The 41189-nt window shown below is 69.5% G+C and carries 45 protein-coding genes; 39 read left to right on the top strand and 6 right to left on the bottom strand.

Annotated features, from left to right (window positions below; genetic code table 11):
* The first annotated feature begins 58 nt into the window (after positions 1-58).
* From ACFU7D_RS09915 to aroB, 12 genes are all read left to right on the top strand, one after another.
* Positions 59-1051 (top strand): ABC transporter permease, encoded by a 993-nt coding sequence (locus tag ACFU7D_RS09915; protein ID WP_378866363.1) that lies wholly within the window; start codon positions 59-61, stop codon positions 1049-1051.
* 69 nt (positions 1052-1120) lie between these two features.
* Positions 1121-2452 carry a replication-associated recombination protein A gene (locus tag ACFU7D_RS09910; protein WP_378726093.1) on the top strand — a complete coding sequence of 444 codons (1332 nt, stop codon included), beginning with the start codon at positions 1121-1123 and terminating at the stop codon, positions 2450-2452.
* 12 nt (positions 2453-2464) lie between these two features.
* The gene (locus ACFU7D_RS09905; RefSeq protein ID WP_378866361.1) at positions 2465-3022 is read left to right on the top strand and encodes a hypothetical protein; all 558 of its coding nucleotides are present in this window, start codon (positions 2465-2467) and stop codon (positions 3020-3022) included.
* Positions 3019-3333 carry a DUF6167 family protein gene (locus ACFU7D_RS09900; protein ID WP_378726064.1) on the top strand — a complete coding sequence of 105 codons (315 nt, stop codon included), beginning with the start codon at positions 3019-3021 and terminating at the stop codon, positions 3331-3333. Before ACFU7D_RS09905 ends, ACFU7D_RS09900 begins: the two co-directional genes overlap by 4 nt.
* Before the next feature lie 8 nt (positions 3334-3341).
* Complete coding sequence (alaS, locus tag ACFU7D_RS09895) at positions 3342-6014, top strand: alanine--tRNA ligase (RefSeq protein WP_378726092.1); 2673 nt, start codon at positions 3342-3344, stop codon at positions 6012-6014.
* Positions 6014-6484: a Holliday junction resolvase RuvX gene (gene ruvX / locus ACFU7D_RS09890; protein WP_378726062.1), complete on the top strand. Its 471-nt coding sequence runs from the start codon at positions 6014-6016 to the stop codon at positions 6482-6484. The genes alaS and ruvX overlap by 1 nt, the downstream gene beginning before the upstream one ends.
* 128 nt (positions 6485-6612) lie before the next feature.
* Positions 6613-7983, top strand: a complete 1371-nt coding sequence (mltG, locus tag ACFU7D_RS09885; RefSeq protein WP_378866358.1) for an endolytic transglycosylase MltG — start codon at positions 6613-6615, stop codon at positions 7981-7983.
* 13 nt (positions 7984-7996) lie between these two features.
* Positions 7997-8833: a shikimate dehydrogenase gene (locus ACFU7D_RS09880; protein WP_378866354.1), complete on the top strand. Its 837-nt coding sequence runs from the start codon at positions 7997-7999 to the stop codon at positions 8831-8833.
* Positions 8830-9507, top strand: coding sequence for a prepilin peptidase (locus tag ACFU7D_RS09875; protein WP_378866351.1), 678 nt, complete (start codon positions 8830-8832; stop codon positions 9505-9507). Before ACFU7D_RS09880 ends, ACFU7D_RS09875 begins: the two co-directional genes overlap by 4 nt.
* Before the next feature lie 45 nt (positions 9508-9552).
* Positions 9553-10731 (top strand): chorismate synthase, encoded by a 1179-nt coding sequence (aroC, locus tag ACFU7D_RS09870; protein ID WP_378866348.1) that lies wholly within the window; start codon positions 9553-9555, stop codon positions 10729-10731.
* On the top strand, positions 10731-11246 hold the full coding sequence (locus tag ACFU7D_RS09865) for a shikimate kinase (protein WP_378866345.1): 516 nt from the start codon (positions 10731-10733) through the stop codon (positions 11244-11246). Before aroC ends, ACFU7D_RS09865 begins: the two co-directional genes overlap by 1 nt.
* Positions 11247-11248: 2 nt before the next feature.
* Positions 11249-12364, top strand: coding sequence for a 3-dehydroquinate synthase (aroB, locus tag ACFU7D_RS09860; protein WP_378866342.1), 1116 nt, complete (start codon positions 11249-11251; stop codon positions 12362-12364).
* Between the two features lie 3 nt (positions 12365-12367).
* Here aroB and ACFU7D_RS09855 read toward each other — a convergent pair whose 3' ends face one another.
* Entirely contained in the window at positions 12368-12829 is a 462-nt protein-coding gene (locus ACFU7D_RS09855; RefSeq protein WP_378866339.1) for a VOC family protein, read from the bottom strand.
* Between the two features lie 47 nt (positions 12830-12876).
* Complete coding sequence (locus tag ACFU7D_RS09850) at positions 12877-13266, bottom strand: helix-turn-helix domain-containing protein (protein ID WP_378866336.1); 390 nt, start codon at positions 13264-13266, stop codon at positions 12877-12879.
* An 84-nt stretch (positions 13267-13350) separates the two neighbouring features.
* On the opposite strand from ACFU7D_RS09850, the gene ACFU7D_RS09845 reads away from it, so the two are divergent.
* Both ACFU7D_RS09845 and ACFU7D_RS09840 read left to right on the top strand, forming a co-directional pair.
* On the top strand, positions 13351-13917 hold the full coding sequence (locus ACFU7D_RS09845; protein WP_378866333.1) for a type IV toxin-antitoxin system AbiEi family antitoxin domain-containing protein: 567 nt from the start codon (positions 13351-13353) through the stop codon (positions 13915-13917).
* Entirely contained in the window at positions 13886-14761 is an 876-nt protein-coding gene (locus ACFU7D_RS09840) for a nucleotidyl transferase AbiEii/AbiGii toxin family protein (RefSeq protein WP_378866330.1), read from the top strand. The genes ACFU7D_RS09845 and ACFU7D_RS09840 overlap by 32 nt, the downstream gene beginning before the upstream one ends.
* An 8-nt stretch (positions 14762-14769) precedes the next feature.
* Here the strand turns inward: ACFU7D_RS09840 and ACFU7D_RS09835 are convergent, their stop codons facing one another.
* Complete coding sequence (locus tag ACFU7D_RS09835) at positions 14770-15927, bottom strand: acyl-CoA dehydrogenase family protein (RefSeq protein ID WP_378726039.1); 1158 nt, start codon at positions 15925-15927, stop codon at positions 14770-14772.
* 35 nt (positions 15928-15962) lie between these two features.
* Complete coding sequence (locus ACFU7D_RS09830) at positions 15963-16568, bottom strand: TetR/AcrR family transcriptional regulator (RefSeq protein WP_378866327.1); 606 nt, start codon at positions 16566-16568, stop codon at positions 15963-15965.
* A gap of 91 nt (positions 16569-16659) precedes the next feature.
* Here ACFU7D_RS09830 and ACFU7D_RS09825 point away from each other — a divergent pair, with 91 nt between their 5' ends.
* The 13 genes from ACFU7D_RS09825 (at position 16660) to ACFU7D_RS09765 (ending at position 27542) form a co-directional block, all read left to right on the top strand.
* On the top strand, positions 16660-17115 hold the full coding sequence (locus ACFU7D_RS09825) for a type II 3-dehydroquinate dehydratase (RefSeq protein ID WP_378866324.1): 456 nt from the start codon (positions 16660-16662) through the stop codon (positions 17113-17115).
* Positions 17116-17185: 70 nt separating this feature from the next.
* The gene (locus ACFU7D_RS09820; protein WP_378866321.1) at positions 17186-17773 is read left to right on the top strand and encodes a hypothetical protein; all 588 of its coding nucleotides are present in this window, start codon (positions 17186-17188) and stop codon (positions 17771-17773) included.
* Between the two features lie 116 nt (positions 17774-17889).
* Complete coding sequence (gene efp / locus ACFU7D_RS09815; protein ID WP_091041298.1) at positions 17890-18456, top strand: elongation factor P; 567 nt, start codon at positions 17890-17892, stop codon at positions 18454-18456.
* 3 nt (positions 18457-18459) lie between these two features.
* Positions 18460-18873 carry a transcription antitermination factor NusB gene (nusB, locus tag ACFU7D_RS09810; RefSeq protein WP_378726030.1) on the top strand — a complete coding sequence of 138 codons (414 nt, stop codon included), beginning with the start codon at positions 18460-18462 and terminating at the stop codon, positions 18871-18873.
* A gap of 174 nt (positions 18874-19047) precedes the next feature.
* Positions 19048-20229 carry a MinD/ParA family protein gene (locus tag ACFU7D_RS09805; RefSeq protein WP_378726028.1) on the top strand — a complete coding sequence of 394 codons (1182 nt, stop codon included), beginning with the start codon at positions 19048-19050 and terminating at the stop codon, positions 20227-20229.
* Between the two features lie 24 nt (positions 20230-20253).
* The gene (locus ACFU7D_RS09800) at positions 20254-21264 is read left to right on the top strand and encodes an NADPH:quinone reductase (RefSeq protein ID WP_378866318.1); all 1011 of its coding nucleotides are present in this window, start codon (positions 20254-20256) and stop codon (positions 21262-21264) included.
* A gap of 62 nt (positions 21265-21326) precedes the next feature.
* Positions 21327-21902 (top strand): bifunctional pyr operon transcriptional regulator/uracil phosphoribosyltransferase PyrR, encoded by a 576-nt coding sequence (gene pyrR, locus ACFU7D_RS09795; protein ID WP_378726025.1) that lies wholly within the window; start codon positions 21327-21329, stop codon positions 21900-21902.
* The gene (locus ACFU7D_RS09790) at positions 21899-22840 is read left to right on the top strand and encodes an aspartate carbamoyltransferase catalytic subunit (RefSeq protein WP_378866315.1); all 942 of its coding nucleotides are present in this window, start codon (positions 21899-21901) and stop codon (positions 22838-22840) included. The genes pyrR and ACFU7D_RS09790 overlap by 4 nt, the downstream gene beginning before the upstream one ends.
* Complete coding sequence (locus tag ACFU7D_RS09785) at positions 22837-24126, top strand: dihydroorotase (protein WP_378866312.1); 1290 nt, start codon at positions 22837-22839, stop codon at positions 24124-24126. The genes ACFU7D_RS09790 and ACFU7D_RS09785 overlap by 4 nt, the downstream gene beginning before the upstream one ends.
* A gap of 11 nt (positions 24127-24137) precedes the next feature.
* On the top strand, positions 24138-24899 hold the full coding sequence (locus tag ACFU7D_RS09780) for a methyltransferase domain-containing protein (RefSeq protein ID WP_378866309.1): 762 nt from the start codon (positions 24138-24140) through the stop codon (positions 24897-24899).
* A gap of 10 nt (positions 24900-24909) precedes the next feature.
* On the top strand, positions 24910-25260 hold the full coding sequence (locus ACFU7D_RS09775; RefSeq protein WP_378866306.1) for a DUF2200 domain-containing protein: 351 nt from the start codon (positions 24910-24912) through the stop codon (positions 25258-25260).
* A 126-nt stretch (positions 25261-25386) separates the two neighbouring features.
* Entirely contained in the window at positions 25387-27009 is a 1623-nt protein-coding gene (locus ACFU7D_RS09770; RefSeq protein ID WP_378866303.1) for an ABC-F family ATP-binding cassette domain-containing protein, read from the top strand.
* 98 nt (positions 27010-27107) lie between these two features.
* On the top strand, positions 27108-27542 hold the full coding sequence (locus ACFU7D_RS09765; RefSeq protein ID WP_378866300.1) for a hypothetical protein: 435 nt from the start codon (positions 27108-27110) through the stop codon (positions 27540-27542).
* On the opposite strand, the gene ACFU7D_RS09760 is transcribed toward ACFU7D_RS09765, so the two are convergent.
* Positions 27526-27717, bottom strand: coding sequence for a type II toxin-antitoxin system VapB family antitoxin (locus ACFU7D_RS09760; RefSeq protein WP_378726010.1), 192 nt, complete (start codon positions 27715-27717; stop codon positions 27526-27528). The two genes, ACFU7D_RS09765 and ACFU7D_RS09760, sit on opposite strands and share 17 nt — an antisense overlap.
* A 123-nt stretch (positions 27718-27840) precedes the next feature.
* Here ACFU7D_RS09760 and ACFU7D_RS09755 point away from each other — a divergent pair, with 123 nt between their 5' ends.
* Positions 27841-28428: an NUDIX hydrolase gene (locus tag ACFU7D_RS09755; RefSeq protein WP_378866297.1), complete on the top strand. Its 588-nt coding sequence runs from the start codon at positions 27841-27843 to the stop codon at positions 28426-28428.
* 78 nt (positions 28429-28506) lie between these two features.
* Here the strand turns inward: ACFU7D_RS09755 and ACFU7D_RS09750 are convergent, their stop codons facing one another.
* On the bottom strand, positions 28507-29013 hold the full coding sequence (locus ACFU7D_RS09750; RefSeq protein WP_378866294.1) for an endonuclease V: 507 nt from the start codon (positions 29011-29013) through the stop codon (positions 28507-28509).
* A gap of 110 nt (positions 29014-29123) precedes the next feature.
* Between ACFU7D_RS09750 and ACFU7D_RS09745 the strand changes: the two genes are divergently transcribed.
* The 11 genes from ACFU7D_RS09745 to metK all read left to right on the top strand — a co-directional run bounded on the left by ACFU7D_RS09745 (position 29124) and on the right by metK (position 41177).
* The gene (locus ACFU7D_RS09745) at positions 29124-30110 is read left to right on the top strand and encodes an AIM24 family protein (protein ID WP_378726005.1); all 987 of its coding nucleotides are present in this window, start codon (positions 29124-29126) and stop codon (positions 30108-30110) included.
* 155 nt (positions 30111-30265) lie between these two features.
* Positions 30266-31402, top strand: a complete 1137-nt coding sequence (gene carA / locus ACFU7D_RS09740) for a glutamine-hydrolyzing carbamoyl-phosphate synthase small subunit (protein WP_378866291.1) — start codon at positions 30266-30268, stop codon at positions 31400-31402.
* A gap of 3 nt (positions 31403-31405) precedes the next feature.
* Positions 31406-34741, top strand: coding sequence for a carbamoyl-phosphate synthase large subunit (carB, locus tag ACFU7D_RS09735; protein ID WP_378866288.1), 3336 nt, complete (start codon positions 31406-31408; stop codon positions 34739-34741).
* Positions 34738-35778 (top strand): quinone-dependent dihydroorotate dehydrogenase, encoded by a 1041-nt coding sequence (locus ACFU7D_RS09730; protein WP_378725998.1) that lies wholly within the window; start codon positions 34738-34740, stop codon positions 35776-35778. The genes carB and ACFU7D_RS09730 overlap by 4 nt, the downstream gene beginning before the upstream one ends.
* Positions 35775-36602, top strand: a complete 828-nt coding sequence (gene pyrF / locus ACFU7D_RS09725) for an orotidine-5'-phosphate decarboxylase (RefSeq protein ID WP_378866283.1) — start codon at positions 35775-35777, stop codon at positions 36600-36602. Before ACFU7D_RS09730 ends, pyrF begins: the two co-directional genes overlap by 4 nt.
* 65 nt (positions 36603-36667) lie before the next feature.
* Complete coding sequence (locus ACFU7D_RS09720; protein ID WP_378866280.1) at positions 36668-37117, top strand: hypothetical protein; 450 nt, start codon at positions 36668-36670, stop codon at positions 37115-37117.
* A 164-nt stretch (positions 37118-37281) separates the two neighbouring features.
* A complete protein-coding gene (mihF, locus tag ACFU7D_RS09715) occupies positions 37282-37602 on the top strand; it encodes an integration host factor, actinobacterial type (protein WP_168381123.1) in 321 nt (106 codons plus the stop codon).
* Positions 37599-38234: a guanylate kinase gene (gene gmk, locus ACFU7D_RS09710; RefSeq protein WP_378866277.1), complete on the top strand. Its 636-nt coding sequence runs from the start codon at positions 37599-37601 to the stop codon at positions 38232-38234. Before mihF ends, gmk begins: the two co-directional genes overlap by 4 nt.
* 7 nt (positions 38235-38241) lie before the next feature.
* A complete protein-coding gene (rpoZ, locus tag ACFU7D_RS09705; RefSeq protein ID WP_378725991.1) occupies positions 38242-38565 on the top strand; it encodes a DNA-directed RNA polymerase subunit omega in 324 nt (107 codons plus the stop codon).
* Positions 38566-38635: 70 nt separating this feature from the next.
* Positions 38636-39847 (top strand): bifunctional phosphopantothenoylcysteine decarboxylase/phosphopantothenate--cysteine ligase CoaBC, encoded by a 1212-nt coding sequence (coaBC, locus tag ACFU7D_RS09700; RefSeq protein ID WP_378866274.1) that lies wholly within the window; start codon positions 38636-38638, stop codon positions 39845-39847.
* A 130-nt stretch (positions 39848-39977) separates the two neighbouring features.
* Positions 39978-41177 carry a methionine adenosyltransferase gene (gene metK, locus ACFU7D_RS09695; RefSeq protein WP_378866271.1) on the top strand — a complete coding sequence of 400 codons (1200 nt, stop codon included), beginning with the start codon at positions 39978-39980 and terminating at the stop codon, positions 41175-41177.
* Positions 41178-41189 lie beyond the last annotated feature (12 nt).

Raw genomic sequence — 41189 nt, 5'->3', positions numbered from 1 at the left:
GGCCCACCCGGGGCGTCGAGCCCGTGAGCTGTCTTCCAGGAAGTGAGTCGTTCGGTCCATGATCGGTTTTGTCGTACGCCGGTTGATCTCGGCAGTGCTCGTGCTGTTCGTGATCTCGGTGGCGGTCGTCGCGCTCTTCACCTATGGCCCGAGCGACCCGGCGGACGCGATGTGCCCGGAGCCCAAGTGCACCGCCGAGCGTCAGGACGCGATCCGGGAGGCGCTCAACCTGGATGCGCCGCTCCATGTTCAGTACACCGAGTACATGACCGGCATCTTCCAGGGTCGCGAGATCGCCTTCGGCTCCGAGTCGTACGATTGTGAGGCCCCGTGCTTCGGGGTCAGCTTCATCTACCGGGTCAATGTCTGGGACGACATCAAGGACCGGATCGGGCCGACGGTCTCGGTCGCGGTCGGCGCGGGCGTCACGATCCTGATCATCGGTGTGCCCATCGGGATGTTCGCGGCCAGACGCAGAGGGAGCTCGGCGGACAAGGCGGTCATCGGTGCGACCCTGGTGATCGAGTCGATCCCGTACTACCTGTTCGTCCTGCTCGCCTTCCTCTATCTGGCGGTCCAGGCCGGGATCTTCCCGCAGGAGGGCTACACACCGCTGACCGACTCACCGCTGAAGTGGGCGTGGGGCCTGTTGCTGCCCTGGCTCGCGCTCGGCCTGGTGAACTCCTCCAAGTACGCCCGGTTCACCCGCGGGTCGATGATCGAGGCGTTCAACGAGGACTACGTCCGCACGGCGCGAGCCAAGGGGCTTCACGAGCGCAGGATCGTCAACAAGCACGCCCTGCGCGCGGCCGTCGTGCCGATCGTGACGATCTTCGGCATCGACTTCGGAGCACTGCTGACGGGCACCATCTTCACCGAGCTGATCTTCGGCATCCCCGGCCTCGGTCTCCGGGCACTCAACGCGGTCAGCCAGAGCGACCTGCCGGTCATCGAGGCGACCACGCTGATCTCTGCCTTGATCATCGTGGTCACCAACCTCCTGGTCGACCTCTTCTACAGCGTGCTCGACCCGCGCGTACGCCTCACCTGACCCCCACCCCTGTCGGCTGAGCCTGTCGGTGCCGGCCACTAGGGTTGGCGTGTGGACGGGTTGTTTGAGATGGGGGCTGCCGCGGGCGCCTCGCGTGGCGGGTCGCTGAGCCACAGCGACCATGCGGCCGCGCCCCTGGCGGTGCGGATGCGGCCGCGTACGCTCGAGGAGCTCGTGGGCCAGAGCTCGCTCAAGGCGTCCGGGTCGCCGCTGCACCAGGTGGTCGAGGGCGGACAGTCGCTCTCGCTGCTGCTGTGGGGGCCGCCGGGGACCGGGAAGACCACCATCGCCTCGATCGTGAGCGGCTCCACCGACCGCCGCTTCGTGGAGGTCTCGGCCGTCTCGGCCGGTGTCAAGGAGGTCCGGGCGGCGATCGACGCGGCCCGCGCCCAGCTGGTCGCGACCGGCAAGGAGACGGTGCTCTTCGTCGACGAGGTGCACCGGTTCAGCAAGGCGCAGCAGGACGCGCTGCTGCCCGGCGTCGAGAACCGCTGGGTCACGCTGGTCGCCGCCACCACGGAGAACCCCTTCTTCTCGGTGATCTCGCCGCTGCTGTCCCGCTCGCTCCTGCTGCGGTTGGAGTCGCTGACCGACGACGACATCCGCGGCGTACTCCTTCGGGCTCTGGAGGACGAGCGCGGGCTCGGTGGGTCGGTGACGATCGCCGAGGACGCGCTCGACCATCTGGTCCGCCTCGCCGGCGGTGATGCGCGCCGGTCGCTGACCTATCTGGAGGCGGCTGCGGGAGCCGCATCCGAGGGAGAGATCACCCTCGAGGCCGCCGAGCGGGCCGTCGACCAGGCGGCGGTGCGCTACGACCGGCAGGGTGACCAGCACTACGACGTGGTCAGCGCCTTCATCAAGTCGGTGCGCGGCTCGGACGCCGACGCCGCCCTGCACTACCTGGCGCGGATGATCGAGGCGGGGGAGGACCCGCGCTTCATCGCCCGCCGGCTGATGATCCTCGCCTCCGAGGACATCGGCCTGGCCGACTCGACGGCGCTGCAGACCGCGGTCGCCGCGGCGCAGACGGTGCAGCTGATCGGGATGCCGGAGGCACAGCTCACCCTGGCGCACGCGACGATCGCGCTCGCGGTCGCGCCGAAGTCCAACGCGGTCACCAACGCCATCTTCGCCGCGCGCGCCGACGTCGCGGCCGGGAAGATCGGCAACGTCCCGCCGCACCTGCGCGACGCCCACTACGAGGGCGCGAAGAAGATCGGGCACGGGAAGGCGTACAAGTACGCCCACGACGAGCCGTTCGGCATCGCGACGCAGCAGTACGCGCCGGACGCGGTTGCCGAAGCGGAGTACTACCAGCCGACCACCCACGGAGCCGAGGCCGGAGTGAAGGAACGTTGGGAGCGTGTCCGGAAAATCGTGCGCGGCCAGGATGGATAGGGTAGGCGCACCATGACGAACTCGAGCATGCCCGGGTGGGCGCTGGTGGCGACGCTGACCGCGGTGGGGGTCCTGGTCCTCATCGCGCTGGCGACCGTGCTGCTCGCGCTCCGGGCGCGCCGCGCCGCGCGGCGCCGGCTCGAGGAGGCGGAGGCCAGCGAGGCCGAGCTGCGCGAGCGGCTCGAGGCGCTGGAGAAGCGGCTGACCCCGCCCGAGCCGGTCGGCCGGCGACGGCGCCGGGACCTGGCCGAGAGGGAGTATGTGATCACCTCCCTCGGGGAGGACGGCGAGCCTGCCGAGGTCGAGCAGGTGGTGCAGCGTACGTTGACCGCACCCGCCTTCGCGGACGCCGTGTTCCGGGAGACCGTGGTGCACGGCGCCGCGCTGGTCCACGGGGTGCGCCGGGCGCTCTCGCCCGAGGTGCGGTTCAAGATCCGCTACGAGATGCACCGCGAGGTCAAGCGGGCACGCAAGGACCGGAAGAGCGAGATGCGCGAGGCGCTGCGCGAATACCGTGCGCGCCAGCGCGCGGCAGTTGACGAGGACGTACGTATGGAGGACTCCCGATGAGGGGTGCGATCTGGTTCGTGGTCGGCGCGGGCGCCGGCGTGTACGCGGTGGTCAAGGGGCGGCGGGCCGCAGAGGCCTTCACCGCCGACGGCCTGCGCGACCGAGCCCAGGCGCTCGGGGTCGGCGCGCGGATCTTCCGCGAGGAGCTGGCCACCGGCAAGGCCGAGAAGGAGCTCGAGCTGCGCGAGTGGATCGAAGCCAGGACCGCTGGTCCGAAACAGATTGGCGCCAACGGTGCCGGTCAGCAGAAACTTGGATTGAACGGGCCAACCGAGGACCCGAGGCAGAACATGGAAGGCAGTAACCCCTGATGGAGTGGTTGAGCACGGCGGAGATCCGCCGCCGTTTCACGGCGCATTTCGCCGAGAACACGAGTGTCGGCGAGCACACGGTGGTGCCGTCGGCATCGCTGCTGCTCGACGACCCCAACCTGCTCTTCGTCAACGCAGGCATGGTTCCCTTCAAGCCCTACTTCCTGGGGCAGGCAACTCCGCCCTACGACCGGGCGACGTCGGTGCAGAAGTGCATCCGCACGCCCGACATCGAGGAGGTCGGCAAGACCACCCGGCACGGCACCTTCTTCGAGATGTGCGGCAACTTCTCCTTCGGTGACTACTTCAAGGAGGGCGCGATCACGCTCGCCTGGGAGCTGGTCACCAAGTCGGTCGCCGACGGTGGCTTCGGCTTCGACGAGTCGGCCCTCTACCCGTCGGTGCTCAACGGCGACGAGGAGGCGGTCGCGCTCTGGAAGAAGATCTCCGGCCTGCCCGACGACCGCATCGTCCGGCTGCCCCCGAGCGAGAACTACTGGTCCATGGGCGTGCCCGGGCCCGGCGGCCCGTGCTCGGAGATCCTGATCGACCGGGGCCCCGAGTTCGGTGCCGACCGTGACTGGGACGCCGGCGACCGCTACCTGGAGTTCTGGAACCTCGTCTTCATGCAGGACAACGTCGTCGCGGCGCGGTCCAAGTACGACGTCGACATCGACGGCCCGCTGACGCAGACCGGCATCGACACCGGGCTCGGACTCGAGCGCGTCGCCTACCTGATGCAGGGCAAGGCGAACATGTACGAGACCGACGTGGTCTTCCCGGTCATCGAGAAGGCGATGGAGCTGACCGGGAAGAAGTACGGCGCCACCTATGAGGACGACGTGCGCTTCCGCGTCGTCGCCGACCACGTGCGTTCCTCGCTGATGCTGATCAGCGACGGGGTGACCCCCGGCAACGAGGGCCGCGGCTACGTCCTGCGGCGGCTGATGCGCCGCGCGATCCGCAACATGCGCCTGCTGGGCTACGAGGACCCGGCGATGCCCGAGCTGCTGCCGATCTCCCGCGACAAGATGGGGGAGACCTACACCGACCTGCACACCGGCTGGGACCGGATCAAGCGGGTCGCGGACGCCGAGGAGGAGGCCTTCCGCAAGACCCTCGCGGCCGGCACCCAGATCTTCGACCTGGCCGCGACCGAGGTGAAGTCGAGCGGATCCACCACGTTCACCGGCGCTAAGGCGTTCCAGCTCCACGACACGTACGGGTTCCCGATCGACCTGACCCTCGAGATGGCGGCCGAGGCGGGCCTCGAGGTCGACGAGCCGGGCTTCCGCGGTCTGATGACCGAGCAGCGTGAGCGGGCCAAGGCCGACGCGCGCGCCAAAAAGGGTCAGCACGCCGACGTGTCGGTCTACCGCGGCATCCTCGATGCCAACGGGCCGACCGACTGGCAGGCCTACACGACCCTCGACACCGAGTCGAAGCCGATCGCTCTCCTCAAGGAGGGCAAGCGGGTCGACGTGCTCGGCCCCGAGGAGATCGGTGAGATCGTCCTCGACCGCACCCCGTTCTACGCCGAGTCCGGTGGTCAGTCCGCCGACGCGGGCATCATCGAGTTCGACGGTGGCCGGCTCGAGGTCGTCGACGTGCAGCGGCCGGTCAAGGGTCTCGTGGTCCACCAGGTCCGGGTCGTCGACGGCGAGTTCCACGGGGGTGGCCTCGTGCACGCGCAGGTCGACCCCGAGTGGCGTCTCGGCGCCCGCCAGGCCCACTCCGGCACCCACGTGGTACACGCGGCGCTGCGGGAGGTGCTCGGCCCGACCGCACTGCAGTCGGGTTCCTACAACCGCCCCGGCTACCTGCGTCTCGACTATGGCTGGACCAAGGGCCTCACGCCCGAGCAGATGCACGAGATCGAGGAGGTCTCCAACAACGCGCTGCGGGCCGATCTGCCGGTCGCGTGGGACTACATGACCCTGCCACAGGCCAAGGAGTGGGGCGCGATCGCGCTCTTCGGCGAGACCTACGACGACTCCAAGGTGCGCGTCGTCGAGATCGGCGGCCCCTGGTCGCGTGAGCTGTGCGGGGGCACCCACGTGGACCACTCCGCCCAGATCGGCACCGTCGTGGTCACCTCGGAGGCCTCCGTGGGCTCCGGCAACCGGCGCATCGAGGCCTACACGGGCGTCGAGGGCTTCAACTACCTCGCCCGTGAGCGCGACGTGGTCTCCGAGCTCAACCTGCTGCTCAAGACGAAGTCCGACGACGTCGTCGGCAGGGTCTCCGACCTGATGGAGCGGCTCAAGGCCGCCGAGAAGGAGATCGCCCGGGCGCGTACGGCACAGCTGCTCGCCTCCGGTGGCTCGATCGCGGCCACCGCGGTCGACGTCAACGGCGTCCAGCTCGTCGCCCAGCGGGTCCCGGGGGTGGGCGGCGGCGACGCTCGCACGCTCGCCCAGGACGTACGCTCCCGGCTCGGTGAGGCTCCGGCGGCTGTCGTGCTCGTCGGCGACGCTGACGACAAGGTGGCGATCGTGGCCGCGGTCAACCCGGCCGGCATCGCCAAGGGCGTCAAGGCGGGTGACCTGATCAAGGAGCTCGCGCCGGTCGTCGGCGGTCGTGGCGGTGGCAAGCCGGACTTCGCGCAGGGCGGTGGCACCGATGTCTCCAAGATCGACACGGCGCTCGGAATGGTCGCGACGCTGGTAGCGCAAGCCTGATGCGCCACGGCGTGCGCCTCGGTCTCGATCCTGGCGACGCCCGGATCGGCGTCGCCAGGAGTGACCCCACGGGGTTCCTGGCGACGCCGCTCGAGACGGTGAAGAAGGGCCGCGGAGACCTGGCGCGTCTGCAGGAGATCGTCGCCGAGATCGCCGAGGAGTCGACGATGCTCGAGGTGGTCGTCGGGCTGCCCCGGTCCCTCAAGGGAGGGGAGAACCCAGCGACTGCTAAGGTCCGGGACTTCGCCGCGTCCTTGGCGCGACGAGTGGCTCCGGTCCCGGTACGCCTCGTCGACGAACGACTTACAACCGTTTCCGCGGAGGCTATGCTCCGAGACCGAGGTCGCAAGGGCCAGAACCGCCGAGCCGTGGTGGACATGGCCGCGGCGGTTGTGATCCTGCAACACGCATTGGACAGTGAGCGCGCTTCGGGGACCGCGCCTGGAGAGATCGTTGAGGTCGGTCATTGAGTGAGCGCTACTACCCCCCGGACCCGCGCGACCCGCGTCGCCCTGGCCAGGGGTCATATGGTCGCGATCCGCGCGGTGGCCATCCGCCACGGCAGCAGCCGCCGCAGGATCCCCGAGACCCACGGCGGATGCCGCCGCAGATGCCCGGCCAGGTGCCGGGTCAGATGCCGGGTCAGATGCCGGGTCAGATGCCGCCGCAGCAGCAGGGCCAGCCGGGTCGACGCCCGGGGCCCCGTCCGGTGCCCGGTGCCGGGACACCCCCGCCGGGCTACGGCCGGCAGGAGCCGCAGCAGCGTCCGGGCGGCTACGGCGGGCCGAGCTACCAGCAGCAGCCGGCGTTCTTCGAGGGTGGTCCCGCAGATCACGATCCCTACTTCGACGAGAAGCCGCCCAAGCGCAAGCGACGTTTCGGTGGCTGTCTGGCCGTCCTGGTGGCCATGGCGGTGGTCCTCGGTGGGTTCTACTTCGTGGGGGACCGGGCGATCGACTACGTCAGGGACATGGTCGCGCCGCCCGCCGACTACCCCGGACCCGGCACCGACCCGGTCTCCTTCGAGGTGCACGAGGGCGACTCCGTCTCAGCCGTCGGCCGCAGCCTGAAGGAGGTCGGCGTGGTGGAGTCGGTCGATGCCTTCATCGAGGCGGCCAACGCCGAGGGGCTGACCGTCCAGGTCGGGTTCTACCCGCTGAAGAAGCAGATGAAGGCCGCCGACGCCGTCGAGATCCTCGCCAACCCGGAGAACATCGACACGGTCAACGTCACCATCACCGAGGGGTCGCGCGCCAAGGCGATCTACAAGGTGCTCGCCGATAAGACCGGGAAGAAGCCGGCCGAGTTCAAGAAGGCCGCCCAGGACACCGAGGCGATCGGCCTGCCCGACTACGCCAAGGGCAATGTCGAGGGCTATCTCTTCCCCGCGACGTACGCCTTCCCGCCCGACGCCACGCCGACCGAGATGCTGTCGATGATGGTCGACCGGTGGGAGCAGGCGCTCGGCGACAACGACATCGAGGCCCGCGCCAAGCAGCTCAAGTGTGGCGGCGGCAAGGCATGTACGGCCGAGCAGATCATGACCGTCGCCTCCCTCGTCGAGGCCGAGGGTCGCGGTGACGACATGGCCAAGATCGCCCGGGTGATCTACAACCGGGTCGAGAACCCCGGCACGGCCGGCCAGGCGGGCTTCCTGCAGATCGACGCGACGGTGAACTATGCGCTCGGGAAGTCCGGCAGCACCGAGCTCGGCGGGGTCGACGTGCAGACGGTCGACTCGCCCTACAACACCTACACCAACAAGGGCCTGCCTCCGGGGCCGATCGGGGCACCGGGCGACGATGCGATCCAGGCGGCGCTCAACCCGGCCGAGGGTGACTGGTACTACTACGTGACCGTCAACCTGAAGACCGGTGAGACGAAGTTCGCCAAGAACTACGACCAGTTCCTGAAGTACAAGGCCGAGTACAAGGCCTACTGCGAGTCGTCGAAGTCCAAGAGCTGCTGAGGAGAAGACCTGCGTGAAGTGTGCTGTCCTGGGTGACCCGATCGGTCACTCGCTCTCCCCGGCGCTCCACCAGGCGGCGTACGCCGAGCTGGAGATGTCCGACTGGTCCTACACGTCCACTCGAGTGGCCGCCGGCGGTCTGGCTTCCTATGTCGCCGACCTCGGTGGCAACTGGCCGCCGAGCCGGTGGCGGGGGCTGTCGGTGACGATGCCGCTCAAGCGGGAGGCGTACGAGCTGGCGCGGTCGATCTCGCCGCGGGCGCGGCTCGTGGGGGCGGTCAACACCCTGGTGCGCTCCTCGCACGGCTGGGTGGGGGACAACACCGACCTGCCCGGCGCGGTCGCGGCGATCCGGGAGCGGGCCGGTGACGGGTTCTCCTGCTCGCACGGTGTGGTTCTGGGTGCTGGTGCCACGGCGGCCTCGACCGGGCTCGCGCTCGCCGAGCTCGGCGCCTCGCGGATCACGCTGCTCGCCCGGAACCCGGGCGCGGCGGGGGAGACGATCGAGATGATCTCGCGTCACCGCAGCAAGCCGGTCGTCTCGGTGCAGCCGCTGGAAGCAGCGGTCGACGGCGCGGACGTGGTCGTCTCCACAATTCCCGCGAAGGCGCAGACCCCAGAGCTCGTCGACCGCTGGGCGTCGACGCCGGTCGTCTTCGACGTCGTCTACGACCCGTGGCCCTCGCCGCTGCTCGCGGTCACACCCGGCGTGGCCGTCAGCGGCCTGGACCTGCTCGTGCACCAGGCGGTGCTGCAGTTCGAGATCTTCACCGGCCGTCCGGCGCCGCTCGGCGCCATGCGGGCAGCGGGGGAGAAGGCCTTGGGCATCGTGGAGCCGTCACCGGCATGAGCCCTGGGGCGGTCGTGCTGGTGAGTGCGGCCGTCGCCGGTCTGCTCGCTCTCGGCGTGCCGGCACTGCTTCGCCGTCTCCCCGAGCCGGTCGACGACCCACCGGCGGTCTCTTATGCGACCGTGGCCGGGTGGGCGCGGCTCCTGCCGGTGGCGGTGGTGATCTCGGCGGCGCTCGCCGGGCTGCTCGCCTGGCGGGTGGAGCCCTCTCGGCTGATGGTGGCGCTGGTGCCGCTCCTACCTCTTTGCGTACTGCTCGCCTATATCGACTGGCGCGTCCAGCGGCTGCCGAAGGTGCCGATCCTGGTGGCCACCGTGGTCGGGCTCGGTCTGCTGGCCATCGAGTGGCTCAGCACGCGTGACACCGCGACCGCTCTCGCAGCCCTTGCCGGCCTGGTGATCGCCCGCTCGGTGTTCTGGCTGCTGTGGCGGCTGGTGCCGCACGCGATGGGCTTCGGGGACGTACGTCTCGCGGCGCTCGTCGGCCTGGTCCTCGGTCGCCTCGGCTGGGAGCAGCTGGCCCTCGGGCTGTGGGCCGGGCTGGCGATCTTCGGCGTCTGGGGCATCGGACGTGCCGTCGCACGACGCTCGCGCACGGCGATGCGCGAGCCCCTGGCGTACGGGCCGTTCATGATTCTGGGCATGCTCGTCGGGGTGCTCGCCGTCTCGCTTTGAGGCCGGGTGCACAGGGTTGCGTGGCCGGGATGAAAGACTGACTCCATGTTGCGTTGGCTCACTGCGGGCGAGTCCCATGGTCCGTCTCTGACGGCCGTGATGGAGGGTCTGCCCGCCCACGTCCGGATCACCTCTGACGACATCGCTGATGCCCTGGCCCGGAGGCGGCTCGGCTACGGCCGCGGTGCCCGGATGAAGTTCGAGAAGGACCAGGTGCGAATCACCGGCGGCGTACGTCACGGGGAGAGCCAAGGCGGTCCGGTCGCGATCGAGGTCGGCAACACCGAGTGGCCCAAGTGGGAGACCGTGATGGCCTCCGACCCGGTCCCGGCCGAAGTGCTCGAGAAGCAGGCCCGCAACGCGCCGCTGACCCGGCCGCGGCCCGGTCACGCCGACCTGGTCGGGATGCAGAAGTACGACTTCGACGACGCCCGCCCGATCCTGGAGCGTGCCTCGGCCCGCGAGACCGCGGCCCGCGTCGCGCTCGGCGCCGTCGCCTCGGCCTTCCTCGAGCAGGCCCTCGGCGTCCGCCTGGTGTCGCACGTCCTGGAGATCGGCGGCGTCCGTACGCCGGGCCGCGAGGTGCCCGCGCCCGAGGATGTTTCCCGGCTCGATGAGGACCCGGTCCGGGTGCTCGACCCCGACGGCTCCAAGCAGATGGTCGCCCGGATCGACGAGGCACACAAGGAAGGCGACACCCTCGGCGGCGTCGTCGAGGTCGTGGTCCACGGCCTTCCGCCCGGCCTCGGCTCGCACGTGCACTGGGACCGGCGCCTCGACGCGCGCCTGGCCGGTGCGCTGATGGGCATCCAGGCGATCAAGGGTGTCGAGGTCGGTGACGGGTTCGAGCTCGCCGCGACTCCGGGCTCCAAGGCTCACGACGAGATCGTTCCCTCCGCCGACGGGATCCGCCGGGCCTCCGGGCGTTCCGGCGGCACCGAGGGCGGCATGTCGACCGGCGAGGTCCTGCGGGTGCGCGCCGCGATGAAGCCGATCGCGACCGTGCCGCGTGCGCTGCGCACCATCGACGTGGCCACCGGCGAGGAGGCGGTCGCCCACCACCAGCGCTCCGACGTCTGTGCGGTGCCTGCCGCCGGCGTCGTCGCCGAGGCGATGGTCGCGCTTGTGCTGGCCGAGGCCGCGCTGGAGAAGTTCGGTGGCGACTCGGTCGCCGAGACCAAGCGCAACGCCGAGTCCTACCTCGCGAACCTGAGGTACGTCTGATGCCGGCTGTCGTGCTCGTCGGCCCGATGGGCGCCGGGAAGTCGACCGTCGGGTCGCTGCTCGCGTCCCGCCTCGGGGTCGCTCTGCGCGATACCGACGACGACATCGCGGCGGCTGCCGGCAAGAGCGTGCAGGACATATTTGTCGACGAGGGTGAGGCACACTTCCGCGCGGTCGAGGCCGACGCCGTCGCATCGGCGCTCGCCTCCCATGACGGCGTCGTCTCCCTCGGTGGCGGCTCCGTCCTGGCTGAGCAGACCCAGATCCTCCTCAAGGAGCACACGGTCGTCTACCTGCGGGTGGGTGTCGCCGACGCGGTCAAGCGGGTCGGGCTCGGCTCCGGCCGTCCGCTGCTGCTCGGCAACGTACGCGGCCGCATCAAGGCGCTCCTGGAGGAGCGCGCACCGATCTATGAGTCGGTCGCGACGATCGTCGTCGACACCGACGGCCGCTCGGCCGACGACGTCGCCGCCGAGCTCGCCACCGCCCTGACCGCGCTGAATACCACGGAGTAGAAGTGACCCAGCCCGACCGCCCCGACAGCACCGTCATCAGGGTCGAGAGCGCCGCGGCGTACGACGTCGTGATCGGCTCCGGCCTCGCCGGCCGGCTCCAGGGCCTCCTGGGTGAGAGCGTCGAGCGGGTCGCGTTCCTCTACGCCGCCGAGCTGGCCGAGTACGCCGAGCCGGTGCTCGAGGAGCTGCTGAAGCACTACGACGTGCTCGGCCTCGGGCTGCCCAGCGGTGAGGACCAGAAGACGGTCGCGGTCGCCAACGACTGCTGGGAGGCGCTGGGGGAGCGGGGCTTCACCCGCTCCGACGCCGTCGTCACCTTCGGCGGCGGTGCCACCACCGATCTCGGCGGGTTCGTCGCGGCCGGCTGGCTGCGCGGCGTACGCGTGGTCCATGTGCCCACCACGGTGCTCGCCATGGTCGATGCCGCGGTCGGCGGCAAGACCGGCGTGAACACCGGCGCGGGGAAGAATCTCGTCGGTGCGTTCCACGAGCCCGCCGGTGTGCTGTGCGACCTCGGGCTGCTCCAGACCCTGCCGGAGGCCGACCTGGTCGCCGGGCTCGGCGAGGTCGTCAAGTGCGGCTTCATCGCCGACCCCGAGATCCTGCGCCTGGTCGACGAGACGGACAAGATCACTGCCTCCTCGCCCGTGCTCGCTGAGCTGGTCGAGCGCGCGATCCGGGTCAAGGCCGAGGTCGTCGCCGCCGACCTGAAGGAGACCGGCGGCGCCGACGGCCACCCCGGCCGCGAGACGCTCAACTACGGGCACACGCTCGCGCACGCGCTCGAGAAGCACTCCGGCTTCTCGATCCGCCACGGCGACGCGGTCGCCGTCGGGTGCGTGTACGCCGCTGAGCTCGCCCGCCTCGCCGGAGTCCTCTCCGACGACGTCGCCGCCCGGCACGCGCCGACCTTCGCGAAGGTCGGGCTCCCGACCACCGTCAAGGAGCTCGGCATCGACGCTGGCTTCGACGACCTCATCGGTGCCATGCGCGTCGACAAGAAGGCCCGCGGCTCCGTGCTCCGCTTCCTCGTCCTCCACGACCTCGCCGACCCCCGCATCCTCACCGGGCCGACCGAGGAGCAGCTGCGCGAGGCGTACGCGGTCGTCGGAGGCTGAGCCTCACTTCCCCGACCAGCGCGCGATGTCCTCGTCGGTGACCTCGACGGGACCCTCGACGCGCTGGGTGACGCGGATGTGGTTGCCGAACGGGTCGCGGAGTGCGCAGTCGATGCCGTAGGGCTGCCGGATGGGCTCCTGGGTGAACTCGACGCCCTGGGCGGAGAGGTCCTCGTAGAGCTTCTGGCAGTCGTCGGTGTTGAAGATGACGACAGCGCCCATCGCGCCCTTGGTGACGAGGTCGCGCAGCTGGGTGGCGGTCTCGGTGCTGTGGGCGGGGGAGCCGCCGGGGACCTCCAGCAGCAGTTGATGGTCGGGGTCGCCGGGGAGGTGGATGGTGAGCCAGCGCATGAAGCCCATGTCGACGTCGCTCCCGACCTCGAGCCCGAGCTTGCCGACGTAGAAGTCGAGCGCCTCGTCCTGGTCGAGCACGTAGATTCCGGTGATGTTGATGTTGGTCAGCACGCGACCAGTCTGCGACGTCCTCGTCGCCGGCGCTTCTCCGAAACTGCTCAGCTCGCCGGCCGCATCCAGGCACGGGCCACGCATCCGGGCACGGCGGGGCTGACGGCGCGGGCACGGTAGTCGCTCGGGGAGGTGCCGACGATGTCGCGGAACGTACGGCTGAAGGTGCCGTGGCTGGTGAAACCGACCGTGACCGCGACGTCGGTGACCGGAGTCGCGGTGTCCCGCAGCAGCGCCATCGACCGCTCGATCCGGCGCCGCTGCAGGTAACGGTGCGGCGTCTCGCCGAAGACCGCCTTGAACCGGCGGCTGAAGTGGGCCGGCGAGACGTGCGCGACCCGGGCGATCGCGGCGACGTCGAGCGGCTCGGCGTAGTGCCGGTCCATCGCGTCACGCGCCCGCAGCAGGCGACGGTTCTCGTCCTCGCGCGGCGTCATGCACTGAGCGTACGTCCTCACCGAACCCGATCCTCGGGCAAAAGCGCACCGAATCCGGTACGCTTTTGACGGAGGTGGTCACCGATGAGCTATCGCAGCGTGCTGCGTGAGCTGGGTTTCGACACCCATGGGGTCATCACACTTGCGGAGGCGGAATCCTGCGGCGTGCCCGCGGTCGAGGTGCGCAAGCTGGCGTCCCGCGGAGCTCTGATCCGACTGGGTCAGGGCGTGTATCGGATGGCTGAGGTCGCGCCTGGGCACTTGGACGAGTTCGCGGCCGCGGTGGCGCTGGTCGGCGCGGATGCTGTCCTGGCAGACGAGTCGGTGCTGGCTGCGTACGACCTCGGGCAGATCAACGTGCGCCGGATCAAGGTCGCCACGACCGCTCGAGTCCGCAAGCGGCTGCCTCCAACAGTCCAGGTCGTTCGAAAGCATGTACCCACACATTTCCGGGGCGATATCGAGGGGATCCCCTCGATGCGTGTCGGTGCCGCTGTGCTCGCCTGTCGTGGCAAGGTGATGGAGACACGACTGGTCGATGCAATGATTTCGGCGTCGGCGCGGGGCCTGGTCGACCACGACGAGGCGCAGCAGATCATCTCGGAACTGGAGGCGGCGGATGGGTGGAGCACAGCCGAGGAGGGTCGGTGACCTCATCCGGTCGACGACGGTCCTGGCCGCAGAGCGCGGCATCTCCCAGAAGCGGCTGGTGGCGCTGGTTGCGAATGTAGTGCTTGCGCAGATGCTGCCCGCTGCGGCGGTCAAAGGCGGCACGGGCCTGAAGCTGCGCTTCGGCGAGCGGCTCACCCGGGAGACTCCTGACGTCGATGCCGCCTATCGAGGTGACCTCGATGTGTTCCGCGATGAGCTTGCGGACCGTCTTGGCGTGGGCTGGCATGGATTCACCGGCGAGGTGACGATGGGCGAACGGCGTGCGCCCGAGTCGGTTCCGGCGGCGTACGTCATGCAACCCTTCCGGGTGCGGCTTGAGTTCGCGCGCAAGACGTTCAAGGCGATCGACCTGGAGATCGGGTACGACGAGCTCGAGGCGACGACGAACGAGCCGCCCGAGATGGTGATGTCGTCGGAGGTTCTGGATATCTTCGACGCACTCGGCCTCCCGGAGCCGGCCGCGGTCCGGGTCCAGCCGCTCCCTCATCAGATCGCTCAGAAGATCCACGCCTGCACCGCTCCGCGGAGCCAACGAGCCCACGACCTCGTCGACCTTCAGCTGATCGTTCCTGCGACGGATCCGAAGCTGGTCGCGACGGTGACCGAGCGGCTCTTCGCCTTTCGTCAGGAGCACGACTGGCCGCCGCTGCTGTCGCCGGGTGCGCGATGGGACTCGCTGTACGAGGAGGCGGCGGAAGGGCTCGACGTACTGGCCTCGGTCTCCGAGGCGGTGGTCTGGCTCAACGACTACATCGCCGAGCTGGGACTGGCAGAGGGGGAGACCAGGCGGGCTGGACCTTCGGAGGGGCCCCAGCCCGCCTGACGCTCATCTCACAGACCCATGTCCTTGGCGATGATCAGCTTCATGACCTCGGAGGTGCCGCCGTAGATCCGGTTGACGCGGTTGTCGGCGTAGAGGCGGGCGATGGGGTACTCGTTCATGTAGCCGTAGCCGCCGTGGAGCTGGAGGCAGCGGTCGATGACGCGGTGGGCGACCTCGGTGCAGAACAGCTTGGCAGAGGCGGCTTCGGCGGCGGTCAGGGTGCCGGCGTCCTCGGCCTCGATGGCGCGGTCGACCACGGCCTCGGCGGCGTCGACCTCGGCCTTGCACGCGGCCAGCTCGAACTTGGTGTTCTGGAAGGAGGCGACGGTGGTGCCGAAGACCTTGCGGTCGTGGACGTACGCCTTGGCGAACTCGACGGCGGCCGCGGCCTGGGCGTAGGCGCCGACAGCGATGCCGAGGCGCTCGACGGGGAGGTTCTGGCCGAGGTAGGAGAAGCCCTTGCCGACCTCGCCGAGGACGTCCTCGACCGGGACGTGCACGTCGGTGAAGGAGAGCTCGGCGGTGTCGGAGACCTTGAGCCCGAGCTTGTCGAGCTTGCGGCCGACCTCGTAGCCCGGGAGCGAGGTGTCGACGGCGAGCAGGGTGATCCCGCCACGCCGGTCGTCGGCGGAGGCCGGCGCGGTGCGGGCACAGACGATCACCCGGTCGGCGTTGACGCCGCCGGTGATGAAGGTCTTGGCGCCGTTGAGGACGTAGTGCTTGCCGTCCTCGGTGAGCTTGGCGTTGGTCGTCATCCCGGCCAGGTCCGAACCGGTGCCCGGCTCGGTCATCGCGATCGCCCACATCTCCTCACCGGCGACGAAACCGGGCATCCAGCGCTCCATCTGCTCCTTCGTGCCGAGCTTGAGCAGGTAGGGCAGGCAGAGGCCGACGTGGGTGCTCGAACCGCCGAAGGAGACTCCGGCGCGGGCTAGCTCCTCGGTGATGACCGCGGAGTACTTGAACGACTCGATCCCGGCGCCGCCGTACTCCTCGGGCACCTGGATGCCCCACACGCCGAGCTCACCGAGCTTCAGGTAGAAGTCGTGGGGAACGATCCCGGCCGAGTACCACTCCTCGTAGACGGGGGTGACCTCCTTCTCGATGAACGAGCGGATGGTCTCGCGGAAGGACTGGTGGTCCTCGGTGTAGATGGTGCGGCGCATGACGGTGCTATCTCCTCGGGTGCTTCGTGTAGGGGTCAGGGTCGGACGCCGACGACGCGGAGCGCCAGGTCGGCATAGAAGTCGGCGAGGGCATCGGGGGTCCAGGAGCCGTCGTCGCGGTACCACCGGGCAAGGTCGATGCCGAGGGAGAGCAGGGCGGTCGCGGCCTTGGCGGGGTCGGGGGTGTCGAAGTCGCCGCTGCGTACGCCTTCCTCGACGACCTCACGCATGACGGTGTCGATGGCGCGGCGCAGCCCCGCGATCTCGCGGAAGTGCTCCTCGGTCAGCGCGGCGAGCTCGTAGTTGATGACCCGGGCCGTCGTGTGGGAGCGCGCGTGGAAGAGGACATAGGTCCGTACGGCGGCCGCGACCCGCTCGGCGGGCGTGGCGTCGGCGCGGGTCGCCTCGGTGACCGCCTCGAGGATCACCTCGTGGCCGCGCACCGCGATCGCGTGCAGGAGCTCCTCCTTGGAGCGGTGGTGGACGTAGACCGCGGCCGGGCTCAGCCCGGCCGCCGTGGCGATGTCGCGGGTGCTGGTGCCGTGGAACCCCTTGGCGGAGAAGGCCTGGACCGCCGCATCGAGCAGACGGGCACGGCTACGGTCGCCGCGCGCCTGGGTGCTGGTGCGGAGCTCGTTCATCAGGCATCCTCGTGTCGGAGTCTTGGGTGTCGGATCCAGTGTCGCACAATATAAGTGACCGCTTAGATTTGGTTCGTGACAGGATGACCCGGTGAGCAAGAAGCTGCAACCGGTCCTGGTCCTCAACGGTCCCAATCTCGGACGACTCGGGAAGCGTCAGCCCGAGATCTACGGGCACACCACCCACGACGAGCTCGCCGCGATGTGCGTCGACTGGGGTCATGCGCTCGGCTTCGCCGTGGACGTACGTCAGACCAACCACGAGGGCGACATGGTCGACTGGCTCAACGCCGCGGCCGACAAGGGCGTCCCGGTCGTGCTCAACGCGGCCGCCTGGACTCACTACTCCTACGCCATCTACGACGCCTGCGCGCAGCTGACCGCCCCGCTCGTCGAGGTGCACATCTCCGAGCCGCTCGAGCGGCCCGAGGTCTTCCGGCACACCAGCGTCATCACCCCGCACGCGGCCGCGGTCGTGGCGGGCAAGGGCATCGACGGCTACCACGAGGCGCTCTCGGTCATCGCCGCGAAGCTCACCGACGCCTGACCTGACCCATATTGGCGATCGCCGCCGCCCTGACTCCTGACAGGACGGCTTCCGGGGCCACCGTGAGCACATGGGTCGGGTGGCGGCAGGTCTCGCGCGGGTCCTCGCCGTCCTGCTCGCGGGCGGGGTGCTCGGCGCGCTGATCGGTGGCGTCGGCGGGCGGGTCGTGATGTACCTGCTCGTCCGGCTCAGTCCGGAGGCCGACGGCGTCACCAGCGACGACGGGTTCGAGATGGGCCGGTTCACCTTGGACGGCTCACTGAACCTCGTCGTGGTCTGCACGGTGCTCGGTGTCGTCGGCGCGGTGGTCTACCTGATCATCCGGTGGCTGCTGTTCGGGCCCTGGTGGTTCCGCGTCCTCAGCGTCACCCTCGCCGCCGGCGTCGGAGTGGGCAACATCATCGTCCACACCGACGGCGTCGACTTCAGCCTGCTCCAGCCGGCCCTGGTCTCCGTGCTGGCGTTCGTGGCGGTTCCCGCGGCGTACGGTGCCGCCCTGACCGTCGTCGCGGAGCGATGGATCCTGACCGCCTGGCCCGTTCCGCCGCAGACCGGGGCAGTGGGGAGCGCCACGCTGTGGGTGTTGCGCGCGGTGGCGCTGGCCGTCGGCGTACTGTCGCTGGTGGATCTCGCCGGTAAGACCGCGGTCGTTGCTTGATTCGGCCCTGTGCGGACTCGCGGATAGGATTCTCCGAGGCCCTTCGGGCCCCAGGGACATTGACAAATGAAGCCTGCATCGGTGCAGGTCAAAGAGACGAAGGCTGACGGACGGTTATGGCGACGACGAACGACCTCAAGAACGGCATGGTGCTGAAGATCGAGGGCCAGCTCTGGCAGGTGGTCGAGTTCCAGCACGTGAAGCCCGGCAAGGGTCCGGCCTTCGTCCGCACCAAGCTGAAGAACGTCGAGTCGGGCAAGAACGTCGACAAGACCTTCAACGCCGGCACCAAGGTCGAGACCGCCACGGTCGACCGCCGCTCGTTCCAGTACCTCTACAACGACGGCTCCAACTTCGTCTTCATGGACGTCGCCGACTTCGACCAGGTCGAGGTCGACCCGGAGATCATCGGCGACAGCGCCGGCTTCCTCCTGGAGAACCAGGAGGTCATCCTGGCCACCAACGAGGGTCGCGTGCTCTTCGTCGAGCTCCCGCCGTCGGTCGAGCTCGTCATCTCCTACACCGAGCCCGGGGTCATGGGTGACTCGGCCACCGGCCGCACCAAGCCCGCCACCCTGGAGACCGGCGCCGAGATCCAGGTGCCGCTTTTCATCGAGCAGGGCGAGAAGATCAAGGTCGACACCCGCGAGGGCGGTTCCTACCTCTCCCGCGTCAAGGGCTGACCTGTGGCTCACGTCGCCACCGCCCGCACCAAGGCCCGTAAGCGCGCGCTCGACCTGCTCTTCGCCGCCGAGGCCCGTGGACTCTCCGCAGGTGATCTGCTCGACCAGCAGATCCGCGAGGGTGAGGTGCCCAACAACCCGTTCACGGTCAAGCTCGTCCGTGGTGTGGTCGCCGAGTCCGAGCGCATCGACGCTCTGATCTCGGCCTTCGCCAAGGACTGGTCGCTGACCCGGATGCCCGCGGTCGACCGCAACGTGCTCCGCCTCGGCGTCTGGGAGCTCATCGACGGCGACGTCGCCGCCGAGGTCGCGATCAGCGAGGCCACCGCCCTGGTGACCGAGCTGTCGACCGACGACTCGCCGTCCTTCGTCAACGGTGTGCTCGCCGCGGTCGCGAAGGACCTCGCCAAGGCCTGATCGGCATGAGACGTACGCCTGTCCGGGACTGTTCCGGGCAGGCGTAGCGTCATTTCAGGGTGCGGCGCGACGCGTGTGTTTTCCGGTTATCGACGATTGCTTCGGTCGGGACCGTATGTTTGGACCCAAGGCTGAGATGGAGGCCGTAACCCAGCACCCGTATTCGGAGAGCGCATGACGCAGGAGAACAACCCCTACGACGAGCCGGACTCGCGCACCCGGCCGACCGGAGCACCCTCGCACTGGGTGACGCCGCCTCCGCCGCAGACGGCGGGACGGCCGCCGACGCCCCCAGCACAGCCCCAGCCCGACCCGAGTCAGGAGGCGACTCGCATCACCAACCCACAGGTCACCACGACACCCGCCCCGCCCCCTCCGGTGGCGGTGACGCCGCCCCCTCCGGCCGTCCACGGCCTCGAGGTCCCCAGCGCGACCGACTTCCTCGACCGGCGCGCGGAGTCGGCCGGGTTCGGTCCCGCGACCTGGGGCTGGCGAGGCGCGATCCGCAAGATGTCCGGTGGGCTGATCAGCCCCAAGATGGGCCAGGACGAGGTCGCCTACGAGCAGGACCGGGCGATGATCCAGCGCGACTTCGACGGGCCTCGCACCATCGTCTTCATCAACCCCAAGGGCGGTGCCGCCAAGACGACCGGCGTGCTGGCGGCGGGCTACACCTTCGGCACCGTGCGTGGTGGCGGGATCGTCGCCTGGGACAACAACGAGACCCGCGGCACCCTCGGCATCCGCGGCATGCGGAGCACCCACCGCAACACCACCCGCGAGCTGCTCGACAACCTCGCCGCGTTCAACAACGTCCACCAGTCCCGCATTGGCGACCTCGGTGCGTTCGTACGCTCCCAGGGTGACGCTCACTTCGACGTGCTCGCCTCCGACGAGCGCCCCGATGTCACCGGCCAGATTCACGCCGACGACTTCGGGCAGGTGCACCAGCTCCTGGAGCGCTTCTACAAGGTGATTCTGGTCGACACCGGCAACAACATGCGTGCCGAGAACTGGCTGGCCGCCGCCGACACCGCCGACCTGCTGGTGGTGACCTCGACGGTGCGCGAGGACACCGGCTACAGCGGCCTGTGGATGCTCGACGCGCTCCAGGAGTCGGGCTACGCCGACCTCAAGCTGAAGACGATCACCGTGCTCTCCGACCCGTCCCCGAAGGTCGACACCAACCTGGCTCGTGACCTCACCGAGGTCTACCAGCAGCGCACCCGCGGGGTCTACCGGGTCCCGTTCGACCCGGTGCTCGTCGCGGGGTCCACGGTCCAGTACTCCCAGCTCTCGGAGGACACCAAGATGTCGTGGCTGAAGGCCTGCGCCGGGATGGCGCACGCGCTCTAGCCACGGGCCGCTAACGTCGGAGTCATGCGCGCAGTCGTCTACTCCGAGAACGGTCCCTCCTCCGCCATGCGTCTGACCGAGCGCCCGGTGCCGAAGCCCGGCCCGGGCGAGGTCCTGGTCAGGCTGGTGCGGGCGGGGGTCAACCCCACCGACTGGAAGGTACGCGCCGGCCTGAGCGCCACCCTCACGACTCCCGAGGCGACCCCGGGTCAGGACGGTGCCGGCGTGGTCGAGGAGGTCGGCGAGGGCGTCAGGACCCACATCGTCGGTCAGCCGGTGTGGCTCTTCATGGTCCAGCACGGGCAGGCCTGGGGCACCGCGGCGGAGTACGTCACCGTCCCGGCCCACAAGGCCGTCGAGCTGGCCGCGGGTGCCTCCTACGACCTCGGCGCCTCGCTAGGCGTCCCGGCGATGACGGCCCACCGGGCGCTCACCTCCGGCACGGTGGAGCGGGTGGCCCCGGGGTCGTTCGACGGCCTCACCATCCTCGTCCACGGGGGCGCCGGAGCGGTCGGCAACGCCGCGATCCAGCTGGCCGTATGGGCCGGTGCAACCGTGATCACCACGGTCAGCTCCGCGGAGAAGGCGGAGCTGGCGAGGGCCGCCGGTGCGCACCACATCGTCAACTACCGCGATGGCGACGCGGCCGCTGCGATCCGCGAGATCGCGCCCGACGGCGTCGACCTGGTCGTCGAGGTCGCCCCGGCGGTCAACAACGACCTGGACCGCGCGGTCATCGCCAAGCGCGGCACGATCGCGATCTACGCCAACAACGGCGGCGACGAGCTCACCATGCCGCTGCGGGCGACCTTCTCGCTCAACCTGCGCTACCAGTTCATCCAGCTCTACGGCATCGAGCCGGAGCAGATCCGGGCGGCGGCCGACGACGTCGCCGCAGCCGTGGCGGCAGGGGCACTGCGGGTCGGCCCGGAGGGCGGCGTACCTCTTCACCACTACCGGCTCGAGGAGACCGCCGCCGCCCACGACGCGGTCGAGGCGGGTGCGGTCGGGAAAGTGCTGATCGACCTGGAGTGAGGATAGGGTTGGCCCGATCCTTTAACGAGCCGTCCCGTGAGGCGGAGAAGGAGACCACAACCTTGTCTGATGCTGTCCACGAGCCGTCGACCGATGGCCGTGTCGTGCTCGATGCCCGTGACATCTCCCGGGCGCTGACCCGGATCTCCCACGAGATCCTGGAGCGCAACCGCGATGCGGAAGACCTGGTGCTGCTGGGTCTGCACACCCGTGGGGTGCCGCTGGCCAAGCGGATCGCCACGCGGATCGAGGCCGCCGAAGGCCATCCGGTCGCGCACGGCGCGCTCGATGTGACGATGTACCGCGACGACCTGCGCACCCATCCCACCCGCGCCCCGCACCACACCGAGATCCCGCCCGGCGGCATCGACGGCAAGACCGTGGTGCTGGTCGACGACGTGCTCTTCTCGGGCCGCACCGTCCGCGCCGCGCTCGACGCCCTCGCCGACTACGGCCGCCCCGCCGTCGTACGCCTGGCCGTTCTCGTCGACCGCGGCCACCGGCAGCTGCCGATCCGGGCCGACCACGTCGGCAAGAACCTCCCCACCGCCCGCTCCGAGCGGGTCGGGCTGCGCCTGGAGGAGATCGACGGCATCGACGAGGTACGCATCGTGGAGCTGGAAGGGGTGCCCGCATGACCCGCCACCTGCTGTCCATCGATGACGTGAGCGCCGAGGAGATCCAGCGGCTCTTCGCCACCGCCGCCGAGATGCACGACGTCCAGAAGCGCGAGGTCAAGAAGCTCCCGGCGCTGCGCGGGCGTACGGTGATCAACCTCTTCTTCGAGGACTCGACCCGCACCCGGTCCTCCTTCGAGATCGCGGGGAAGTGGCTCTCGGCCGACGTGATCAACCTGTCGGCGAAGGGCTCCTCGGCCTCGAAGGGTGAGTCGCTGCGCGACACCGTGCTGACCGTGACCGCGATGGGAGTCGACGGCCTGGTGATGCGTCACTCGGCCTCCGGCGCGGCTCATCAGGTCGCGGGCTGGCTCGACATCCCGGTGATCAACGCCGGCGACGGGATGCACGAGCACCCGACCCAGGCCCTGCTCGACGGCTACACGCTCCAGCGTCAGCTCGGCGGACCTGGCTCCCTGGAGGGTAAGCGGATCGCGATCGTCGGCGACCTGACCCACTCGCGGGTGTTCCGGTCCAACGTGAAGTCGTTGATCAAGCTCGGCGCTTCCGTGACCGCCGTCGCTCCGCCCACGCTGATGCCCTCGGGCATCACCGAGTGGGCCAAGGCCGACGGCTTCGCCACCTCCTACTCGCTCGACGACGTGCTGCCGGAGGTCGATGCGGTGATGATGCTGCGCGTCCAGCGGGAGCGGATGAGCGGTGGCTACTTCCCGACGTCGCGGGAGTACACGGTCGGCTACGGGCTCACCCGTCAGCGGCTCGGCATGCTGCGCCCGGGCGCGCCGATCCTGCACCCCGGGCCGATGAACCGTGGCCTGGAGATCTCTCCGGAGGCCGCCGACGACGCCTCCTCGCGGATTCTCGACCAGGTCTCGGCCGGGGTCGCGATCCGGATGTCCGTCCTCTACCACCTGCTTGCCGGCGAGGAGTCCGCATGAGCCTGTTGATCAAGGGAGTCTCCGTCCTCGGGGCCGAGCCGACCGATGTGTACGTCGAGGACGGGGTGATCCGCGAGGTCGGTGCCTCCGCTGCTTCGGCCGACGAGGTCGTCGACGCCTCGGGGCTCGTGCTGCTGCCGGGCCTGGTCGACCTGCACACCCACCTGCGTCAGCCGGGCCGCGAGGACGCCGAGACGGTCGCCTCGGGTGCGGCGGCGGCCGCTGCCGGCGGCTACACCGCCGTGCTCGCGATGGCCAACACCTCGCCGGTCACCGACACGGCCGAGGCCGCGGTCTCGGTGTGGGACCTCGGCCGCGAGGCGGGGTTGGCCGATGTGTTCCCTGTCGGCGCGGTGACCAAGGGCCTGGCCGGCGAGGAGCTCGCCGAGCTGTCCCTGATGAACCGTTCCCGGGCTGGCGTCAAGGTCTTCTCCGACGATGGCAAGTGCGTCTCGGACCCGCGGGTGATGCGGCGGGCGCTGGAGTACGTCAAGGCGTTCGGCGGCGTGATCTCCCAGCACTCCCAGGACCCCTCGCTGGCGCCTTACGGTTCGGCCTGCTGCCACGAGGGTGAGCTCTCCGGCAGGCTCGGTCTGCCCGGCTGGCCGGGAGTCGCGGAGGAGGTCATCGTCGCCCGCGACGTGATGCTCGCCCGCCACACCGGCTCGCGCGTCCACGTCGCCCACGCCTCCACCGCCGGCACGGTCGAGGTGCTGCGCTGGGCGAAGGCGCAGGCGGAGAAGGACGGCAGCTGGGCCGTCACCGCGGAGGTCACCCCGCACCACCTGCTGCTGACCACCGACCTGCTCGCCGGCTACGACCCGACCTTCAAGGTCAACCCGCCCCTGCGCCCTGCCGAGGACGTCGAGGCCCTGCGGGCGGCCCTGGCCGACGGCACCATCGACGCGGTCGCGACCGACCACGCCCCGCACGCGCGTCAGGACAAGGAGCACGCCTTCGTCGACGCAGCCTTCGGGATGCTCGGGCTCGAGGAGGCGCTCTCGGTCGTCTCGACCGTCATGGTCTCCTCCGGTCTGCTGGACTGGGCCGGCGTCGCCCGGGTCATGTCGACGACCCCGGCGCGGATCGCCGGGCTCGAGGAGCACGGTCGCCCGATCGCGGTCGGTGAGCCGGCCAACCTGGCGCTCGTCGACCCGGCCGCGACCTACGTCGTGGATCGCGCCCGCTCGCTCTCGCTCTCCCGTAACAACCCCTGGCACGATCGCAAGCTCACCGGTCGCGTCGTCGCCACCTACCTGCGGGGGAAGCAGACCTACGCCGGTTAGGCTCCACCGCCGTGACCGACGTCTTCTCCGAGAAGCTGGCGCAGTGGCGCGCCTACACCGCGACCCCGTGGGGCCGGATCCGCTACACCGTGGTGGAGGAGATCCTCCGGCGCCAGTGTGCGGAGCTGGGGGAGGGGCTCCGGATCCTCGACGTGGGCGGCGGCGACGGGATGGACGCGCTGCCGCTGGCGCTGGTCGGGCACGACGTCACGATCCTCGACCCGTCGGAGTCCTGGCTGGCCGAGGCGGAGCGGCGGGCTGTGGAGGCGGGCACGTCGGTGACCACGCTCGTCGGCGGTCTCGACGACCTGCTCGAGGGGGAGTGGGATCTGGTCCTGTGCCACTTCGTGCTGCACTATCGGTCGGCCGCGGCTGGAGACGTACGCCGCCTGGCGGCCGCCGTGCGCCCGGGCGGTCGTGTCTCGGTGATGGTCCCCAACCCGGCGAGCATGGTGCTGCGCCAACTGGTCACGGGCGGTCCCGAGGCCGCGCTCACCGAGCTGCGCGCGGACACCAAGCGCACCGTGACCTTCGACCATGACGTACGCAAGGTTCCGATGGGCGACCTCGAGGCCGAGCTCGCTTCGGCGGGGCTTCGCCTCACCGGCCGCTTCGGCACCAGGATCGCCAACGACCTGCTCACCGACGACGCCGCGAAGGCTGACCCCGCCTACTTCGACCGCCTTCTCGAGCTCGAGCGCGAGCTGTGCGACCAGGAGCCGTTCGTACGCGTCGCAGGGATGTACCAGCTCGTCGCGGAACGGCCGGGTTAGGCTCGGGAGCGTGGATAACCTCGAGCGCGTCTACAAGATGCCCTTCGGCTCCGTCTACCCGCACTACGTGACCAAGGTGGAGAAGAAGGGCCGGAGCACGGCCGAGCTGCACCAGGTGATCACCTGGCTGACCGGCTTCGACGACGACGCGATCGCCAAGCACATCGAGGCGGGGACGAGCTTCGAGGAGTTCTTCACCGCCGCCGACCTCAACCCGAGCTCGGAGCTGATCACCGGTGTGGTGTGCGGCGTGCGGGTCCAGGAGATCGAAGACCCGGTCATGCGCCAGGTGCGCTACCTCGACAAGCTCGTCGACGAGCTGGCCAAGGGCAAGGCGATGGAGAAGATCCTGCGCGGTTAACCGGTTGGACGGCGCAGCGGTCGCCGCGTACTCTTTACTCATCATGAAGTTCCTGCGCTGACCTCCGACCCGCGCCCGAGGCACATGCCCGGCGGGTCGTCCTCGAACCCGAAGGCCAGCGCTCTGATGTCATCTTCCATCGTTTCCGGACCGATCGTCGTCCGCGACCTCTCCGTCTCCTTCCGCAGCGGCTCCGTCCTCGCCGGGATAGACCTCACCGTCTCCCCGGGCGAGCGGATCGCGCTCGTGGGGGAGAACGGTGCCGGCAAGTCCACGCTGCTCCGCGCTATCGCACACCGGCTACCGCGCACCGCCCAACGCACGGGCACGCTCGAGGCGCCGGATGATCTCGTCTGGCTGCCCCAGGAGCCGCCGTTCCGCGACGCGGCGAGCATCGAGGACGTACTCGCGACCACCCTGCGCCCGCTCCGCGAGGCCGTCGCCACGGTCGAGACGCTTGCCGACCGTCTCGACGACCCCGAGGTCGCCGAGACGTACGCGAGCGCGCTCGACTTCGCGGTGGCCCACGACGCGTGGGACGCCGACCGGCGGGCGATCCTGGCCGCCGAGCGTCTCGGCCTCAGCGGCCTGGACCGGGAGCGCCCGGTCAGCACGCTCTCCGGCGGGCAGCGGACCAGGCTGGCGCTGGCGACCGCGATCACCCGCCGTCCCGACGCGCTGCTGCTCGACGAGCCGACCAACCACCTCGACGACGAGGCGGTCGCGGTCCTGGGGGAGTTCCTGCGCGACCTCCCCGGCGTCGTGCTGATGGCCTCCCACGATCGCGTCTTCCTCGACGAGGTCGCCACCGGCCTCTTCGACCTCGACCCCACAGCCTTCGGCACAGACGGTGCCGGCGGGCGGCTCTTCGGTGGCGGCTGGAGCGCCTACGAGGAGGCACGGCAGGCAGCTCGCGAACGGTGGGAGCAGACGTTCGCGGAGCAGCAGGACGAGCTCAAGCGGCTGCGCACCGCGACCAGGATCGGCAACGACGCGATCGCCCACAACCGCGGCCCGACCGACAACGACAAGTTCATCTACAAGTTCAAGGGCAGCAACGTCGAGCGCACCGTCGCCCGCCGCAAGAAGGACGCCAACCGGCGCCTGGAGGAAGCCGAGGAGGCACAGGTACGCAAGCCGCCACCGCCCCTGCGGCTCAACGCCGAGCTGTCGGCTGCCGGCGCGAGCGGGAGGATGGTCGTCGTACGCGACCTGATGGTCGAGGAGCGGGTCAGTGTGCCGATCCTGGACATCATGGCGGGGGAGCACCTGCTGATCACCGGGCCCAACGGCAGCGGCAAGTCGACGCTGCTCGGGGTGATCTCCGGGCGCGTCAAACCGACCTCCGGGGAGGTCCAGGTCAGCGCCCGGCACGTCGAGGAGCTCACCCAGGACCCGCAGTTCGGGGACCTGCGCCGCAAGGTCGCCGACGTCTACCTCGAGTCGGTGGGGGAGGTGCTGTCGACCCAGGTGCCGCTGCGGGACCTCGGCCTGGTCCACCCGCGTGACCTCAACCGGCCCGTGGGCGCGCTGAGCGTGGGTCAGCGCCGGCGTCTGGACCTGGCGATCGCCATTGCCACCGGCCCGGACCTGCTGCTGCTCGACGAGCCGACCAACCACATCTCGCTCACCCTGGCGGGCGAGCTGGAGGAGGCGATCGGAGTCACTGCGGGCACCATCGTCGTGGCCTCCCACGACCGTTGGCTGCGGCAGCGCTGGACCGGTCAGGAGCACCGGCTGGTGCCCTGACGGGCCACTTGCGGGCGAAACCCTGTGGATGAGCAGCGTTATCCACAGGCGCCGAGATCCTCGTTGTCCTCCTCGACGGGCCATGGTGCCGTTGACCCATGACCGACAAGATTCCGTACGCTCCAGTCCTCCGCACCCAGGCCGACGTCGAGGCGGCCTGGCGACACCTGATCAACCCGCTCGGCTGGCCCGAGCCACGGCTGTGGTTCATGCTCGTCGGTGCGGACGGCGTCCCGTTCCCGCAGCTGTGCCAGATCGAGGAGGTGCCCGTCGAGATCGGCGACGACGGTGCTGCCCAGGTTGCCGCGATGCTCCATCACCTGGTCGATGATCTGGGCCTCGACCGGGTCGAGCTCCTGCTGTGCCGGCCGGGCGGTGGCCAACCCAGCCAGTCCGACCGGACGAACGCCGCCCATCTCTACGGAGCGTGTGCCGCGGCGGCGGTGCCGCTCGATGTCATCCACCTCGCGACCGACCAAGACTTCTGGCCCGTCCCGTTGGACGCGCTCGGCGAGCTCAGAACTCCAGCGTGACCTTCGTGTCGCCGAGCTCGCGCGAGACGATGCCGTCGAACTCCGCCGAGGCGGCCTCACGCTCGACCAGGTCACGCAGCGCGTGGTCGATCGCAGCCTGGTTGGTCGTCGTCCCGGCGATCTTCCTCGCTTCGGCCAACAGCTCTTCGTCGATGCTGATCGACGTCTCGGTCATGGCGTACCCCCGCACGGAAATCTGGATGAAACATCGAAACGCTAGCGGTGCACAACCATGCAACGCAATGACCTGCGAGAACCGTCACATCGTGTCGCACTCACCCGGCTATGGTGCACGACCATGAGCCCGGAGGATCGACTGCTGACCGACATCTCGATCATGGTGGACACGATCGAGCCGATGGACACCGAGGAGAGCGGCCACATCGCCGACGCGTCGGCCTGGCTGTGCGTGACCAACGACGTCTTCCGACGTCGCACCGCTCCGACCGAACCTGCCAAGCACCTGGTCTCCTACTTCCTGCTGCTCGACCCGGTCAGTGGCCACATCCTGCTGGGGGACCACCGCAAGTCGGGCCTCTGGCTGCCCTCCGGCGGTCACGTCGAGCCGGGCGAGAACCCCACCGACACCGTTCGTCGTGAATGCCGCGAGGAACTGGGAGTCGAGGCGCGGTTCCACCCCGACCTCGGGCCACGCCCGCTGTTCGTCACCGTCACCAGGACCCGGCCAGACCGCCCGGACCCGCACACCGACGTCAGCCTCTGGTTCGTGCTCGCCCACGACCACCGGATCCCTGTGGTGCCGGACGAGCGGGAGTACGCCGGGGTGCGCTGGTGGACACCGTCCGAGATCAGAGCCGCCGACCAGAGGTCCTTCGACCCGCACATGGGCCGGATGCTCGACAAGCTGAAGACCCTCGGCGCCTGAGCGTCAAAGTAGTACCGACAACGGGTTTGTGCAGCAGGCGGCTGCACAATCAGCCGATTGCTGAACGAGGCCGACCTGTCAGGCCAGCGATCGGGCGAGGCGGTCTACGAGTCGCAGCGCTTCGGGGATACGGGCGGTGCCGGACATCGCGCTGACGAGGGCGGCGGCATCGGTCGGCGAGATTCCGGCGGCCGTGACGTACAGCGGTTTGGTCGAGCTTCCGCGGAGGACGGGTTCGGCGTGGGTGGCGCTGCGGAACGCGGTCTTGGCGACGCCGATGACCGCTGGTGCGAGGCCGGCGTTCCAGACGTGCCACCCCAGACCGGGCCGTCCCGTCGGGTCGAGGTCGACGTATCCGTCAACGATGAGTACCTCGAGCGGGTCAACGTCATCGAGAAGGGCGATCAGCGCGGGGAGCTCCCGCTCGTAGAACCTTCCCGGGACGTAGTCGGCGACCTCGTCGAGCCAGGCCGTACGTTCCTCCGCGACCGAGGTGAACTCTGCCTCGCGGCTCGCTACGAGCGCGGCGCGGCCCCCTCCGGACGGCGGGTAATGGACGTCGACCGCCCCGAACCTGATCGTCACGGTCACAGAATAGGGCGGGCGTGCGGGAACACCGGTGAGTCGCACATCGAGCACATGCCAGGATGGAGGCGAGAAGGGCCGACGTGGGTCCATAGACGTAGGGGTTAGAGATGACGGACGCGAACTGGTACCCGGACCCGACGGGTCAGGCCGAGCTTCGCTACTACGACGGGAGCCAATGGACCGAGCACGTGTCCACGGGCGGGCAGCAGTCGACGGCACCCCTGACACCGCCTCAGGCCACTGTGGAGCAGGAGGCGCCGACGCAGGTCGGGTCGGCGCAGGCGGTGCAGGCCGCGTACGGCGAGAGCGCCCAGGCGCAGCCGGCCCAGGCTGCGTCGGCTCAGTACGCGTCGGGTCAGTACGCGCAGCAGGCCGCGCATGCGCAGGCCGCTCAGCCACAGCCCACGGGCGACCCGTTCGCCGGGATCTCGGGTGACCTGATCGACGGCCGCTTCGCCGAGATCGAGGGCAGCGGCGCGGTGCTGCAGAACAAGAAGCTCCTGCGTGTACGCGTCGGGGAGCCGTTCCAGGCGCGCCAGGGCTCGATGGTGGCGTATCAGGGCAATGTGCAGTTCAAGTACCAGGGCGGAGGTGTGGGGAAGTTCCTCAAGAAGGCCGTGACCGGTGAGGGCCTCAGCCTGATGGGCGTCGAGGGTCAGGGCGACGTCTTCCTGGCCGACGCGGCCAAGGAGGTCCACATCCTCCAGCTGAACAACTCCGGCATCTCGATCAACGGCGACCACGTGCTGGCCTTCTCCGGCAGCCTGCAGTGGAACATCGAGCGGGTCCAGGGCGCCGGCATGCTCACCGGCGGTCTCTTCAACACGACGCTGCGCGGCACCGGCTGGATCGCCGTCACCACGGAGGGCGATCCGGTGGTCCTCAACGCCGGTGAGGCACCGACCTTCGCCGACACCAACGCGGTCGTCGGCTGGTCGCTCGGTCTGCAGACCAGCCTGCAGAAGTCGCTCACCGCCGGTGCGCTCATCGGCCGGGGCAGCGGCGAGGCGTTCCAGGTCGCCTTCCACGGCGCGGGCTTCGTCATCGTGCAGCCGTCCGAGGGCGCGGTCGTGCCGCCCCACTCGCACGGCTGAGCACGTCCCGAACGGGCTGAATGCCGCGTACGTCACATGGTGGCGTACGCGGCGGACGCCAACTGCCGTCAACCGGCATCGGCTTGATACTGTCACCAGCAAGTTGACCGACATCCTTTAAGCACCGTCCTGTGAGGCGGAGAAGGAGGTACGGCGTGCCGCTGCATGCCCACAAAGAAGCACTCCTCGTACTCGAGGATGGTCGATCGTTCCGGGGGGAGTCGTTCGGTGCCGAGGGTGAGACCTTCGGCGAGGCGGTCTTCTCCACCGGCATGACGGGCTATCAGGAGACGCTGACCGACCCGAGCTACCACCAGCAGGTGGTCGTCATGACCGCGCCGCACGTCGGCAACACCGGCGTGAACGACGAGGACCCCGAGTCCCGCCGGATCTGGGTCGCCGGATACGTCGTCCGCGACCCTGCCCGGGTCTCCTCCAACTGGCGCGCCCAGCGCACCCTCGACGACGACCTGCGTGACCAGTCCGTGGTCGGCATCAGCGGGATCGACACCCGCGCCCTGACCCGCCACCTGCGGGAGCGCGGCGCGATGCGCGTCGGGATCTCGACGATCGAGACCGACCCCGAGGTCCTGCTGAAGAAGGTGCTCGCCAGCGCCGAGATGAGCGGTGCGAACCTCTCCGACGCGGTCAGCACCCAGGAGGCGTACGTCGTCCCCGCCAAGGGTGAGAAGCGGTTCACCGTCGCGGCCCTCGACCTGGGCATCAAGGAGATGACCCCGGAGCGGATGGCCGAGCGCGGCATCGAGGTGCACGTCCTGCCGGCGACCGCGTCCCTCGAGGACGTCCTCGCGACGAACCCTGACGGGCTCTTCTACTCCAACGGCCCCGGCGACCCGGCGGCGACCACCGGCCAGGTGGAGCTGCTCAAGGCGGCGCTGGCCGAGAACGTCCCCTACTTCGGCATCTGCTTCGGCAACCAGCTCTTCGGCCGCGCGCTGGGTTTTGGGACGTACAAGCTCAAGTACGGCCACCGCGGGATCAACCAGCCGGTCATGGACCTCACCACCCGCAAGGTCGAGGTGACCGCCCACAACCATGGCTTCGCGGTCGACGCACCCGTAGGGGAAGAGACGACGACCGAGTACGGCATCGCGACCGTCTCCCACGTCAACCTCAACGACGACTGCGTCGAAGGCCTCGAGCTCAAGGACGCCGAGACGGGGAAGCTCAAGGGCTTCTCGGTCCAGTACCACCCGGAGGCAGCGGCAGGCCCGCACGATGCCGCCTACCTCTTCGACCGGTTCATCTCTCTCATGGCGAAGGAGGTCTGAGCGATGCCCAAGCGCGAAGACATCAAGTCCGTGCTCGTGATCGGCTCCGGCCCGATCGTCATCGGCCAGGCCTGCGAGTTCGACTATTCCGGCACCCAGGCCTGTCGCGTGCTGCGCGAGGAGGGGATCCGGGTCGTCCTGGTCAACTCCAACCCGGCCACGATCATGACCGACCCGGAGTTCGCCGACGCGACCTACGTCGAGCCGATCACCCCGGAGTTTGTCGAGAAGGTCATCGCCAAGGAGCGCCCCGACGCGCTCCTGGCCACTCTCGGCGGCCAGACCGCGCTCAACTGCGCGGTGGCGCTCGACGAGCGCGGGATCCTGGAGAAGTACGACGTCGAGCTGATCGGCGCGAGCATCGACGCGATCCAGCGCGGTGAGAACCGCGAGCAGTTCAAGCAGATCGTCGCCGAGCTCGGTGGCGAGAGCGCGAAGTCTGTCATCTGCCACTCGATGGACGACCTGCTCGCCGGCGCCGAGGTGCTCGGCTACCCCGTGGTCATCCGACCGAGCTTCACGATGGGCGGATCGGGTTCGGGCTTCGCGTACGACGAGACCGAGCTGCGACGCCTGGGCGGGGCCGGTCTTGCGGCCAGCCCGACCACCGAGGTGCTCCTGGAGGAGTCGATCCTCGGCTGGAAGGAGTACGAGCTCGAGGTCATGCGGGACCGCAAGGACAACTCGGTCATCGTCTGCTCCATCGAGAACCTCGACCCGATGGGCGTGCACACCGGCGACTCGATCACCGTCGCCCCGGCGATGACGCTGACCGACCGCGAGTACCAGAAGCTCCGCGACCTGGCGATCGGCATCATCCGCGCGGTCGGCGTGGACACCGGCGGCTGCAACATCCAGTACGCCGTCAACCCGGCCGACGGTCGGATCATCGTCATCGAGATGAACCCGCGCGTCTCGCGCTCCTCCGCGCTGGCCTCCAAGGCGACCGGCTACCCGATCGCCAAGATCGCCGCCAAGGTCGCCATCGGCTACACCCTCGACGAGATCGAGAACGACATCACCGCCGGGCCCAACGGCTCGACCGCCGCCTCCTTCGAGCCGACGCTCGACTACGTCGTGGTCAAGGTCCCGCGCTTCGCCTTCGAGAAGTTCCCGGGCGCCGACACCAAGCTGACCACGCACATGAAGAGCGTCGGCGAGGCGATGGCGATCGGCCGCAACTTCACCGAGGCGCTCCAGAAGGCCCTGCGCTCCCTGGAGAAGCCTGAGGCGGTCTTCGACTGGACCCAGGAGGTCGTCGAGCTCGACAAGCCCGCGCTGCTGGAGGAGATCAAGGTCCCCACCGACGGCCGGCTCAAGCGGGTCATGGACGCGATCCGCTCCGGTGCGACGCCGGAGGAGATCTTCGAGAGCACCAAGATCGACCCCTGGTTCATCGACCAGCTCTTCCTGATCAACGAGATCGCCCAGGAGATCATCGCGGCGCCCGAGCTGACCGCCGACGTGCTCCGCTACGCCAAGCGGCACGGCTTCTCCGACTACCAGCTCGGCAAGATGCGCGGCATGACCGCGGACGTCGTTCGAGGCGTACGCCACGCGCTGAACATCCGCCCGGTCTACAAGACGGTCGACACCTGTGCGGCCGAGTTCGAGGCACGTACGCCCTACCACTACTCCTCCTACGACGAGGAGACCGAGGTCGCGCCCCGGGAGAAGGAGGCCGTGATCATCCTCGGCTCCGGGCCCAACCGGATCGGGCAGGGGATCGAGTTCGACTACTCCTGCGTGCACGCCTCCCTCGCGCTGAGCGAGGCCGGCTACGAGACCGTGATGGTCAACTGCAACCCGGAGACGGTCTCGACCGACTACGACACCTCCGACCGGCTCTACTTCGAGCCGCTCACCTTGGAGGACGTGCTCGAGATCGTCCACGCCGAGCAGCAGGCCGGGCCGGTCGTCGGGGTCATCTGCCAGCTAGGTGGCCAGACCCCGCTCGGGCTCGCGCAGGCACTCAAGGACAACGGGGTGCCGATCGTCGGCACCAGCCCCGAGGCCATCCACCTCGCCGAGGAGCGCGGCGCCTTCGGCCGGGTGCTCCACAAGGCCGGCCTGGTCGCGCCCAAGCACGGCATGGCCACCACGTTCAACGAGGCCCGTGAGATCGCCGCCGAGATCGGCTACCCGGTCCTGGTCCGACCCTCCTACGTCCTCGGTGGCCGCGGCATGCAGATCGTCTACGACGACGACGCGCTGCGCTCCTACATCGAGGCCGCGACCGAGGTCACCCCGGACAAGCCGGTGATGGTCGACAAGTTCGTCGACGACGCCGTCGAGATCGACGTCGACGCCCTCTACGACGGCACCGAGCTGTTCCTGGGCGGCGTCATGGAGCACATCGAGGAGGCCGGCATCCACTCCGGCGACTCCTCCTGCGCGCTGCCGCCGATCACCCTCGGCGCCGCCGAGGTCGAGCGCATCCGCGTGGCCACCCTGGCGATCGCCGAAGGCGTGGGCGTACGCGGCCTGCTCAACATCCAGTACGCCCTCGGCTCCGACGTGCTCTACGTCATCGAGGCCAACCCGCGCGCCTCCCGCACCGTCCCGTTCGTCTCCAAGGCGACCGCGACCCCGCTGGCCAAGGCCGCGGCGCGGGTGATGCTCGGCGAGTCGATCGCAGAGCTCCGCTCGGCCGGGGTGCTGCCGGCGACCGGAGACGGGGGAGCGCTGCCGCCCAACCAGCCGATCGCGGTCAAGGAAGCGGTCATGCCGTTCAACCGGTTCCGCACCCCGGAGGGCCAGCAGGTCGACACCGTGCTCGGTCCGGAGATGAAGTCGACCGGCGAGGTCATGGGGCTCGACTCCGACTTCGGCCGCGCCTTCGCCAAGAGCCAGGCCGGTGCGTTCGGCCCGCTGCCGACCTCCGGGCGGATCTTCGTGAGCATGGCCAACCGTGACAAGCGCACCATGATCTTCCCGATCAAGGTGCTCGCCGACCACGGCTTCGAGATCTTCGCGACCGAGGGCACCGCCGAGGTGCTGCGCCGCAACGGGGTGCCCTCGCGGCTGATGCGCAAGCACTCCCAGGGCACCGGGCCCGACGGCGAGAAGACGACCGTTCAGCGGATCCTCGACGGCGAGGTCGACCTGGTCATCAACACGCCCAACGGCACCTCCAACGCCAGGTCCGCCCGGATGGACGGCTACGAGATCCGCACCGCCGCGGTGATGGCCAACATCGCCTGCATCACCACGGTCCAGGGTCTCGGCGCCGCCGTGCAGGGCATCGAGGCGCTGCGGCGCGGTGAGATCGACGTACGCAGCCTGCAGGAGTGGCGCGACGTCGTCGGTCACCACGACGGCGGAGTGTCGGCCCAGTGAAGGCCTACCGGACCCTGTTCGACAAGGTCCTGACCAAGACCGATCCGGAACGTGTTCACCAGCAGGCTTTCGCCGCGATCCGGGCCGCCGGGCCAGCACTGTCCAGGACGCGTACGCCGGGTGCTCCCGTGCACGCGATGGGACTCACCTTCCCGAACGTGATCGGCCTGGCCGCCGGCTTCGACAAGAACGCGGTCGGCATCGACGCGCTGGGCGGGCTCGGCTTCGGGCATGTCGAGATCGGCACGGTCACCGGGGAGGGGCAGCCGGGCAACCCTGCGCCGCGTCTCTTCCGGCTGCCGGCCGACCGCGCCGTGATCAACCGGATGGGCTTCAACAACGAGGGCGCCGAGGCGGTCGCCGCCCGGCTGGCGAGCCGTCTGGAGCGCCGGGGCACGGCGGCCGGCGGACCGGTCCTCGGCATCAACATCGGCAAGACCAAGCTCGTCCCGGAGGACGACCAGGCGGCCGTCGAGGCCGACTACGCCAAGTCGGCCCGGCTGCTGGCCCCCTATGCCGACTACCTGGTGGTCAACGTCTCCTCGCCCAACACGCCCGGCCTGCGCAGCCTGCAGTCGGTCGAGAAGCTGCAGCCGCTGCTGGAGCACGTCCGCTCCATCGCGGACCAGGTCACCAAGCACCGGGTCCCGCTGCTGGTCAAGATCGCCCCCGACCTGGCCGACTCCGACGTCGTCGAGGTCGCCGACCTGGCCGGCGCGATCGGCCTGGACGGGATCATCGCGACCAACACCACCATCGGTCGTGAGCACCTCGCCTCGGCGCCCGCCGAGATCACCGCGGCCGGTGCCGGCGGTCTCTCCGGCGCCCCGCTGAAGGCGCGTGCCCTCGACGTCCTGCGGCTGCTCCGCAGCCGGGTCAGCCCCGAGATGACCCTCGTCGGGGTCGGTGGCATCGCCACCGTCGAGGACGCCCGCGAGCGCCTGGCCGCCGGTGCCGACCTGCTCCAGGGCTACACCGGGTTCATCTACGAAGGGCCCGGCTACGCCCGCCGGATCGCGAACGGGGTGGCTCGATGACGTTCGGTGCTCGCTATGCGGCCGCCCTCGCGGAGCGGGGGAGGCTCTGTGCCGGGATCGACCCGCACGCCTCCCTGCTCCTCGACTGGGGCCTCGACGACGACCTCGCGGGCCTGGAGCGGTTCGCCCTGACCGCGGTCGAGGGCCTGGCCCCCTACGTCCCCGTCATCAAGCCGCAGAGCGCCTTCTACGAGCGGTTCGGCTCGCGCGGCGTCGCGGTGCTGGAGCGGGTCATCGCCGAGTCGAAGGCCGCCGGCGCGCTGGTGCTCCTCGACATCAAGCGAGGCGACATCGGCTCCACCAGCCAGGCGTACGCCGACGCCTACCTCGATCCGACCAGCCCGTTGGGCGCCGACGCGGTGACGGTGAGCCCCTATCTCGGGTTCGGCTCGCTGACGCCGTTCGTCGAGACGGCGACGAAGTTCGACGCCGGGCTGTTCGTCCTCGCCCTGACCTCCAACAAGGAGGGCCCCGAGGTGCAGCACGCGACGGTCGAGGACGGCCGCAGCGTCGGGCGGGTCATGCTCGACCACCTGCGTCGGCTGAACGAGGCCGAGACCCCGCTGGGCTCCTTCGGCGCGGTCGTCGGCGCGACCGTCGACGGCGCGGATGGTGCTGGGGTGGCGTACGACTTCGGGTTCAACGGCCCCATCCTGGCGCCGGGCTTCGGCGAGCAGGGCGGCACCCCGGCCGACCTCGCCCGGATCTTCGGTGCCGCCAACGCCAACGTGGTCGCCAGCACCAGCCGCGGGCTGCTGCGCAAGGGCCCGGACGTGGCCGCGCTGCGTGACGAGGCGCTGCGGCTGCGCGACCAGCTCGGCTGAGGTCTGTCCCTATCCCTGGATACCTTGGTGAAGGAACCCACCCCCGCGCCTGCGAGACTGACCCGATGACCAGTCTCCGGATGGCCGCCCAGTTCCTCGTCCTGCCGATTCTCGCCGCCGGCCTGAGCTCGTGCGGTGATCCGATCGACGACTACTGCAAGTCCCTCGAGGGCCATCAGGAGCAGCTGACGAACACCCTGGGGGAGGACGGCACCAGCGGGCTGATCGCCGCCCTGCCGATCTTCGAGGACCTCGAGCGCAACGCGCCCGACGACATCGCGAAGGACTGGAAGACGCTCACGGGGGCGATCTCGGGCCTCAGCACGGCTCTGGAGGACGCCGGCGTCTCGGCCGACGACTTCGAGAACGGCGAGCCGCCCGAGGGCGTCAGCGACGCCGAGGCGAAGAAGATCGCCGCGGCGGCCACGAAGGTGAGCGACACGAAGACGCAAGAGGCGTCCGTACGCGTCCAGCAGCAGGCCCGGGACGTGTGTCACACGTCCTTGACCCTGTGAACCGAATGGACACCAGTTAGGCGACCCCGATTGCCGCCCCGGCAACGTAATGGCTAGATTGGCGCGAGCGCTTACTTTCAGCGCTCAGCCGGGGGGCACGATCCCTGTACCGCGCGACCCGGTTGCCCTGTCGACTACACATCTGATCGTGAAAGGGAGTCTTCGTGGCTCTGCCTCCGGACATCACCCCTGAACAGCGCGCTGCCGCGCTCGTCAAAGCCGCGGCCTCGCGCCAGGAGAGGGCTGCTGTCAAGAACAAGGTCCGCACTGGCGGCATGTCCGTCCTCGAGGTCATCGAGGAAGGGAAGAAGAACGAGGTCGTCGGCAAGATGAAGGTCATCGACCTGCTGACCTCCCACCCCGGCCTCGGTGAGGTGCGGGCAACCCAGATGATGGAGCGTCTCGGCATCGCGATGAGCCGCCGTGTGCAGGGCCTCGGCCCCAAGCAGGTGGCCGCGCTGGTCGAGGAGTTCGCTCGCCGATGAGTCTGATGGCGGACGAGAAGACCCCGGCCGGCGCCGGCGAGGGCCACGAGAAGCGACTGGTCGTCCTGGCCGGTCCGACCGCGGTCGGCAAGGGCACCGTCGCAGCGGCGGTGCGCGACGACCACCCCGAGGTCTTCTTGTCCGTCTCGGCGACGACCCGTAAGCCTCGCGTGGGCGAGGTGCACGGGGTGCACTACCTGTTCGTCTCCGACGAGGAGTTCGACGCGATGATCGCCGGTGGCGAGCTGCTGGAGTGGGCCACCGTCCACAACCTGGCGCGCTACGGCACTCCTCGTGGTCCCGTCGAGGCGGCGCTGGCCGAGGGACGCCCGGCGATGCTCGAGATCGACCTGCAGGGCGCCCGGCTCGTGCGCGAGACCATGCCCGAGGCGATCTTCGTCTTCCTGGCCCCGCCGAGCTGGGACGAGCTCGTACGCCGACTGGTCGGTCGAGGCACCGAGACCGAGGCCGAGCGGGAGCGCCGCCTGGAGACCGCGCGGGTCGAGCTGGCGGCGGAGAAGGAGTTCGACGTCACGATCGTGAACCACGAAGTTCATCAGGCAGCCGATGAGTTGGTAACCTTGATGACGCTCGGGCTTCCGAGCAAGAAATCCGACCAAGCCGACAAGTGAGGCTCACGTGGCTGCCCCTCAGATCGACGCCCAGGGCGTGACCAACCCCTCGATCGACGACCTGCTGACGAAGACCGACAGCAAGTACAAGCTGGTTCTCTACAGCGCCCAGCGGGCTCGCCAGATCAACGCCTACTACTCCCAGCTCGGCGAAGGCCTCCTGGAGTACGTCGGCCCCCTGGTCGACACCCACGTTCAGGAGAAGCCCCTCTCGATCGCGCTGCGCGAGATCAACGAGGACCTGCTGACCTGCGAGGACATCGACCCGGCCGAGCTGGCCGCCCAGGCCGCGGCTCAGGCCGCCGCCGAGGCGCCTGCCGCCGACGCCTGATCGTCCAGGTCTTCCGCTGTCCACCAACAGCACCACTCCGGCCGCTCCCCCCGAGGGGGAGCGGCCGCGCGTGGTCCTAGGGGTCGCCGGCGGCATCGCCGCCTACAAGGCGGCCGAGCTGCTACGCCGGTTCACCGAGTCCGGCCATGACGTGACCGTGGTCCCCACGGCCGCCGCCCTCGAGTTCGTCGGCGCGCCCACCTGGGCGGCGCTGTCGGGCAAGGAGGTCGCCACCGGCGTCTTCGAGAACATCACCGAGGTCCCGCACGTACGCATCGGGCAGCAGGCCGACCTCGTCGTGGTCGCGCCCGCGACCGCCAACACGCTCGCCCGCGCGGCCCACGGCCTCGCGGACGATCTGCTCAGCAACGTACTGCTCACCGCGCGCTGCCCGGTCGTGTTCGCCCCGGCGATGCACACCGAGATGTGGGAGCACCCGGCGACCCAGGCCAACGTCGCCACCCTGCGTGAACGCGGCAACATCGTCATCGAGCCCGCCGAGGGCCGGCTGACCGGCAAGGACACCGGCAAGGGTCGCCTGCCCGAGCCGGCCGAGATCTTCGAGCTCTCCCGTGCCGTCCTCGCCCATGGCGGGCGCGCCGACCTCGTCGGTCGCCGCGTCGTCGTCTCGGCCGGCGGCACCCGGGAATACCTGGACCCGGTCCGCTACCTCGGCAACCGCTCCTCCGGGCTCCAGGGCTATGCGATCGCCCGTGCCGCGGCCGCCCGGGGTGCCGAGGTGACCCTGGTCGCCGCCAACGTGACCCTGCCCGACCCGGCCGGCCTGAAGGTCGTACGTGTCGGCACGACCGCCGAGCTGCGCGACGCCGTGGTCTCCGCGGCCACCGGTGCGGACGCGGTCGTCATGGCCGCCGCCCCTGCCGACTTCCGGCCCACCGGGATGAGCGAGTCCAAGATCAAGAAGGCCGCCGACGGGTCGGCGCCGACGATCGAGCTGATGCAGAACCCCGACATCCTGGCCGAGATCTCCCACCACCGGACCAAGCCCGGTCAGGTCGTCGTGGGGTTCGCGGCCGAGACCGGCGACGCGACCGGATCGGTGCTCGAGCTCGCCACGGCCAAGCTGAAGCGGAAGGGCTGCGACCTGCTTGTCGTCAACGACGTCAGCGGCGGCGCGGTCTTCGGCAGCGAGGTCAACAAAGCGGTCATCCTGGGCGCCGACGGAGGACACGTCGACGTGGCCGAAGGGGCGAAGTCAGCCCTCGCAGAGGTGATCTGGGACCAGATCTCCTTACGCCTCGATGAACAACATACAAACTGAACGACACGCCGTGCGCCACGATGAGGACCACCCCTGTGGTCCTGGGGTTCGGGGTCTATGTTTGTCGACCAGAACGATTGACGTTTATCTGCTTGAACTACCCACATGAACCTGTGAAACGGAGCTACACGTGACCGGACGTCTCTTCACGTCGGAGTCGGTGACCGAGGGGCACCCGGACAAGATCGCCGACCAGATCAGCGACACGGTGCTCGACTACCTGCTCGAGCACGACCCCAAGAGCCGGGTGGCTGTCGAGACCCTGCTCACCACCGGCCTGGTCGTTGTCGCCGGCGAGGTGACCACCGACGCCTACGCGCCGGTCGCCCAGCTCGTGCGCCAGAAGATCCTCGAGATCGGCTACGACTCCTCCCTCAAGGGCTTCGACGGTCACTCCTGCGGTGTCCAGGTCGCCATCGGCGCCCAGAGCCAGGACATCGCCCAGGGCGTCGACACCGCCGAGGAGCACCGCCTGGAGAGCTCGGTCGACGAGCTCGACCTGCAGGGTGCCGGCGACCAGGGCCTGATGTTCGGCTACGCCTGCGACGACACGCCCGAGCTGTTCCCGCTGCCCATCAAGATGGCGCAGACGTTCGCGGAGCGACTCACGGCGGTCCGCAAGGACGGCACGCTGGACTACCTGCGTCCCGACGGCAAGACCCAGGTCACCATCGAGTACGACGACGAGGGCCGCGCCGTCCGCGTGGACACCGTCGTCCTCTCCACGCAGCACTCCGAGGAGACCACCCAGGAGCAGCTCCACGCCGACATCAAGAAGTACGTCATCGAGCCGGTGCTCGAGCAGTTCAAGTCGTCGGTTCCCTTCGACGGCTACAAGCTGCACATCAACCCGACCGGCCGCTTCGTCGTCGGTGGCCCGATGGGTGATGCGGGCCTGACCGGCCGCAAGATCATCGTCGACACCTACGGCGGCATGGCCCGCCACGGCGGCGGCGCCTTCTCGGGCAAGGACCCGTCGAAGGTCGACCGGTCGGCTGCGTACGCCATGCGCTGGGTGGCCAAGAACATCGTCGCCGCGGGCCTGGCCCGTCGCGCCGAGGTGCAGGTCGCCTATGCCATCGGCAAGGCCCAGCCCGTCGGCGTCTTCGTGGAGACCTTCGGCACCCACACCGTGCCCGAGGCCAACATCCAGAAGGCCGTCCTGGAGGTCTTCGACCTCCGCCCGGCCGCGATCCTGCGTGACCTCGACCTGCTCCGCCCGATCTACGCCAAGACCGCTGCGTACGGTCACTTCGGCCGCGAGCTCCCCGAGTTCACCTGGGAGCGCACCGACCGCGCCGACGCCCTCAAGGCTGCCGCCGGCGCCTGATCCACCCAACAC

The sequence above is a fragment of the Nocardioides sp. NPDC057577 genome (genome assembly GCF_042801335.1).
GTDB lineage: Bacteria > Actinomycetota > Actinomycetes > Propionibacteriales > Nocardioidaceae > Nocardioides.
This window is presented reverse-complemented; position numbering and strand designations above follow the sequence as displayed.

Excerpts from the sequence above, each read along its gene's own strand:
- ACFU7D_RS09915 (WP_378866363.1), top strand. The coding sequence starts at position 59 with ATGATCGGTTTTGTCGTACGCCGGTTGATCTCGGCAGTGCTCGTGCTG.
- ACFU7D_RS09910 (WP_378726093.1), top strand. The coding sequence starts at position 1,121 with ATGGGGGCTGCCGCGGGCGCCTCGCGTGGCGGGTCGCTGAGCCACAGC.
- ACFU7D_RS09905 (WP_378866361.1), top strand. The coding sequence starts at position 2,465 with ATGACGAACTCGAGCATGCCCGGGTGGGCGCTGGTGGCGACGCTGACC.
- ACFU7D_RS09900 (WP_378726064.1), top strand. The coding sequence starts at position 3,019 with ATGAGGGGTGCGATCTGGTTCGTGGTCGGCGCGGGCGCCGGCGTGTAC.
- ruvX (WP_378726062.1), top strand. The coding sequence starts at position 6,014 with ATGCGCCACGGCGTGCGCCTCGGTCTCGATCCTGGCGACGCCCGGATC.
- mltG (WP_378866358.1), top strand. The coding sequence starts at position 6,613 with ATGCCGCCGCAGATGCCCGGCCAGGTGCCGGGTCAGATGCCGGGTCAG.
- ACFU7D_RS09875 (WP_378866351.1), top strand. The coding sequence starts at position 8,830 with ATGAGCCCTGGGGCGGTCGTGCTGGTGAGTGCGGCCGTCGCCGGTCTG.
- aroC (WP_378866348.1), top strand. The coding sequence starts at position 9,553 with ATGTTGCGTTGGCTCACTGCGGGCGAGTCCCATGGTCCGTCTCTGACG.
- ACFU7D_RS09865 (WP_378866345.1), top strand. The coding sequence starts at position 10,731 with ATGCCGGCTGTCGTGCTCGTCGGCCCGATGGGCGCCGGGAAGTCGACC.
- ACFU7D_RS09850 (WP_378866336.1), bottom strand. The coding sequence starts at position 13,266 with ATGACGCCGCGCGAGGACGAGAACCGTCGCCTGCTGCGGGCGCGTGAC.
- ACFU7D_RS09845 (WP_378866333.1), top strand. The coding sequence starts at position 13,351 with ATGAGCTATCGCAGCGTGCTGCGTGAGCTGGGTTTCGACACCCATGGG.
- ACFU7D_RS09840 (WP_378866330.1), top strand. The coding sequence starts at position 13,886 with ATGGGTGGAGCACAGCCGAGGAGGGTCGGTGACCTCATCCGGTCGACG.
- ACFU7D_RS09835 (WP_378726039.1), bottom strand. The coding sequence starts at position 15,927 with ATGCGCCGCACCATCTACACCGAGGACCACCAGTCCTTCCGCGAGACC.
- ACFU7D_RS09830 (WP_378866327.1), bottom strand. The coding sequence starts at position 16,568 with ATGAACGAGCTCCGCACCAGCACCCAGGCGCGCGGCGACCGTAGCCGT.
- ACFU7D_RS09820 (WP_378866321.1), top strand. The coding sequence starts at position 17,186 with ATGGGTCGGGTGGCGGCAGGTCTCGCGCGGGTCCTCGCCGTCCTGCTC.
- efp (WP_091041298.1), top strand. The coding sequence starts at position 17,890 with ATGGCGACGACGAACGACCTCAAGAACGGCATGGTGCTGAAGATCGAG.
- ACFU7D_RS09805 (WP_378726028.1), top strand. The coding sequence starts at position 19,048 with ATGACGCAGGAGAACAACCCCTACGACGAGCCGGACTCGCGCACCCGG.
- ACFU7D_RS09800 (WP_378866318.1), top strand. The coding sequence starts at position 20,254 with ATGCGCGCAGTCGTCTACTCCGAGAACGGTCCCTCCTCCGCCATGCGT.
- ACFU7D_RS09790 (WP_378866315.1), top strand. The coding sequence starts at position 21,899 with ATGACCCGCCACCTGCTGTCCATCGATGACGTGAGCGCCGAGGAGATC.
- ACFU7D_RS09785 (WP_378866312.1), top strand. The coding sequence starts at position 22,837 with ATGAGCCTGTTGATCAAGGGAGTCTCCGTCCTCGGGGCCGAGCCGACC.
- ACFU7D_RS09770 (WP_378866303.1), top strand. The coding sequence starts at position 25,387 with ATGTCATCTTCCATCGTTTCCGGACCGATCGTCGTCCGCGACCTCTCC.
- ACFU7D_RS09765 (WP_378866300.1), top strand. The coding sequence starts at position 27,108 with ATGACCGACAAGATTCCGTACGCTCCAGTCCTCCGCACCCAGGCCGAC.
- ACFU7D_RS09760 (WP_378726010.1), bottom strand. The coding sequence starts at position 27,717 with ATGACCGAGACGTCGATCAGCATCGACGAAGAGCTGTTGGCCGAAGCG.
- ACFU7D_RS09755 (WP_378866297.1), top strand. The coding sequence starts at position 27,841 with ATGAGCCCGGAGGATCGACTGCTGACCGACATCTCGATCATGGTGGAC.
- ACFU7D_RS09745 (WP_378726005.1), top strand. The coding sequence starts at position 29,124 with ATGACGGACGCGAACTGGTACCCGGACCCGACGGGTCAGGCCGAGCTT.
- carB (WP_378866288.1), top strand. The coding sequence starts at position 31,406 with ATGCCCAAGCGCGAAGACATCAAGTCCGTGCTCGTGATCGGCTCCGGC.
- pyrF (WP_378866283.1), top strand. The coding sequence starts at position 35,775 with ATGACGTTCGGTGCTCGCTATGCGGCCGCCCTCGCGGAGCGGGGGAGG.
- ACFU7D_RS09720 (WP_378866280.1), top strand. The coding sequence starts at position 36,668 with ATGACCAGTCTCCGGATGGCCGCCCAGTTCCTCGTCCTGCCGATTCTC.
- gmk (WP_378866277.1), top strand. The coding sequence starts at position 37,599 with ATGAGTCTGATGGCGGACGAGAAGACCCCGGCCGGCGCCGGCGAGGGC.